Here is a 52357-nt window from a genome sequence, read left to right as displayed (position 1 = left end):
TCTTAATCTCTTGAGACGCCCCATAGTACAAGTTATCAAAGTTTTCCTGTGACATAAAGATGTTGTTTTGATACTTTAAGTTAGGCGTTTAAATAATTTTTGTAAAGTTTTTGATTTTCCTCCTCACCTCAATCCTCTCCAAATGGAGAGGAAGTGAGCTATTTGGAAGATTTTTGGGTTGAATACGGAGTTTATGTTAATAGCGGGTTGGATCCCCAAAAATACAATGATCGGCCTTGTGCTTTTCTCAAGAAGTGCAGACACCTTCTCCTTGAGGAGAAGGCCGGGATGAGGTAGATTTTGCTTTTAAATGTGTATACATTAGCCACTCCCCAAGTTATTCCCCAATCTGTTGATGAATTGTGAATAATATTATGGTTTAACTGTCCTTATTTTGTTATTTTTGCGAAAAGAACTAATTGAATATAAATGAATACGGTAAAAAAGGTCAAATCGGCATTGGTATCTGTCTTTCATAAGGACGGTTTAGATGAAATCATTAAAACGCTTCACGAGCAAGGGGTAACCATTTATTCAACTGGTGGAACTCAGGCTTTTATCGAAGGCTTAGATGTGCCTTGCGAGCGCGTTGAAGATTTAACGAGCTACCCATCTATACTAGGTGGTCGGGTTAAAACATTGCATCCAAAAGTATTTGGTGGCATATTAGCACGTCGCGATAACGAGGATGATTTAAAGCAATTGGCCGAATACGATATTCCGGAAATTGACTTAATCATTGTTGACCTTTATCCTTTTGAAGCAACCGTTGCTTCAGGAGCACCTCTTCAGGATATCATCGAGAAGATTGATATAGGTGGTATTTCATTAATTCGTGGGGCTGCTAAAAACTACAAGGATGTGATTATCGTACCATCGAAAGATCAGTATGCTGACCTGCTTACCATCTTGAAAGAGAAAAATGGCGAGTCTGATTTGGAAGACCGTTTCAAATTTGCAGCAGCTGCCTTTGGTGTTTCTTCACACTACGATTCGGCTATCTCTAACTTCTTCAATAAAGATAAGGAAGACATGGAGCGCATTAGCTTGAACGATGGTGAAGTATTACGTTATGGTGAGAATCCACACCAGAAAGCGACCGTATATAAATTTTCTAATACCAAGAATGGTGCTAGCCTGGCCAATGCCAATGTGTTGCAGGGTAAAGCACTTTCGTATAACAACATGTTGGATGCCGATGCAGCCTGGAAAGCTGCCAGCGATGCTTACCATTCGGTAACACACATTGAGAATAAAGTTGCCGTATCGGTTGTAAAACACCTTAACCCATGTGGTTTAGCCGTGGCCGACGATACACTTAAGGCGCTTGAAATGGCTTGGGCAGGCGATCCAATTAGTGCCTTTGGTGGCATTATCTGTTTCACCTCAAAGGTAACGGGCGAGATTGCCGAGTGGTTTGCCAAGCGATTTGTTGAAATTATTATTGCCCCTGAATATACCGAAGAAGCATTGGCTGTTTTTGGAAAGAAAAAGAATTTGCGCGTATTGGAAACGCCTATTAAAGATGCCATTACGGGTGAAAAGTTGATTCGCTCGGTAAGTGGTGGTATCCTTGTTCAGGACGAAGATGAAGGTGTTGATTCAGAATTTAAAACAGTTACTACCCGACAATTTGCTGATAATAAAATGAATTTAGCTAAATTTGGGATTACCGCTTGTAAGCATTTGAAGAGTAATGCCATTGCTATTGTCACTGAAAATGCGGATGGAGCGTTCTGGTTAACAGGTGCCGGCATGGGTCAGCCAAACCGTTTGGATAGTCTTCGTCATTTGACTATTCCGCGTTTTAATCTGAAAGAAGGACTTGATATTAAAGAGTCTGTTGTTATTTCAGATGCTTTCTTCCCATTCCGCGACAGTATTGAAGCTGCCAATGAGTACGGCGTAAAATACATTGTTGAGCCAGGTGGTAGTATACGTGATGATGAAGTTATTGAAGCTTGTAACGAGTTCGATATGGCTATGATCTTTACAGGTAAAAGACATTTTAAACACTAAAAAATTAATTGAATGGGATTATTTTCGTTCTTATCGCAAGAAATAGCCATTGATTTGGGGACAGCCAATACAATCATTATCCATGCCGACAAGATTGTTGTGGATGAGCCATCGATTGTTGCGCTGAACCGTAAAACCGACAAGCTGGAAGCTATAGGTGAGCGTGCTCGCCAGATGCATGGTAAAACACATGATAATATCTATACCATTCGCCCATTGCGCGACGGTGTAATTGCCGACTTTAACGCGGCCGAGCAAATGATCAGGGGCATGATCAAGATGATTAATAAGAAATCAAAAATGTTTACGCCCTCATTAACCATGGTTATTTGTATTCCTTCGGGAAGTACCGAGGTTGAGATACGTGCGGTACGCGATTCATCGGAGCATGCTGGTGGTCGCGAGGTTCACATGATTTACGAACCAATGGCAGCAGCCTTGGGTATTGGATTGGATGTGGAAGCACCGGAAGGAAATATGGTGGTTGATATAGGTGGTGGTACTACAGAGATTGCGGTTATTTCACTGGGTGGTATTGTTACGAATAAATCCATTCGCATTGCCGGTGATGATTTAACAGCCGACATTATGGAGTACATGCGTCGTCAGCACAACATTAAGGTGGGCGAGCGTACGGCTGAGAACATAAAAATTGAAGTAGGTTCGGCCTTGCCTGAATTGGAAGAGCCACCAGTTGATTTTATTGTTCGTGGGCCTAACCAAATGACTGCTTTACCAATTGAAGTACCTGTTTCGTATCAAGAGATCTCTCACTGTTTAGAGAAGTCCATTTCGAAGATTGAAACAGCAGTTCTTTCAGCCTTGGAGCAAACACCACCTGAGTTGTATAGCGATATCGTGAAGAACGGTATTTTCTTAGCTGGTGGAGGTGCTTTATTGCGCGGATTAGATAAGCGTTTGTCGGATAAGATTAATATTCCATTTCACATCGCTGAAGATCCATTGCACGCTGTGGCTCGTGGTACAGGCATTGCGTTGAAAAATCGTCATCGCGTATTGCCTTATTTGATTAAATAATATACCAAGATAAATGCTGCCTTAGAGAATGTTTCTGAGGCAGCTATTTTTAATATACATGGAAACACCTTAAAGGATAATGAGAAATTTTATTCGTTTTATCATCAAGCACCATTTTGTTATTCTGTTTGTGATTATTGAATTGATTTCCATCCTTTTTGTTGTTAACTATAACGCCTACCAACGTTCTGTTTTTCTCTCCTCATCCAATCGTGTAAGTGCTGGAATGTATGGCACTTTTAGTGAGGGTGCAGAATATCTGATGCTACGTCAGATAAACAAGGAGCTGGCACAAGAGAACGCCTACCTTCGAAGTCGTTTACCCGAGTCCTTTAAGGCTTCAAAAGATTATTTCCAGTTGGTGTTTGATAGCCTCAGTCAGCAAGAGTATGTGTACAGGGCTGCTAAGGTCATCAATAACTCTACCAATAAACGTTTTAACTACATCACACTTAATAAAGGTGCCAACAATGGTATCGAGCCCGAAATGGGTGTTATCTCATCGCGCGGAGTAGTTGGCATTGTGAAGAATGTGTCCGATAATTACTCAACGGTGATATCTGTTTTGAATACCCGCATGAAGGTATCGGCAAGGTTGAAGGAGTCGGGATTTTTTGGTGCGCTCGAATGGCATGGAGGCGCATATCAGTACGCCTATCTGCGCGAGATTCCGAGGCACGCCAATGTGAATGTGGGCGATGTGATTGAAACCAGTGGCTATTCATCCATTTTCCCGGGAGGTATATTAATTGGTACCGTTCAGGAAGTAGATTTACAAACAGGAGAGAGCTTTTACGAAATTAAGGTGAAGCTTTCGGTCGATTATAAAAATTTGTCCTACGTTGAAGTAATTGGACACCCGCTAAAGGTGGAACAAATTAACCTCGAAAAAGAAACGATCAATGATTAGTTATTTACCACGCTACATATTCAACTTCTTTTTCTTTATCCTGATACAGGTATTGGTGCTTAACAACATCCAGTTCAGTGGTTTTGTTAACCCGTATTTGTATGTGCTGTTTATTATTACTCTGCCCTTTGAAACACCAGGCTGGTTGCTTCTGGTTCTTGGTTTTGTGACGGGGATAAGTGTAGATATATTTAGTAATACCATAGGCATGCATGCGTCGGCAGCTGTGTTCATGGCTTTTTTGAGACCATATGTATTGCGGGCTTTTGCGCCACGCGAAGAGTATCAGCCGGGAACCATTCCTATCATGAATCACTATGGGTTTTCGTGGTTTTTCCGCTATGCTTTTATATTGGTATTGGCACATCACCTCTTCTTGTTTTATGTTGAGGTATTTTCGCTTACACACTTTTTTTCTACCCTATGGCGTGTTATCGCGAGTAGTGCATTTACCATGTTATTAATAATCGTTTCTCAGTTATTTAGCCGAGGCAAAAGCAGGGGGAGGTAAGCGTGGGAGGCATCAATAATAGAACATTATTAATTGCAGTTCTCATGATTGGCATTGGGATAATTTATATCTCAAAGCTTTTTGTATTACAAGTTTACGATCCGTCCTATAAGTTTTCGGCCGAGAGTAATACGCGCCGTAAAGTAACGCAATTCCCATCGCGTGGATTGGTGTATGATCGAAATGGAAAGCTATTAGTCTCGAATCAGGCTGTGTACGATGTAATGGTGGTTCCGCGAGAAATTGTGCCCTTCGATTCCCTTGATTTCTGCGATTTATTGGGCATAAGCATTGAAAATTTGCGAGAGCGTTTTGTGGAGATGCGTGTTAACATGGGTAAACGGAAAATATCGAGTTACAAACCATCAGTGTTTTTAAAGCAGTTGTCGGCCGAGCAATACGGGCGTTTTCAAGAGAAACTGTATAAGTTTAAAGGTTTCTTTGTTCAGGGGCGATCCATACGAAAATACGAATACCCAATAGCTGCACACGTACTTGGATACGTGAGTGAAGTTGGGCAAGGTCAACTGGATAAGGACGCCTATTATTCCAAGGGCGATTATGCGGGTGTCATTGGCATTGAGCAGACCTATGAAACATATTTGCGGGGTGAGAAAGGTGTTAAGTACATGATGGTTGATGTGCACGGCAGGGAGAAAGGAAAGTTCCGACATGGCCGATACGATACTGCAGCTATTACCGGAAAGAATTTAAGCTTATCGCTCGATATTGAACTTCAACAGTATGCCGAGCAATTAATGCAAAATAAAATTGGCAGTATCGTTGCCATTGAACCAAGTACGGGTGAAATATTAACGTTTGTGTCTGCACCATCCTACGATCCGTCTATATTGGTAGGACGTAAACGGGGAGAGGGATTCCTGAGTTTGGTTGAGGATACTTTAAAGCCAATGAATAACAGAGCCCTACAGGGAACTTATTCGCCGGGTTCAGCTTTTAAATTGGTGAATGCGGCCATTGCTCTGCAGGAAGGTGCCATCACCCCACATAGTAAATTTGAATGCGACGGTACCGCTTCAAAACCCATTCGATGTACGCACTATCATCGTTCGCCAATTGAAGCTGCTGGTGCCATTGAAACCTCGTGTAATCCCTTCTTTTATCAAGCCTTTAAACGCACTTTGGAGCGGCCTGGTGTAAAAACCCGTGATGGTTACGTTGCTTGGTACAATCATGTTCGCAGTTTTGGTTTTGGCGAACGTTTGGGTATCGATCTGCCCTATGAAATAACTGGAGGAGTGCCAAGTGCAGAATACTTCGATAAAGAATATCATGGTAGATGGATTGCATTAACAGTACGTTCACTCGGTATTGGACAACAAGAGTTACTGGTTACCCCTTTGCAAATGGCCAACGAAGCTGCGATTTTGGCGAATAGAGGTACCTATTACAGTCCACATGTGGTGAAATCCATTGAGGGCGAAGAATTGCCGGATAATTTTATTACGAAAAAGGAAACCACCATTGATCCCATTCATTTGGAAGAGGTAATTAAGGGAATGTCTCAGGTATATACCGGGGAAATTGGTACAGCGCGTTATTATCAGCACGATAGTATACAAATGTGTGGAAAGACCGGTACCGTTGAGAACCCATTTGGAGATGATCACTCTGTATTTATTGCCTTTGCACCGAAAGACAATCCGAAGATTGCCATAAGTGTTATTGTTGAAAATGCAGGGTATGGAAGTACCTGGGCGGCGCCAATGGCTACCTTATTAATGGAGAAATACATTAGCGGAGAAATACCGAGGCGACATAAATATTACGAGACTAAAATGTTAGAAGGAGATTTTATCAATGGCGACAAATAGCTACATAAAGCGCGTTGATTGGATAACCATAGGTTTATATGCCTTGTTGGTTGCTTTTGGTTGGGTAAGTATTTATGCGGCCAACTTTAATCCCGAGAATCCGGTGTTTTTTGATACAGGTAAGGAGTATTTTAAGCAATTGGTATGGATTGGTTTATCTCTTTTCTTTATAGGCATAATCTTCTTGACCGATAGTAAATTCTACGTTGAGTTTTCTTATATCTTTTACGGTTTAACCCTATTTCTTCTGGTGGCTGTTCTTTTGTTTGGTAAAGAAATAAATGGTGCCAAATCTTGGTTTGAAATTGGTCCCGTCCGGTTTCAGCCAGCTGAATTGTGTAAGGTGGCAACTAATCTGGCCATAGCACGTGCACTAAGTCGTTATGGGTTTTCCTTTAATCGTTTTTCTGACCTGTTGCGAGCTGGGGCGCTTATTCTTTTACCCATGTTGCTAATTCTTTTGCAAAACGATACGGGTTCAGCCTTGGTTTATGCAGTGTTTATTCTCGTGTTTTATCGCGAAGGTTTAACGGCTTATGTTCTGACCTTTGGCTTTATAGCTGCAATTGTAGTCACGCTTACCTTAATGATCCCGAATGCCACCATTATTGGTATGATAATTTTGGGCGTAGTAGCTGTATTGTACATTAAAGGTTATAGAAGAGAATTAATAAAACCGCTTGTTGCTGGTGCAGTTACTTTTGGCCTTGCCTTTGCGGCGCGATACCTTGTGGAAAAACAATGGCCATTGGAGTACTTGTTAATGGCAGGTGTTTTCGTTGCCTCTGTTTATATATTAGTAACTTCCTTGGTGAAACGTGCGTTCCGATTTGTGCCAACCTATTTATTGATTCTGTGGAGTGCTATTGGGCTGTCTTTAACGGCTGATTACTTTTTTGAAGAGGTACTAAGCGATTATCAACGAACACGTATCAATGTGTTGTTAGGTTTGGAAAGTGACCCATTAGGTGCGGGTTATAATGTGAATCAATCAAAGATTGCCATCGGTTCGGGAGGTTTCAGTGGGAAAGGTTTCTTACAGGGAACACAAACCAAATTTGATTTTGTTCCCGAGCAGTCAACCGATTTTATTTTCTGTACCGTTGGTGAGGAGTGGGGCTTCCTGGGTTCAACTCTCGTTGTTATACTATTTGTGAGTCTTTTACTGCGATTATTGTTTTTAGCTGAGAAGCAGCATTCTAGTTTTAGTCGAGTTTATGGATATGGCGTGGCGGCTATATTTTTCTTTCATTTCGCCATAAATATGGGTATGACCATTGGTTTGGCACCTGTAATAGGAATTCCACTACCATTTTTTAGTTATGGGGGGTCTTCTTTGTGGGGTTTTACTTTATTATTGTTCGTTTTCTTAAAGTTAGACACCAATCGAACAGAGCTAATTCGTTAACATTTATTAACCGTAAGATAAAAGTCATGTTTTCGCTAATGTTAACAGGAAGTTTCCTGTACATTAAGTAGTTATATGTGTAGTAAATTGAAAGAAGGCATGTTTTGAATTGGTTTTTATTTATTGTACCTTTGCGCCACATATTTCAATATGTATATGTGTTCAATTGTTTTGGCCAAAGAGTTGAAAGAGTGTTGTTTAGTGTTCAGAAGTGGTTGGCCAAAAAGTATTCAAATTAGTTAATTCCGAGCTTATTTCTGCCGAATCAACAAAAATTAATTGCCTATGAAGTATAGTATTTATGCCTTGCACAATTATCGACAAATTCCTCAAATAGCCCAACTATCAGAAGAAGATCAATTTAGTATAGAAGTGGTAGGAACTGTTTTACCATTTAAAACCAACAGTTATGTTGTTAATGAATTGATAGACTGGGATAACTATAAGGAAGATCCTATTTTCATTCTAAATTTTCCTCAAAAGGGAATGTTGGAAGAAGAGGATTTTAACCATATGGCAAAAGTGCTTAAAAGTGGTGCCGATAAGGCCAGCATAAAGCTAGAAGCTAATAAGATACGTGAGAAATTGAATCCTCACCCTGCCGGACAGCTTGAGTATAACGTACCTGAATTGAATGGTGTTAAATTAACAGGTGTACAGCACAAATATACCGAAACAGCTTTATTTTTCCCTGCTCAGGGACAAACATGTCATGCCTTCTGTACATTTTGTTTCCGTTGGCCCCAATTTACCAACATGGATGAGATGAAGTTCGCCATGAAGGAAATTGATTATGTAATTGATTACCTAAGAGAGCATCCCGAAGTGACTGACTTGTTGATAACAGGTGGTGACCCGATGGTGATGAAAGGTAAAGTACTAGATGAATATTTATCTGCTTTGGTGAATGCTAATTTGCCAAACTTGAAAAACATACGTATTGGTTCTAAGACCTTAGGTTTTTGGCCTTACCGATACCTAACCGATGCTGATGCTGACGTTGTATTAGATGCCTTCAAAAAGGTGACGGATGCAGGATTGTCGTTGGCTTTTATGGCTCACTTTAATCATTACCGCGAGTTAGAAACTGAGGCTGTTCAGCAAGCAATCAAGAAGATTCGTGCTACAGGTGCTCAAATTCGAACACAGTCTCCACTATTGAACCATATCAATGCCAATCCTGAAGTATGGTCAACTATGTGGCAAAAACAGGTTGAACTGGGATTAATTCCTTATTACATGTTCATGGCACGTGATACAGGTGCGCAGAAGTACTTTGGTGTTTCTTTAGCTGATGCATGGGAGATATTCCAAAAAGCTTATACAAGCGTAAGTGGCATTTGCCGAACAGTGCGTGGACCAAGTATGTCGTGTACACCTGGTAAAGTACGTGTGGTTGGTGTAACTGAGGTGAAAGGCGAAAAAGCTTTTGTACTTGAGTTTATTCAGGGAAGAAATAGCGATTGGGCAGCACGTCCTTTCTTTGCTAAGTATGATACCAAAGCAGTTTGGATGGATGAATTGAAGCCTGCCTTTAATCAACCTGAATTCTTTTTTGAGGAGGAGTTATCAGATATGTTTTTAAGCTAATAATTAGCATACAATATATTTTAAAGGAGTGGCTTTGTCACTCCTTTTTTTATGCCTGATATTGATATGTGTTTGGTATTTTCCTTTGTAGGGCTTAAGTTTGGTTATTGCAATGTTTACTGAATGCCGTTAAAAGAGAACTGATGATAAGACCAACTTTTGAAGAAGAGGATTATAAGGGAATAGATTACTCGAAAAAGGTGCTTGAAAAGGCCGAATACGATAATTGCGTATTTTCCAATTGTACTTTCATTGGAGCCGATTTATCGGAGGTAATATTTTCGGAATGTACTTTTGTGAATTGTAACATGAGTACTTCTAAATTGCATTTAACAGCTTTTCGAAATGTTGAATTTAAGGCTTGTAAATTACTTGGATTACAATTCGATGAGTGTCACGAGTTTTTATTCTCTGTCAGTTTTACCGAGTGTCATTTAAACTTGTCATCCTTTTTTCAACGTAAGCTAAAGAAGACATGGTTCATCGATTGTCAAATGTATGAAGTGGATTTTTCAGAAACTGATTTATCACAGTCGAGCTTTAAGAATTGTGATTTAAACGGGGCCATTTTTGACCATACTAATCTAAGCAAAGTGGATTTTACATCGGCCACAAATTACACAATCAATCCCGATTCAAATGTGATAAAAGGAGCTAAGTTCTCAATGGATGGCCTACCAGGTTTATTGACAAAGTATGATATTGAGGTTGTGTAAATAACGAACTGTTCTTTATGTTACTGTAGATATTAACAAGAGCGATCCAATAAAATATGTCAAAAGAAATAAATAACCTAGTATATTATGTTTATTGTATTGGCTGATATTTAAGGATTCATAAATTTTAGCATATTTTTTTTTGTACATAAAAAGAAGATATAGTATAATATACGAGAAGCCCATGTATATATATATTGAAATATCGTTCAGGTTACCTTTAACAAGGATCATTAAATTGGTTGAAATGAAAAGGCTTAATATTGTTATGATTGTATGAGCTTTGCGCGAATCGGAATAACTTTCTGATTTTGGCTCAATTTTTTTGAGCAAGCGAAACATTAGGTAAAACAAATAATAAAATAAAAAAAGTAGCTTCTTCATATTTTTTTTCAGCTTAAATTCTTTTCCTTGTTAATAACAATATTACTAAAAGATTTAAATAAAGTTTTTTAAAGAAAAGAAATGATAGAGAGTTAGCAAAGTTATAAGCATTATAATATAGGTATGCAATTGAGACTAGCTTTTCTAATGTTAAATTACGATGTTGTTTTAAAAAAAAGCCGTTCCAAATAGTTTGAAACGGCTTTCTGTGTATTTTATTTAGTGCTAAAACCTAAAGATTAATCCTCCAGAGAAATCACCTTGAGCTGCAATAACCCCTGTACTAACACTTACTCCACCTGATGCCCCACCAGAGCCACCACCAATAAATAAACCGCCACCTGAAAAATACATTGGTAGAAGTAGGCGTCCTTGTAAACGTATTCCAATGTGGTCGCTTAAAAAGAATTTTACACCACCACCAAGGGCAGCTGAAAAAGCAACATGGTCACTTACTTCTGCGTCTTTCATGTTAAACCATCCTACTCCCAAAGAGGCTGTTCCATAGGGAACGATCGGTCCATCCAACACGTCTCGGATTCCACCAATTTGAAAGTAATTAATATTCATGTTGTAAGTGTCGGTATCTCCACTTACAAAGTCGGAAAGTACACCGGTTGTTTTTGAGTTTGTGTAGGCAAATTCAACATGTGTATTGTGAGTTGTTCTCATTGATATGGCTACACCATAATTGGCGGCATCTTTCATGTTGAAAGTGGCTCTGTAGCCATTAACTTTACCATTAAGTTGATATCCATAAAGTGGTGCTATTTCAATGCCTTTCAAATGGCTTGTTGATTTTTGCTTTTTAGGTTCTTCTTTTGGCTTATAAGTCTGCTGTACCGTGCCCGTAGAATAGATACGCGATTGTGCACTTACATTATAAAAAGAAAAGATTAAAGTAAGTACTAAGACTGCTTTAAATGTTAGAATTGAGTGTTTCATGTGTGAAAATTGGTTTTTTTAATGGTCACATGGAACTCGCCTCCCGATAGCCATCGGGATTAGTCATTCTCCTATGTGAGAATCTATTTTTTGGCTCGTTTCATATTATAAGATTAAGTTGTTCTTTAAAGTGTATAACAGCTTAGTAGCTGTTTTGATCATTGAATTGAAATTTAATTAAAAGAAACCTAATATCTGAACGCAGATAACTAATAATACCATGGCTACCGGATAAACGGTGGCATAAGCGATTGCGGCAGCATTACTATCCGAAAGACTATCGGCAGCGGCTAATCCCGGCGTGCTTGTCATCGATCCGGTAATGGTACCCAGCAAGGTCAGAATATTGAATGATTTTAGAAAATAGGCGGCTAACACTGCCATCAGCATTGGGAACATCGTCAGAATTCCACCTACCAAAAATAGCTGTGACCCGTAATTACTATACGTTTCAACAAGAGTAGCGCCAGCTTTAGTGCCAACCGAAGCTAAGAAAAACATTAGACCGAGTTGACGAAGCAGTTGGTTGGCAGCACCTGACATACTCCAAATAACAGGGCCGGTTCGGCCAATACGACTCAGAATCATAGCTACTGCTAGCACTCCACCCGTTAGGCCTAGGCTAAATGAGAAAGAGTTACCGAATGATAGTGACATCTTTCCAAACAAGATACCTAGAACAATGCCTGCTGCAACTGGGAAGAAATCTGTATCGGATAGTTTTTTGTCGTTGTTACCAAAAATACGAATGACTTGTTTCATGTTTTCGCGACTACAGGCCACCATTACTTTATCACCCATTTGTAAGCGCAAGTTAGGACCAGGAGTAATATCAATTCCACTTCGTCGGATACGGGTTACTGTTGCTTGATAATTTACCCAAAGATTAAACCTACCTAGCGAAGTGTTCACCGCCTCTTTGTTGGTTACCAAGATGGACTGTACTTCATATCCTTCATCCAAAGGTATTTTTTGTTCGGTTTCGGATCCTATGAGTAGAATTATTTTTTGAATCGCATCTTCTGTTCCAACGGCTCTGATTAAATCGCCCTTTTGCAAAAGTGTTTTGGTACTTGGTGTAACCGCATATCCATCGTGCATTACCCTTGAAATAACAGCTTGAGTCATGCTTCGCACGCGCAACTCTCCAATGGTTTTTCCGATTACATTTTCGTTTTCAACTTGCAGGTTACGATGAATAATATCAGGAAATCCTTCGGTTGAGCTTTTTTCATATTCGGTTTCGGCCTTTGTAATATTGGCACGTATTATTTTAGGGTAGAACTTCACAAATAGAATAACACCAATAACGCCGAATGGATATGCAACACCGTAACCAATAGAAACCAATGGTGAATTGGTGGTTTCTATAGCTGCAGCCAGTCCTGGCGTGCTGGTTAATGCTCCCGTTAATAAACCAATAATAATTGGCATGTCGAGATCAAAAAGATGGTAAGATAGGTAGGCCATCAGCGAAGCCGAAATGATTACAACCGTAGCTAATAAGGCAAGACTTCGTCCGTTTTTTTTAAATGAATCGAAGAATCCCGGACCAGCTTGCACACCTATTGTATATATGAACAGGATCAGTCCTATTTTTTCAAGAATACTTGGAATAACAACGCCGTAATGGCCAAATATTAAAGCAACAAAAATAATGGCTGAAATATCAAGAGAGACACCCTTAACTTTAATATTACCAATGATAAAACCAAGGCATATAATGATAAATAGTGCAAAATAGCTGGTGTGTAAAAGTTCCATGAATGTTAATGTTTAAGATGCAAAGGTAGTAAATTCAACAAATGCATCTTACTTGATTAAGAAATGAATTAATAAGATGTTATTTCTGAATTTTCCTCTGTTTTTACTTTCCTTCTTCTAATTCCTTTCTTAATTTGGGCTATTAAAGATGGATAGGTATGAAGCGGGTGAAGATTATTGTTGGAGGAAGAGTGCAGGGTGTTGGTTTTCGTTATTTTGTAGCAAACAGTGCTAGGGCACATAGTATAAAAGGATATGTGCAAAACTTATCGGATGGTAGAGTTGAGATTGATGCGGAAGGTGAATGCGAAAATATTCATCACTTTTCAAACCAATGTAAAAGCGGTTCTGCCATGGCGCAGGTAGATGTATTTTTAGAAAGCGATATTCCTTACTACGGGTTTAATAGTTTTAGAATTAAATAATACCAATAGCGGCCTAAATGTTTTATTAATAGCTCGAAACGTCTTGTTACGAAATGGCCTCAGCAGGTGAGGCAAAAAACAAAGTTGAAATGACGCTTAAGAATTGTTTTCTGTTTGAGACTTTTCGAGGTACGAGGAAAGGTGAGTTTAAAACAATTTCAGTCATCAACTGTAGTTTTTTTGAGCGAAGCTGGTGGAGCCTAGACTTTTTTGTCCCGAAATAAGTTTTTGTTGTTTTGAAGAATTCAAAACTTACAAAACTATAATCGGGATCGCGTTTGGGCGGATAGCCCAATGTATAAAATTATTAGGACAACATTGAAATAATTATGTCGATCTATTAGTGAGGAATTTTAAAGAGTGGAGCGAATTTAAAGTTATTTTCATTAAAGAATCGGTTTAATTTCAATTAGACATGTAACATTTAAAAAGACCAGTACGTCACATTGGTGTCGTTTGACAAATTAGAATATGACTTTAAAAGAATTTAACCAAGCCGTTGATCTATATTCTGATGGTATTTATCACTTTGTTCTCAAAAACATAAAAGACGAGGATAAGGCGAAAGATATTGTTCAGGATACCTTTGAGAAATTGTGGAAGAAGCATACGGAGGTTAATTATCAGAAAGTTAAAAGTTACTTGTTCTCCACTGCTTATCACACTTTGATAGATTTAACCCGAAGAGAAAAGAAACAGGCACGATGGGATGAGGTGGATGACAATAGACATTCAGAGATGGATGGTTATAGCGATTTGAACGAAGTGTTGCATAAAGCAGTGGCCTTATTACCCGAAGATCAGCGAATGGTTGTTATGATGCGCGATTACGAAGGCTACTCATACAAAGAAATTGGAGAGATAGCTCATTTAACTGAATCGCAGGTGAAAGTATATATATTCAGAGCACGAAAATTTTTGAAGGATTACATTGGAAAAATTGAGGTCTTAGTTTAAGGTGATAAAATGATGATAAACAGAAATAATTACGAAGCCTATTTGTTGGATTATCTTGAGAAGAGCATTTCTCCTCAGGATGAACTTCTGTTGCTCGAATTTCTGGATAATAACCCCGATTTAAAATCTGACTTAGAGGCTGATGTCTCCTTGTCGCTATCCAATGAAACCTTACCAAAATATGGTTTTAAAGATGCTTTACGAAAGCACCCATCATTGGAATACGATTTATCTAAAATCGATTACCTTCTGATTAAAAAACAAGAAGAAGGCTTGCAAAAAGAGGAAGCAGCCGAATTAGTTTTATTGGAACCCAATGAGGAAGAGCTTAATAAAGAATCTTCGGCTTACGCATCAAGTCGCTTGAAACGTGATAAATCGATTCGTTTTGCTGAGAAGCTTAAGTTAAAACGGTGGGTATTAAACTCTAGGATTGATTTAAGAACCATTAATCGCATTGCATCAATAGCAGTTGTTGTATTCTTGTCCACAGTCATTTGGTTCACTCAGGATAAGGTAGCAGATAACTCAGGTGCCATTTTATCAGAAAAAGTTGACAATTTTATTGAGCAACCTTCTCAATTGGCTTCTGCCAATCCCAAAGTTTTAAATAAAAAGAAGGTATTTCAACGTCCGGTATCAAAGGATAGTTTGATGAAAATTGCCAACGACCCGATGGGTAAGAAAGAACGGAAGGCCAGCACAAATAAAAAAGTGATTAAAATTGAAAATAGAACGGAGCATATGCCTAAGATGCTTGCATTATCAGGAGTTACAATCAATACTCATAAAGAGATAAATGCCTATGAGCATGGGCTTAATGTGATGATTCCGCAATATATGTCAAACAATATTCTACGCCGTGAGCTCGCAGCTATTTACGGTCAGTTAGAAAAAGAGGGTACTGATTCTCCTAAGATGATGGCTTTTCTCGAAGGTGGTGTTAAGGTTTTGAATTTCCTTTCGAGTGGAAGTGTTGGTATGGATAAATATTACGATAAAGATGGTAATATTGTTGGTTACCGTGTTGCTGGTAGCGCACTAGAAGTTCAGCATAAGGCACGTTAAGCAATCAAACTCGTATATTCTGTTGATTTCCTACTTCTGGTTGTTACAATTAATCCGTTAAAATTTATAATTTAGGTGAAATTTTAACCTAGATTCCGATGATTAAACTTCGCGCCGTTTCAATTCTTGTATTAAGTTGTGTTTTATTTTTTTATTCGTGCCAATCTTCTACTGAGAAAAAGGCGGATAAACCTGCCTTTAATGAGCTGGTATCATCATTTACCTCAGGAACAATTTCCAATGAAGCTGTCATACAAATTCAATTTGCTAAAAAAGTATCGGGAGTAGAGGCCGGTACGGAAGCAAGTACTTCCCTGTTGAAGTTTAAACCAAGCATTAAAGGTAAACTCGAATGGTATGATAGCCATACACTTCAATTTATCCCGGAAGATCGCTTGCCGTCGGGCATAGAGTTTAAAGCTACGCTCAATTTACCAAAGTTATTTGCCACAGAGAAAGACAAATTTGAATTTGATTTTGCAAGTATTGAGCAAAATTACCGAATCGCTCACGAAGGTATAGAGCCGGTGAGCAACGACGATTTAAGCAAGAATATCTATGTGGGAAGGGTTAATTTGGCTGACCATATTGATGATGATGATGTTGAGAAAATTATCTCGGCCAAGCAGGATGATGAGGCTTTGGAAGTTGAATGGACACATTATAAAAGTGAAAAATCGCATGTATTCAGAATTAAGAATATTATTCGTCGTGAGAAAAAGGGAAGCTTTGAGTTATTACACAATGGTGAAGTTTTAGGTCTTGATAAAAAGGGCAGTGAAGAAATTGCCATACCGTCATTGAATGATTTCAAGGTGGTACACACTTCACTTGTTATGCATCCCGATCAACATGTAGTAGTTACCTTTTCTGATCCCCTTGATGCACAGCAAAATATTGCGGGTTTAATAAGCATTAATAATGTATCGCGCCTAAAATACGAGATTGATAACAACCGTGTAAAAGTTTATCCTCCTTATCGCTTATCCGGAAAGAAAGAGGTAGTGGTTTCTCAGGGAATAAAAAATAGCCTGGGTTATCCATTAAATGAGGAATCGCGCTATGAGTTGCTTTTCGAAACACCTAAACCTGAGATTAGCTTAATTGGGAAAGGGAATATTTTGCCAAATTCAAACGGATTAATTTTCCCGTTTAAGGCAGTTAGTTTGCGAGCTGTTGAGGTTCGTATCATTAAAATTTTCGAATCAAACGTAGCTCACTTTTTACAAGTAAATCAGTTATCGGGCGATAATCAACTGCGTCGTGCAGGTCGTTTGGTTGTGCGTAAAACAGTTCGTCTTGATAAGGACCGCTCTTTGGATTTAAGTCAATGGAATACTTTCTCGCTGGATTTAACTGATCTGATAAAAACGGAGCCGGGTGCCATCTATCGCGTAGAGCTAAAAATGTTGAAGAAACACAGCATTTACCCTTGTGGTAGTGATGAGGAGACAAGCGAAGAAGATCTGTTTGAAGAGGTTGAAGAACTAAGTGAGGCCGATATGGCTTATTGGGATCAACCTGATGAATACTACAGTTCGTATTGGGATGGTTACGAAAGTTATAACTGGCGCGAAAGAGACGACCCTTGTACCGATTCGTATTACAGTAATAAAGTTGTTGGTAAGAACATATTAGCATCCGATGTGGGTATTATTGTTAAAAAGGGAAATGGCAAGGAAATTCTTGTTGCCTTGAGCGACCTAAGAACCACTGAACCACTTGCTAATGCAAAAGTTGAAGTACTAAGTTATCAGAATCAGATTTTGGCCGAATTAACATCAGACCCTAATGGTTTGGCAAAAGTAGATCTTAGTCAAAAACCATTCTTGGTTGTGGTGAAACACAATGAGCAGCGCGGTTATTTAAAACTAAGCGATGGATTTGCTTTATCGTACAGTCGCTTCGATGTTGATGGGCAGCAAGTTCAGAAAGGAATGAAAGGATTTATCTATGGCGAAAGAGGAGTATGGCGTCCGGGCGATACCATCTTTGTTTCATTTATACTTCAAAACAAAGGCGAAGCTTTGCCAGCCGATCATCCAGTGGTATTTGAATTACAAAATCCGAATGGGCAAATTGTTAACCGTCAGGTAAGTTCCATTCAGACCAATCATATATTATCTTTCAGTACGAGTACAAGTAGCGATGCACCAACTGGTATGTGGCTGGCAAGAATTAAGGTAGGTTCAAGTGTTTTTTCAAAGGGTTTACGCATCGAAACAGTAAAACCTAATCGCTTAAAAATAAAACTTGATTTTGCTGAAGAGCGTCTCTCGCCCGGTTCAGCAGCTAATACAAAGATGCAGGTTCATTGGTTGCATGGCGCTGTTGCCCGTAATTTAGATGCCACTGTGAGTGTAACGCTGAATCAAAGCAGAACGAGTTTCAAACGTTATACAGATTATACCTTTGATGATCCTTCGCGCCGTTTTAATTCTGAAGAAATATTGGTGTTTGATGGCAAGTTAAATGAACTGGGAGAAGCTAATATTGATGCTAATATCGATGTTAAAGAAGCAGCGCCGGGTATGTTGAAGGCATCTTTCTTAACTCGTGTGTTCGAAGAAAGCGGCGACTTTAGTGTTGATCGTTTTTCAATGCCCTATGCGCCTTATTCGGTTTTTGTTGGTGTAAAAACACCTGGTGGCGACAAACGAAATATGTTGCTAACCGATACCACTCATGTGGTGGATGTAGTTACTTTAAACGCGGATGGAAAAGCCGTAGATGTTAAAAATCTATCCTACTATATCTATAAAGTTAGTTGGCGTTGGTGGTGGGAGTCTTCACCTGATAATTTAGCTAATTATGTAGGTTCGCGTCATCAAAACTTAATTACAAGTGGAAGGCTAAGTACTAAAAATGGTGAAGGACAATTTAGTTTTAAAATTAAATATCCTGATTGGGGACGTTATTTGGTTCGCGTTGTTGATAATCAAAATGGTCATGCTACTGGTAAAACAGTTTATGTTGATTGGCCGGGTTGGGCAGGTAAGCGAAAAAGCAATGATGCCTCTTCAGCCTCCATGTTGACTTTTACTTCGGATAAAACGAACTATAAAGTTGGTGAAACAGCCACCATCAATTTTCCTTCTTCTGCTGGTGGGCGAGCTTTGGTGAGTGTTGAGAATGGAAAAGGCGTACTAAAAAGCTGGTGGGTGCCAACTCAGGAGAATAACACTTCATTTAATATTGATATAAGCAGCGAAATGACACCCAATGTTTATGTCACGATAACATTATTACAGGTACACAGCCAAAGTGTAAATGATCTACCAATACGAATGTATGGTGTTATTCCATTGATGGTTGAGGATCCTGAAACACATTTAAGTCCGGTGATATCAATGCCTGATGAACTTCGACCAGAGGAAGAAGTAAGTATTGAGGTGAGTGAGACAAATGATAAGGCCATGACCTACACTTTGGCCATGGTAGAAGATGGTTTATTGGATTTAACACGTTATAAAACGCCAAAACCTTGGTTCCATTTCTTCGCCAAAGAAGCACTTGGTGTGCGGACTTGGGATTTATATGATCAGGTAATTGGTGCTTATGGTGGTGAAATTGAGCAATTATTCAGCATTGGTGGTGATGATGATGCGTCTGGTGATAAGGGTGCTAAGAAAGCCAATCGATTTAAGCCGGTTGTAAAATACTTAGGGCCATTTACGCTTGAAGAGGGAGAAACCGCTAGGCATACTTTTACGATGCCTCGCTACATTGGTTCGGTTCGTACCATGGTAATTGCCGCTTCGGATAATGCCTTTGGGAATACGGATAAAACCACACCTGTTCGTAATCCTTTAATGGTATTGGCTACTTTACCAAGGGTGCTGGGGCCAGGCGAAGAAGTTGATTTGCCGGTTACTGTTTTTGCCATGAAAGAGAACATTAAAAATGTTAAGTTGGAGTTACAAACCAATAATTTGTTTGATGTAGTTGGCGAAGCAGAAAAGACCTTATCGTTTGAAAATGTTGGTGAGCAAGTTATTAATTTCAAGGTGAAAGTTAAATCGGCCATTGGTGTTGGTAAAGCAAAAGTCGTCGCGTCTTCTAGTGGAGAAAAGGCAGAAGATGAAATAGAGCTGGAAGTTCGCAATCCTAATCCTCGAATTACGCTAACTAAAAATGTAGTGATTGAGGCGGGAAAAGAACAGCAAATTGCTTATACACTTCCGGGCATTGAAGGAACCAACAATGCCACACTAGAAGTTTCAAACATACCACCAATTGATTTTGGGCGCCGATTAAAGTATTTGTTACGTTATCCGCATGGTTGTGTTGAGCAAACCACTTCAGCAGCCTTCCCTCAATTGTTTTTAAGCGATGTATTGGAGCAAAGTGATGAACTTGAGAGTACCATTACCCATAACATTAAAGGAGCAATAAAACGCCTTGAAGGTTTTATGCGTTCGGATGGTGGCTTAAGCTATTGGCCGGGATCATACAATGCATCGGATTGGGGAACAACTTATGCAGGGCACTTTTTACTTGAGGCCGAATTAAAAGGTTATCAACTTCCGGTTGGATTTAAAAATAAGTGGTTAAAATATCAAAAGAAGACAGCGCGTCAGTGGTCGCCAAACAAACGCCATAGAGGTTACGATTTGGCACAAGCCTACCGTTTGTACACCATTGCTTTGGCGGGTGAGCCAGAGTTGAGTGCCATGAACCGCATGCGTAATCAGAACTCGATTAGCTTACAGGCAAGGTGGCGATTGGCAGCAGCCTATGCTTTGGCTGGTCATCAAAAGGTAGCTCAGGAATTAATTGCAAATGCAGCAACTACTAGTACATCGCACGATTCGTATACTTATGGATCGCCTGATCGTGATAAGGCAATGGTTATTGAAACCTTAACTTTGATGAAAAAGCGTGAGGATGCTGCTGCCTTAGTGCAGGAACTATCTAAGGCTTTATCGGGGCAACGTTGGATGAGTACACAAACGACTGCTTATGGTTTATTGTCCATTAGCAAGTTTTTGGGGAACTCGGGAAGTGATGCTTTAACGTTTGAATGGAAAGGAAATGGCCAAAAAAGCACAAAGGTGGTTTCTCAATTACCAGTTTTTCAAGAGGAGTTAAAAGTGAAAAACTTGGATGGTGCTATAAGTGTTACTAATAAATCAGATGGATTATTATTTGCTCGTATCATCATGGACGGTATTCCTGCTGAATCGGATCAGACAACATTGGCATCTAATCTTAACATTACTATTAATTATACTGATTTGCTGGGCAATGCCATTGATGCAAAAAGCATTACGCAAGGCACCGATTTTATGGCAACAGTAAGTGTTCGTAACACGGGTACTAAAGGTAATGTGAAGGATTTGGCATTGACACAAATTTTCCCATCGGGCTGGGAAATACGAAATACGCGAATGGAAGACATTAAAGGAGCACACGAGATAAATCAACCCGATTATCGTGATTATCGCGACGATCGAGTGTATTCTTATTTCGATCTACGCAAAGGACAAAGTCAGAAATTTGTTGTGATTTTGAATGCCAGTTATAACGGAAAGTATTACTTGCCAGCAGTAAGTTGTGAAGCTATGTATGATAACAGTGTCTCTGCTCGTCAACCAGGTTATTGGGTAGAAGTTGTTAAAGCAGGTCAATAGTGCAGGCTAAATAGAATAGAAAGGGTAATTAAAATGAAATAATCACCCTTTTTATTAACTAATGTTCTAAATATGAGCTTCATTAATGAGATTTTTATTATTTTAGTTCGCAGAATATCAAAACCAAATCATGAGTGAACCTGCTGACCCTAAATCAAAGGTTAAAAAAAGAAGAATAAGACGAAAAAAAGCACACGCTTGCCTTGAACTAGATAGAGGTTATAAGCAAGTAATGATGGAATATCGTTATGAACTTGTGAAGGGAATCACCTTGTTTGTTCTGGTTACCATCGCTATTATTTGGATGGTTCTAATCGGATTTTAAAATATATAAGCTGCCTGAAATAGTTTCAGGCAGCTTTATTTTTAGTGCTTAATAGCCTTCTGAATAAATTCGCCTCTCGGTGTTACTATCTTAATTAAATAATAACCCCTCTCGAAACTTGAAGTGCTTATATTGGTTTGCCCTGAATTTAATTCTTGTTGATGAACCAAGTTGCCTGTTAGACTGTAAAAATAGGCCGTTCCTTCTAAAGCAGATTTTACTGCAATGTTTGATGTAAAAGAAGTAGGGTAAATCTTTATACCACTTTGTTCAAGTGCATTTAGATTTGTTGGTGTATAGTCGAAGGTTTCACGCATGTTATTAACATACATGCTGGAGTTTGAATCCCAATTTTGAGTAACCTTAATAAGGATCTTTGAGGTTCCTCCATCATAAGTATAATTGTACATACTGCCCCAACTTATAGCCCACATTTCATCTCCGTCATGTGATTCATTTTTTTCCTCTGTTTTATTGCCAAATGCATCATAACTTTGAGAATCTTTGTAGCCATATATTAGGTTTCCACTTGCATCATAATCATGACCTTGGTGATACATTAGAATCGGCGTATTATATTCTTTGTTGTAATCTGTGGCTAACCAAGCCATGCCAACCAACTCTTCATCAAAATAACTTTCGTAATCTGCCATCTGTTCCCAAGTCCAACGCTCACTATCTTCCCATACACTACCATCCCAAGTTTGTGTAATTTCAACTGTCATAGGTGGTGTGCCACCTCCAAGGCCGCTCGGATATGTAGCCTCCACTTTTTCTACATTGGTGTAATGTAGGTCATCATTTGGCTCTTCATTTGGAAACGCCGGCCCACCATACGATTGTTGTGTGTAGGTTTCTATTAAGCTGGTTTCAACATGCCCAACCGGATCCCACCATTCCCAAAGTACATCAGTATAGCGACCCATTAAATTATATTTGGTGCCATCGTGCTCGTAGGCTAATGCACTTTCAAGAATGTCTGATACATTATAAAACCATAGAGTTTTCATTCCAATAACCCACATGCCATTTTCTCTACTGTATTCAACTTGTTCTGTAAGAAGACCATTGTCAAACGTAAGATCAGTTTTCCAGCAATTTTCTTCGTTTTCCTCCCATTGTTCACTTGTTGAATTGTACTCTGAATAAATTTCTTCTGTAGTATCACCATTGCCGTCATACATAGCAGCATAACGATAACCATAAGAATACTCCCATGCTCCCAAAACCCAGGTTGAGTAAGAATTTTCAGATTGATTATTTTCTGAATCAAAAAGCCAGGTGTGTTTCGAGAAATTAACCCAATCCATTCCATCCCAATTTTGGGTTAATGACTCCGTAAGTTCACCATTGGCGTGATAGGTATGAGTTATTTTTGTGTGTGGATTTTCTTCAATCCAGAGCTGTCCTTCTCCATTATAGGTGTAGTCAGAAGTAGTTGGATTTTCCCATGCATTATTGTTCCACCATTCTGATACAACACTTGTTGGCTGATCATTTGCCTGAGTGGCTTTCAAGACAGTTTTATTCTGTTTTTTTAAATCTTTTCGTTTTTGAAAAGGATTCTGTCCCATGCTTGATATACAAAAGCACAATAGTAATAAACCAGTAAAGATTGTTTTCATGTGTTTGTTTTTATAGCGTTATAAAAAGAAGAAATTTGTAGGAAAGGCAGGCAATATCAATATAAGACATATTTGTCTTATTTGTCAAGTTTATGCACAGGTATTTTAAATTTCACACGAGTTGTAATTAAATGCACTTACTTAAATAAAAAGAGTTAGCCGGAAAATTCCTCAATAATCAAATTTCAACTATTTTTGCGTCTTTGATTATAATATATAAGTATAGCATATGGCTCAAGAAGATGTTTTTAAGAAATTGGTGGCTCACTGTAAAGAGTATGGTTTTGTTTTTCAATCGAGTGAAGTATACGATGGTTTAGGTGCAGTATACGATTATGGACAAAATGGGGTAGAGCTAAAAAATAACATCAAGAAGTACTGGTGGGATTCAATGGTATTGTTACACGAAAATGTGGTAGGATTGGACTCTGCTATATTCATGCACCCAACCACCTGGAAAGCTTCGGGCCACGTTGATGCCTTTAATGATCCATTGATTGATAATAAAGACAGCAAGAAACGTTATCGTGCTGATGTTCTTATCGAAGATTTAATTCAGAAGTTTGAGGAGAAGATCAATAAGGAAGTGACCAAGGCTAAGAAGCGTTTTGGAGAATCTTTTGATGAAGCTCAGTTTTTAGAAACTAACCCTAGAGTGCTAGCTAATAAGAAGAAAATTGAGGAAGTACATACGCGTTTTGCAAAGGCATTAAATGATAATGATCTGGAAGACCTACGTCAGATTATTGTTGATTATGAAATTGCCTGCCCTATATCAGGAACAAAAAACTGGACCGATGTTCGTCAATTCAACCTGATGTTCTCAACCGATATGGGTTCAACGGCAGATGGCTCTCAAAAAATATACTTACGACCAGAAACAGCTCAGGGTATTTTTGTAAACTACCTGAATGTGCAGAAGACAGGTCGCATGAAATTACCATTTGGTATTGCGCAAATTGGTAAGGCTTTCCGTAACGAGATTGTAGCACGTCAGTTTATTTTCCGCATGCGTGAGTTTGAACAAATGGAGATGCAATTTTTTGTTCGTCCAGGTGAAGAAATGAAATGGTTCGAATATTGGAAAGAGGCACGTATTAAGTGGCACAAAGCCATGGGTATGGGTGAAGAAAAATACCGTTTCCACGATCATGAGAAGCTGGCACATTATGCTAATGCTGCAACTGATATCGAATTTAAGATGCCGTTTGGCTTTAAAGAGGTTGAAGGTATTCATTCACGTACCGATTTTGATTTATCGCAGCACCAAGAATATTCGGGAAAAAAGATTCAATACTTCGATCCTGAATTGAACAAGAGTTATGTACCTTATGTAGTGGAAACATCAATTGGTGTTGATCGCATGTTCTTAAGCATTATGGCAGGTGCTTATAATGAGGAAGAGATTGAAGGAAAAGATGGCAAAAAAGAAACACGTATTGTCTTGAATTTACCACCATTATTGGCTCCTGTAAAATTGGCTGTTCTTCCGTTATTAAAGAAAGATGGCTTGCCAGAGAAAGCACGTGAGATCATGGATGATATGAAATTTGACTTCAACTGTCAATACGATACCAAGGATGGCATTGGTAAACGTTACCGTCGTCAGGATGCTGTAGGAACTCCATTTTGTGTGACTGTTGATCATCAATCTTTAGAAGATGATACAGTAACCATTCGTTATCGCGATACCATGGAACAAGAGCGTGTTAAAATTTCAGACTTACACGGTATTATTAGTAAGAAAGTAAGTATGCGTGAAGTGTTTAAGAATTTGTAGATAATACATTTCAAACAATATAGTTTAAGCCCGGTTGAAATCTCAGCTGGGCTTTTTCATACCATTTCGAATGACTTGCAAGGCCACGTTTTTTCAAATCCAATAACAATGTGTATTTTCACAAAAAAATAAAAATACCATCATGATTGATCGATTAAAAGGCCTAGCACCATATGCTGGCGCATTACTCATTTTTATCGTATTAAGTTTTGTTTATTTCTCGCCTGTATTGGAGGGCAAAAAGCTTCCGCAGCTCGATAATTCCCATGCCATTGGTATGTCGAAAGAGTTGATTGATCATGAAAAGGAAACTGGCGAAAAAGCAATGTGGACCAATTCCATGTTTGGTGGTATGCCCGCCTATCAAATCAGAAGTGATTCGACCAAGAATATATTCGGCTACTTTAATAAATTTACACGTTTGGGATTGCCATATGAAACGGTAGCAATCGTGTTTTTATACATGTTGGGTTTTTACCTATTACTGCTAAGCATGAAAGTCGACCCTTGGCTCAGTGTGGTGGGAGCTATCGCATTTGCTTTTGGATCATATAATCTAATTATAATTATAGCGGGACACATAACAAAAACCTACGCCATTGCTCTGATGGCTCCGGTGATAGCCGGGATATTATATGCCTATAATCGAAACAAGTGGTTGGGAGGGCTGTTTACGGTCATCACTTTGGGGATGGAGATTGCCTATAACCATGTGCAGATTACCTATTACCTGGCACTGATGGTACTTGTAATAATAATTACAAAACTGATATATGCCATTAAAGAGAAGGCATTAAAAGCTTTTACTCAAACGTCTGCAGTGCTTGCTTTAGCAGCATTTTTAGCCATTTTGCCGAATATTACCAACCTGATGACCACCTATGAATATGGTAAATATTCAATACGGGGGGCTTCTGAGCTTAGTTCTAAAGGTGATGCTAAAGAAAGTACTGGTTTAGATCCCGAATATGCTTTTGGTTGGAGTTATGGTTTACACGAAACTTTAACCTTGTTAATTCCTAATGTGGTTGGTGGAGCTTCTGATGCCCTGGCCAATTCAGATGACGCCATGAAACATGTTGATAATCGCTTGAAGGAATACGTTGGGCAATCAAGTCAATATTGGGGAGGGCGTATTTTCACGAGTGGACCAGTTTATGCAGGAGCATTAATTTGCTTTTTGTTTTTTATCGGTGCATTTTATTATAAAGGAAAGGAGCGTTGGTGGTTAATAGCCGTAACTATCTTGTCAATCATGCTAGCTTGGGGTAAGAATTTCGAAGGTTTTAATTACTTTATGTTCTACAACTTCCCCTTGTATAATAAATTCCGAACGGTTGAAATGGCCTTGGTGATCGCTTCGATGGCCATGCCTTTACTCGGGTTTTTGGGTCTAAAAACATTGATTGACAAGCCGGAATTACTCAAGCAGGACAGTAAGTGGTTTTTGATTGCATTTGGATTAACTGGTGGTGTGAGTTTAGTTTTAGCTTTATTCCCAAGCACCTTCTACAGTTTCCTTTCTCCAATGGAGGTTCAGGGAATATCTGCACAAATACAGCAAGGTGGAGAGCAGGCACAAATGTACCGTTTGTTAGAATCTAATCTGGTTTCGGCTCGTCAAGCCTTGTTTACAGCTGATGCATGGCGTTCGTTTATTTTCATCTTAATTGGTTCAGCGTCACTTTGGTTTTACTCACAAAATAAATTATCTGCTCGCTACCTGACTTGGGGATTGGCAATAATTATTTTCATTGACCTATGGGGTGTTGATAAACGTTATTTAAATAACGATCATTTTGAAACAGCGACTAAGTCGAAAAAGGAATTTGCACAGTCAGAAGCTGATAAGGCAATTTTGCGTGATTCAGATTTATATTACCGTGTATTTCCAATTTATCGCGATCCGTTTAAAGATGGATTTACACCCTATTATCATAAATCGGTTGGCGGATTTCATGGAGCCAAGTTGCGTCGTTATCAAGATGTTTACGATCGTTATATTCATGCTAATTGGCAAACATTAATGCAAACACTCCAGACGGCACAAACTTTGGGTGATCTTGAGGAAGAGCTGGAGCACATGCCGATTCTGAACATGCTAAATATGAAGTACCTGATTTACAATCCAGGTGCAGCTCCAGTATTTAATCCTGCATATATGGGCAATGTTTGGTTTGTGAATAATGTAAAACAAGTAGCTGATGCCGATGAAGAAATTGCAGCCATTGGTGGTGTAAATCTTAAGACAACTGCTGTTGTTGATCAGCGATTTAGTTCTTTAGTAGATGCATATTCTGTTGATTCTATCCAAGGAAATATTAGCCTGATAACTTATGCGCCAGATCATTTGGTGTTTGAGTCGGAAAGTTCTCAAGCCCAATTAGCGGTGTTTAGCGATGTGTATTACGAAAAAGGTTGGAATGCTTACATTGATGGAGAATTAACACCTCATTTCAGAGCCAATTACATATTACGTGGTTTAATGGTTCCTGCGGGAGGACATACCATTGAATTTAAGTTTGAACCAAGTTCATTTCGAACAGGTCAGTTAATCTCAATCCTAGGTTCCGTAAGTATTCTTTTACTCATGGGTGCCGCAGGTTTCTATATCTGGAAGAAAGATAAGAATTAAGATTTTAAAGATTTATATATGAAGGCTAATGCAACTATGCATTAGCCTTTTTTCTTTTTTTAATACCTGTTAAGGTTAATATCTGTCATTAAAGTGTACTTATTAATAAATACCCTACCTAATAGAACGATTTATTCATGTTCATTTAAACTGAATTATATATTTTTGAGCTTATCTAGGAATCGATTCTGAAAAGCACACTATGACAATCCAAAAAATTCGAAAAGGGAGTTATCTCTTTGTAGGCGCAATTCTTTTTTTTAATGCCTGCACAACTAAGCAATCCAGTTTAAAAAAAGGCGAGTTTCAAACCTCAACTGTTGAAAGAGGAAGAGTGGAAAATTGGGAACTTACCGAAGGTATAGTTGAGCCATCTAACGAAGTGTTGTTGTTAAGTCCTGCTGCAAGTATCATCGAAGAAATCATTAAGAAACCGGGGCAGAAAGTTGCTAAAGGCGATGTAATTGTTCGTTTGAATAAGGATTTGATTGTCGCAAAAATTGATAATATCAACGATCAACTTGAAGTAAAACAGAATAGTCTTGATAAGACACGTCTTAATGCGCGTAGCACGCGTGCCGATTTGACGTACAATACGGAGGTTAAAAAGCTTAAAATTGCATCGATAGAATCAACCATTGCTGATCAGGAGCAACTGTTAGAGGTTGGTGGTATATCGCAGGCTAAATTTGAAAAAACCTTACAGGAATTAGTTTTGGCTGAAAAGGATCTTCAATTGGCCAAGCAAAAGAATGCCATAAAATTAGAACAATTAAAAACGGACGAAAAAGGCCTCTTGCTGCAAATCGACATGCAGCAAAAAGAACTGGAGAAACAAAAAGTTCTTCTTGAAAAGATGGATGTGAAGGCTCCATCCGACGGAATTATTTTAAATGTTCATGCACAAAGGGGTGCCAAAATACAGGTTGATAAATTACTTGTGAACATGGCTGACTTAACTCAGTTTGAAATTAAAGCCAGTATCGATAATAAACATAAACGCATTGTTAAAACAGGGAAAAGGGCATATGTATTGGTTGATAAGGCTCGCCTTGAGGGAAGAATAGGAATTGTAGAACCTACATTAGTCGATGGGAAAGTTCAGTTCTCGGTAAATTTAGATGAAAGTAATCACCCTAGCTTGGTGCCCAATCAGAAAGTAAAAATACAGGTGGTGAGGCGTGCGAAGAATGACGTGTTACGTGTGAAAAATGGGCCTGCATTTGGCAAACAAACAAATCAATATGGATTTGTAATTTCCAGAGACAGTGCTATACGACACAAGATACTCTTAGGCTTAATCACCGAAGACTATGTTGAAATAAAAGAAGGTGTTGAAGAAGGTAGTTTGTTGGTAATTTCAAAAGTTGATGGAATTAAACATTTACCTGCTGTTAAAATTGAATTGCCATGATGAGGTCTAAGTATGTTGTTAAAAGCGTGATTGTCTTCGTATTTTTGGCGCTTACCTACACGGTAGAAGGACAAGGCCAATCTGCTGGAAAATTAAATTTAACCTTACGAAATGTCGTTCATCTGGCCATTCACGAATCTTCGTCGGTTAAGTATGCTCAAAATCGCTATGAAAATTATTTTTGGCGGTATAAAAATTTTCAGGCGCAGTTTAGGCCTCAGTTAATTTTAACTGGCGATTTGCCTAATTATTATGAGGGAACAAGGCCGGTAACACAAAATGATGGTAGTGTACAGTTTAGAGAAGTAGGTTACTTTGAAAACAGTGCGCAAATAGCAATAAATCAATCTGTACCACAGTTGGGCATGCAGATCTATGCGAAGAGTACACTTTTCAGATACGAGGATTTGATTCATGAATACACCAACTTTAAGGGCGATCCTTTTTTGGTAGGTATTACGCAACCTATTTTTGCTTATAACTGGATGAAATGGTCGCGCAAAACAGAACCTCTTTTGTACGATGAAGCAAAGAAACATTTTGTGGAATCAATTGAACGAATATCGCGAAATGCTACAAGCCGATTTTTTCGCTATTTACAAGTACAGACTAATTATCGCTTAGCTGAGAACAACTTGAATAACAGTAAAGATAATCTGCGTATAGCAGAGACAAAGATTAAATTGGGGACACTTAGTGAGAATGACTACTCAAGAATACGTTTATCTGTATTAAGTGCGCAGAAGGCTTTGTCGCAGGCTAATATTGATTTAAGAAATGCTGATTTCGAGCTTAAAAAGTACATTGGAATTGAGCAAGGTAGTAACATCGAATTGATCATGCCATTGGATATGTTTCTTTTCAGAGTTGACTCAGAAAAGGCCCTTATGGAAGCCTTGGAGAATCGAAAGGAATCAACCCAGTATGAACGTCGATTGATTGAGGCAGATAGAGATCTGACTCGAGCAAAACGAAACAATGGACTTGCGGCAACACTTAAAGGTACCTACGGAACAACAAATATAGCTGATGATATTCCTGGTGTTTATGACAATACAGTAAATCAAAAATCCTTGAGGCTTTCATTAGCGATTCCAATTTTAGATTGGGGTAAATCATCATCTAATGTAAAGTTGGCCGAAAGTAAGCGTGATTTAGTGGTGTTTGATGTGGAGCGTGACCGTATTGACTTTGAACGTTCGGTAGTAGTTCAGGTAGAGCAGTTTAATTTGCTGAAATCACAACTTGAAATAGCAGAAGAAGCCGATAAAGTGGCCAATAATGGATATAATATTGCCATTAAAAAGTTTCAGAATGGCGACATTAGCATTACCGAACTAAATATTTCATTATCGGAACGTGAGAAGGCAAAGCGCGATTATATAAAGTCGCTTGAAAATTATTGGACAGCTTATTATCGCTTACGCGAATTGACCTTGTATGACTTCGAAAAAAATCAAAAGATCTTCTACGATAATCCTTTATTAAGAGGCTTGATCAAGTCAAGTAAGGAAACTTGATTATTATACGCACACAATTGTTAGCTCACTTAGGTTTGTTATTTTTACCAAATCTAAGCGATAATGAATGAATGAGGGAACAATAGATATTCCAGAGATTGGGCAGGTTAACATTAAAGAAAGCTTGAGGGCAAAAAGGGTAAGCATTCGCCTTAAGCCTTTTAAGGGTGTTAGTCTGGTTGTGCCTGCTGGTATTGATATTCAGGAAGCTATTAAGTTTGTTCATGAGAAAAAAGCCTGGATAATCAAGAACCTTAAAAAGCTTGAGGAGAAGGAGGAGCGACTGACCATTTTTGACGAAACAACAGAATTTAAATCGCGTTCTTTTGCCTTAAAGATAACAGCTCATTCACGCAAAGATGTTCGTCTGCAGTTGAAGGAGGGTACTTTGCTGGTCAATTATCCATCACATGTGTCAGTTACTGATGATGCCATCCAGGAGTCCATTCGTTTTGGAATTGAGAAAGCCCTTCGAATGGAAGCGAAACGATTTTTGCCAGGGCGTTTGGCTATTTTAGCAAACGAACATGGCATACGGTATAATAATGTAACAATAAAGAACCTTAAGTCGCGCTGGGGATCATGTTCAGGTTGCAATAATATAAACCTGAATTTACATTTAATGCGATTACCTGACGAATTGATTGACTATGTGCTTTTGCATGAATTGAGCCACGTGAGGGAAAAGAATCATGGGCCCAGGTTTTGGACATTATTGGATCAATTGTGTGATGGAAAGGCCCGTGAACTGGATAAGGCAATGAATGAATATCAAACAAAAATTTATTAAAATGAATTGGGATAAACTTTTATCAACCAAGCGAACGGGACAGGAAAATGTGAAGGAAGTAAAGCACGACCGCACACAGTTTCAGCGCGACTACGATCGTTTAATATTTTCGTCCCCTTTCAGAAGATTGCAGGATAAAACGCAGGTTTTTCCTTTGCCAGGTTCGGTATTTGTGCATAATCGACTAACGCACAGTTTGGAAGTTGCAAGTGTGGGGCGTTCGCTGGGTAATAACATTGCCCAAAAATTACTAGAAGCTAAGCTCGGTAAGCCTGAGTTGGTAAATGAAATAGGTGCCGTGGTAGCTGCGGCTTGTTTGGCGCATGATTTGGGTAATCCTCCCTTTGGTCATTCAGGCGAAGAGGCCATTGGTCACTATTTTAAAAACGGCGCAGGTAAAGCTTTTCAGGATAAATTAACACCAGCTCAATGGAGCGATTTTACACGTTTTGAAGGAAATGCCAATGCCTTGCGAATATTAACTCACGCCTTCAAAGGGCGACGAGATGGTGGTTTTGCGATGACCTATACCACCGTTGCTTCCATACTTAAATATCCCTATGCTTCTAATTTGGGGCTAAAGAAGTTCGGTTATTTTCAGTCCGAATTGGCTATGTTTAAATACATTGCTGATGAGTTGGGTTTGAAAAAGATTGATGAGAAAAAAGGTATTTATGCAAGACATCCCTTGGTTTATCTGGTTGAAGCAGCCGACGATATCTGTTATCAGGTAATGGACATTGAAGATGCTCATAAACTAAAGCTTTTATCATATGAGGAAACCTATGCTCTTTTAACCGGATTTTTCGATCCTGAGAAAGAGAAGCATGAATTTGTGAAAATAGCAGATGTATTTACTCAAGTGAGTGATTTAAACGAGCGCATAGCCTTTCTCCGTGCTAAAGTGATCGGGAAACTAGTAAATCGTTGTACTGATATCTTTTGGAAGAATCATGCTATTATTCTCGAAGGGCAATTTAGTAAGGGATTAATTGATCACTTAGAAGGGATCGAAAATGATGCAATGGAAGCATGTAAGAAAATTGCTTTTAAACGAATTTATAAACATCCATCAGTTGTGGAGATTGAAATCGCTGGGTTTAGAATTCTGGGCACTTTGCTTGAGGAGTTTGTTAAAGCAGTAATTGATCCTGACGATTTCTTTTCAAAGATGCTATTGCCATTTATTCCGGAGCAGTTTAAGGTGGAAAAGGAAGCTGCATTGGTTGATAAAATACAATCGGTACTGGATTTTGTTTCGGGAATGACCGATGTGTATGCACATGATTTATATAAGAAAATAAGTGGATTAGGAATTTAGAGTAGTGATTTCGGAAGCGCTAAGTGCTTCCGAAACCAACTTTTTTATCTTAGAAACACAGTAGGTTTTTCACCATCCACATTTCGTCTTTGGTACGTTTTAACTATAATTAGTTCCTTTTCTTCATTGCTGAAACTCGACCAGTGGCCGGCTTCTTCAAGTGTTCGTCGACAACCAAAACAAACGCCTTTACTATCGTATTGGCAAACGTTTATACAAGGTGATTTTACTTCTTCCATAGTTTGTTCTATTATTTTTAATTCAAACACTTTTGTATTAAAAAGGTTTTTGCAATGAAAGATTTTCAAGAATATGTAAAAATTAATTTATAACATACTTTTTAGCCTAAGTCTATTCTTATACCTTTGTTTGCATGTCAGATAATTCCGGTAAAATACTTAAGAGCATACAGCCAGGAAAAATAGTGCTTCCTATTTTCATAGGTTTGGCAGTAACTGCTTATCTGCTTTACAAGGAATTTGACCCAAGTGTTTTAGATGCCGTTAATTTTAGTTTTCAATCATTATTTTGGTTTTTTGTCTCCTTTTTAATGATGGCAGCTCGCGACTTCGGATACATCATTCGTATTCGCTTACTTAGTGGTAGAAAATTAGGTTGGCGCAAGGCGTTTAATATCATAATGCTTTGGGAATTTACATCTGCTATTACGCCGTCAGCTATTGGAGGTACGAGTGTTGCCATCTTCTTTTTAAATAAAGAAGGCATTAAAATTGGCCGAAGTACGGCTATTGTAATGGTCACTTCTTTCTTGGATGAATTATATTTCATCCTTACATTTCCTTTAATATTATTACTTATTGGGCGAACAGATATTTTTTCTTTTGGTGATTCCATGGAAGTTGGACTCCCATTTTATAAGAATCAATTTTTCATGTTTGCCTTTATTGGCTATTTGCTTAAGTTGGCTTATACCATCATTATAGCCTATGGTTTATTTGTAAATCCAAGGGGACTCAAGTGGGTATTATTATGGATTTTTAAATTGCCAATTATACGCCGATGGCGACCTCATGCCAATGAGTCGGGTTCCGATTTGATTGCTGCATCTGATGAGTTTAAGAATTGGTCGTTTGTTAATTGGCTGAAAGCTTTTCTTGCTACAGCCTTTAGTTGGACGGCTCGTTATTGGATCGTTAATACACTAATAATTGCCTTTTTTGGAGTTCAGTTTTTTAATTGGGACGAGCATTTCCTAATTTTTGGGAAGCAATTGGTAATGTGGATTATGATGCTGGTTAGTCCTACTCCTGGGGGTAGTGGCTTTGCTGAGTGGGTTTTTAAAGAGTTTTTATCCAATATGATTCCTTTGGGAACTGGCGTTGCAATGGCCTTTATGTGGCGTTTGGTCAGTTATTATCCTTATTTGTTAATTGGTGCCATTGTTGTGCCGCGCTGGATACGTAAACACTTCATTAAGGGTTAATTCTATTTGACCAACGTGCCAAATTATATGATTAATAAGCTGTTTTGGAGTTGAACAATTCCCTAAATTGTACAACTGAAATTATTACAGTTATGCCCTTACTAAAACGCCTGACATTATTAATTATTTGTTGTTCCCTAGCTTTGGCTTCATGTAAACATAAAGCGCATGAGCAGTCAAATAATGAAGACACAAATAAGAAAGAGTTATTGATATACTGCGAGAATTCGATGGTTGGTCTTGTTCTGGATTTAAAAACCGAATTTGAGAATACCCACAATTGTAAAATTCGCGTTCAAAATGACTGTTCTAAAAACCTGATGGGTTTAATTCGTTATTCGCAAAAGGGTGATTTATACATTCCTGCATCCACATATTCGTTTCAAAATTTTAGAACAGAAACAGGTTTTACACTTACCGATTCAATATTTGTAGGGTATAACGACCTTGTGTTTATGGTGAAGAAAAACAATCCTAAAGGTTTTATTGGTGATTTAAAAGCACTCAAAAGCGATGATAAAATTGCCTATATCATTGCCGATCCTGAAACCAGTTCGATAGGTTATGAAACTAAAAAAATGCTGAAATCGGAAAAGGTATATGATAGAGTTTTAAACAATGTGGTTGCTCTTTCGTCCGATTCAAAAGGTCTGATTAAAAGTGTGCGTAATAATAAAGCTGACGTGGTAATTGACTGGGCAAGCAACCTCAATGTAAATGGAAATAGCAAGGAAGTAGATAAAATCATTCCAAATACTGAATTTAATCGACTAATTCCTGTTTACGCGGCTTCTCTTTCATGTAGCTCAGAACCAGAGCTTACCAGATCTTTTTTAAAATTTACCAACGCTCAATTGAACGAAAGTAAATTAAGTAAATATGGATTTACTAAAAGGAAAAAGATTATTTTTTAAATTTATGTTTTTAAATGCTGGTTTTAAGTTAACTTTATTCATGTGAGTAAGCAGAAAAAGACATCAAAATTATCCTATTTTAAGGAACCGATTGTAAATAAGCTATACATGCTTTTGGCTATTTACATTATTACGATTGGTGCTATTATTAGTATCGAAAATTATTTTGATCGTTCATTTTCTACGCGCTACCGAAATTCTATTCAGAATCAGGAACAGTTAATAAAGTTAGAACACCTCTTACACCGAAATCTGCTTGAACTAAATCTAGCATTTAAGACCTATCCATTTATACGTCACGAACAACAGTTAGCTAATAATGCGAGTAAGATCACAGTGCTGACTGAAAAAAGCATTGAAATTATCAATGTGATAGATCAGGGAGGGGCAATTGAAGATAAACGTGCGGTTAATCTTCATTCTCAGGATATGATTACCGTTAATATCCGATACGAAGAGGACATCTACACAGGTACCTTATCTGAGGTTCGTGAGTTGGCTCCGAAAATAAACGAACTTTATAAATTATCGGAAAAGATTACCGGCAAGGTTGAACAATCCTTGAGTCAATCTGGCAATTTCGATAATGTGAGCAAAGCAATAGATTATTACATCAAACAAGTAGAAGCCTCATTTGAACGGATTCATGAAATCGAAAATAAGATTTCGTACGATATCAACAAAAGGTTGGTTAGCTTAAATAATCAGAGTATAAGTGTTTTAAATAGATATAATAAGCTTAAGTATGCATCCTTAGTTGTTTTTACCTTGTTGGTTGTGTTCCTGTCCTACTTCCTGTTGAATCAAATAAGAGGTTTAATTCTCAATCGCAAAAATATTGAGGAAAATAATAGAAAGTTAATACAAGCGGTGGAGCAAAGTCCGATTTCGATAATGATTACGGATACGCGTGGAAATGTTGAGTATGTCAATAAGGGGTTCAAGTCCCTGACAGGCTTTTCAAAATCAGAGTTACATAGCGGAAATACCAACTTTTTTAAGTTACAACAAGATAATAATGAATTTGCTGAGGTGCTTTGGCAAACCATTCAGGAAGGTTTGGTATGGACGGGTGAAATTTCGAGTAGTAAAGACGATGGTTCAGTGTATTGGGAGAAGGTTCTTATTTCTCCAGTACTAAGTGAGGATAAAACCATATCGAACTACATAGCCATTAAGGAGGATACAACAGAGAAGAAGCTGTTGACTGAATCATTGAAAGAATCTAACAAAGCATTAACAACCATTACTGAGAATCTGCCGGTTGGAATTTTAATCGTTAATGATAAAAAGGAAATAATCCAATTAAACCAGAATGCGGCTAAAACAATGGGTTTTGTGACCATTGAAGAGGCCATGAAACACATTAAAGGACATACTTACAGCGAATTTTTCTTTACCAATAAAAAAGAGGAATACTTGGATGCGCAGGCTGGTGTTAAGGTAGTTACGCTTGACGAAAGATTGGAAGTCAAGGAAAACAATATATCGCGTGAGATATTAAAGAATATTATTCCAATCTCACTTGATAATAAGAAAGTATTCCTTGAAGCCTTTATGGACATTAGTGCCCAGAAAGAGATGCAAAAGAAAGAGGCTGAGTCGAATAAGGCTAAGTCCGAATTTTTGGCCAACATGAGTCATGAGATTCGTACCCCTATGAATGGTATTATAGGAGCAACGGAATTACTTTCAAAAACCCGACTAACCAAGGAGCAAACCAATGTTATTTCCATCATTGGACGCTCGTGCGATAATTTGCTGAATATCATAAATGATATTCTTGATTTCTCGAAGATTGAAGCTGGTAAAATGAAGATTGAGGCTTATCCTTTTAATCTGCGTTCAACAGTCGATTATTTAATGGATCAAATGTCGTTCAAAGCGCTTGAAAAGGGAATTGAAATATTAAATGATGTTGAGGATACCATTCCGCCAGTATTAATTGGCGATGAAAGTCGATTGATTCAAGTATTGGTTAATTTGATGGGGAATGCGGTTAAGTTTACATCTGAGGGTGAAGTTGTGCTTAAGGTCGAGATTGAACGTCAGGAAAGCACGGATTTGACGCTTCATTTTTCGGTTGAAGATTCGGGCATTGGAATTCCTAAAAATAAGCTTGAGAAGATATTTGAATCATTTACACAAGCCGATGGCTCTACTACGCGAAAATTCGGAGGAACAGGTTTAGGTACCAGTATATCAAAAATGTTGGTTGAGCTAATGGGCGGAAAAATTTGGGTGGATAGTCCAAATCCTAACTTCATGTGGTCAACTGAAAATCCGGGTTCGGTATTTCATTTTACCCTGCCACTTGTGATTGATAAAGATCAAAAGCCATACGAAATAAACACGGAGCAATTTGCGAAGATCAATAGTTTGATCATCGATAATCACAAGACCAACCTACTGCTTCTTAAGAAAACATTAAACAACTGGTCCATTAAGTCCGAAACGGTATCCGACGAAAAGACAGCACTAAGCACCCTTAAGGTGCGCAATGATTTTAATCTAATCATCATTGACAGTCATGTATTTAGTAAGGCTGATGATAATTTTCTTAAGAGCATTCGCGAACTACAGAGCAATGTGAAGATTATTCTGTTTTCTTCTGAAAACAGATGGAAGCAAGCGAAAGAATCAAAGGGTGTTGACCATGTTCTACAAAAGCCAATAAAACATGTTCAATTATTGAATACCATCGAGAATCTCTTCCTATCTGATATTGAAAGTGGCACCGGAGAGTATGCCAAGGAGCTAGATGTAAAAGCCTTGGTTAAAGACAAAAATATATTATTAGTTGAGGATAACATTATTAACCAGAAGATTGCGGAAAAAATGCTTTCTCGAATTGGTATTGAAATTGATATCGCTAAAAATGGCGCAGAAGCGGTTGAGATGATTACCGGTGAAGATGCTAAGCTTTATCACTTGGTATTTATGGATGTCCAAATGCCTGTTCTGAATGGTTTGGATGCTACCATACAGTTGCGTGAGAAACAGGTTGAGATACCAATTATCGCCATGACGGCAAATGCATTAAAAGGTGATCGGGAAGTGTGTATTAATGCCGGAATGAATGATTACATTGGTAAGCCTGTAAAAATGGATGATCTGGAAAATGTACTTAAAAAGTGGTTATAAGGATTGATAGTATCCATTTATCACCAAGCCATCTAAATTCATGTTTTTAGCCGAATTTATGGCATCTTCTTTTGTTTGAACAATTGGCTCTCCTCTTACATTAAAGGATGTATTAATAAGGGCTTTTATACCGTATTTATTATCTAACAATGTTAATAGGGCGAACATAAATGGATTTTGCCCCCTATTCTCTATTACCTGAATTCTGGCCGTTCCATCCACATGCACAGCTCCCTGTAGTTCTGTTTGTTTATTTTTCTCAATTTCAAAGTCCAACAACATGTATTGTGCCAAACGATGAACCAATTTCTTACCAGTAAAATAAACAGCATTTTTGTCTAGCATGATTGGCGCAACTGGACGATACCATTCCCGCCGCTTGTGTTCCATACTTACTTTTTTAGCAAGTTCAGTTGAGTTTGCCAAGGATAATATTGAACGATTGCCAAGTGCACGAGGGCCAATTTCGCCTGTACCATTACAAACAGCTACCACTTTATTGGCCAATAAAGCTTGTGCACATTTATCCAGCTCCAATTCTGAAATGACAACATCATCCGTACTCGCAAGTTGCCAATTATTTAAATAAGGATTATGCAAATGGATCTGGCCATGTTTTTGCCACTCCAAATGAGCAGCTGCCCCAAGTGAGAGACCGCTATCATCAGGACAAGGAGGAATATATACATTGTCAAATAATTGGCTGTCGATAATGGCTTTATTAGTTACTATATTTAGTGCTGAACCTCCTGAATAATATAAATTACTATAGTCCTCCTTATCTTGTAGACGACTCAACTTTGTTAAAAAATCGCGTTGAAAGATGCCTTGCATAGTGGCAATTAAGTCTTGTAAGAAAAAATCACGCTCATTAAGCTGAGCTTGTTGCCATCCAAAATCCTTTTGAGCTGCGTCAATAAATGCTTTCTTTGATGCCCAAAGGTTGGTAAAGTAATTGTGCTTTTTCAACCAGTCTTCTAGCTCATGACGATAGGTGCCAAATGCTGCCAAGCCCATCATTTTACCAGGAACACTGTTTTGTTCTTTATACTTTGCTCCAATAATTCCAAACACCAAGGCATTGGCATTAAATAGAGCTGATAGATATTTTAAATCCCAATGAAACTCAATGCAACAAAGCTGATTATTACGAAATTGCCAAGCTGAGAAATTACTTAAACTGCCCCCTCCGTCGAAATGAACAAGCAAACTATTTTCCTTGTAGGCGCCATAAAAAGGTAAACATGAAGCAATATGTGCCAATTCGTGATTGATGGCATAAGCTTCTTTTTCCTTATCCAACCACCAGCAACGACCTAATTCTGCTTGTGCTAATAAGTTCTGGTTTAAAGGTGCTTCAAATCGAAATCGACCACAACTCGATATAAATGCTCTCCCTACAACATTATCAACAAATACCAGATCGTAATCATCCGATCTAAGCAGTCTCTCAGATTTAAGCAGCTCATATATTTGTTCGTGCAAAGTATTGTCATGCTTTCGGCGGCTAAGTCGCTCAAGGGAAAGATGCTTGATAACCTTTCCTTGATTCATTAGCGTTAAGCCATGATCGTGCACATAGAATGGTGTATCCGTGTTGATACGATCCTGAATACCATAAATAGCCAAGGTTGCTTTTTTCTTATCCATTCTTTTAAATCAGGAATTGAGCAGATATAGTAAGTATGATTAGTAGAGCAAACAGTATTTCTTGTATAATTGTACGTCGTATGGCACTAATGAAACGATTAGATATTATAGCTGAGCCAAGGGCCAAAATAGGAATTATTTCTAAAGAGAAATAAGGTGTAAGCGATGCTACAACGCACAATACAATCAACCAGATAAAGATACGGTAATGTTTTCTAGAAATTATCTTAACCATAGGCATTATGCGCACCACAGCCATAATTGCCACAAATACCAGGGCAATGATGAGACCATTGTACCATTGTGAAAAAATAGTATGGCTAAAAAATGCAACTGGAGAAGCAAAATTCTCGAATATTAGTTCGAGGAACCACATGTGTTTATCCATCCAGAAATAGTACCCAAAAGCTAATAAATAAGGCAATACAAGTCCAATGAGTGTAGCTAGGAAGGAACGCAAGGTAAACAAACGAAGAATAAACATGGTCATCCAAACTAATATGGATAAGTAGATTCCCTTTGCGTAAAACAAGGTGCCTAATGAAAGCCAAAACATAGCCTCAAAACACCAAGCCATCGGTTTACGATGACCATAGGCCAGAAATAAGCGTTCAATAGCAAGCAAAAGCAGCGGTGCAAAGAACCAAACTGGATGCAGCTTTTGTACCATTAAATAACCGCTAATAAATAATAGGTAGATGAAGCCGGGCGCGCTGGTCTGCCCAGTAGATAAACTATAGCGGTTAGTAATTCGATTCACCCCAAACATCAATAATAGGGCAATGAACATACTTATGATGGTAGCAATTAATTGATTCCCTTTTAGGATATTGGCCACAAAGTTCCATAAAGGCATAGCATGTAGTTCAAACGGAAAACCAGGTGATTGCAAGGCCATTAGAGAGTTAGTCCAAAAGCCCAGAAGCATTAGTGGCATCACCACTAATGCTACAATACTGTTTCTATTTACCGTTTTATATAGCATAGCTTATAAATCGAATCCGATATCTTTTCGAAAATATTTACCTTCAAAATTTAATGTATTGGCATTTTTAAACGATGCTATAAGTGCTTCATCTTTGTTGTTGCCAAAAGCAGTCAATGCAATTACTCTTCCGCCATTGGTCAATACTTTTCCATCTTTCTCAATTGTTCCTGCATGGAAAACCAAACCATCTTTAGCTGCATCTAAACCAGTTATTACCTTACCTTTTTCATAATCGCCCGGATATCCACCTGATACCAGCATCACGGTAGTTGCACTTTGCTCTTCAAATTCAATTTGCTTGGTGCGTAAATTACCGGCAGCTGTTGCTTCGAATAAATCAACCAAATCTGATTTCAGACGCGGTATCACAACTTCAGTTTCAGGATCACCCATACGAACATTATATTCGATAACCATCGGCTCACCATCAACACTGATAAGGCCGATGAAAATGAATCCTTTATATGGGATATCATCCTTTTGTAGACCTTCAACAGTAGGTAAAACAATGCGATCGTGTACTTTCTTCATAAATGCCTCATTCGCAAATGGAACTGGAGATACAGCACCCATCCCACCGGTGTTTAACCCGGTATCACCTTCGCCAATGCGCTTATAATCCTTTGCTTCAGGCAAAACCACGTAGCCATGTCCATCAGTCAAAACAAATACAGATAGTTCAATGCCATCAAGAAATTCCTCTATAACTACTTTGCTACTTGCATCGCCAAACTTACCATCAAGCATGGCTTTAAGTTCAGTCTCAGCTTCGGCTAAATCATCCAGAATAAGAACACCTTTACCGGCTGCTAAACCATCCGCTTTAAGCACGTATGGAGCTTTTAAAGTTTTAAGAAAAGCAAGCCCTTCATTTAGGTTGTCTGGATTAACAGAAAGATAACCTGCTGTTGGAATATTATGTCGGTGCATAAATTCTTTGGCAAACTCCTTACTTCCTTCTAATTGAGCTCCTTTTTTATTAGGTCCAATAACAGGAACGTTTGCAATTTCAGCATCGTTTAAAACAAAATCTTTAATTCCACGCACCAAAGGTTCTTCGGGGCCAACAACTATCATGTCAATGCCCTTTTCAAGCACCAATTTTTTAAGCGCATCAAAATCGTTGGGATTAAGGTTAATGTTTGTCCCAACTTGCGATGTGCCTGCATTACCAGGGGCAATGTACAATTTTGATAGTTTTGAGCTTTGCGCCATTTTCCACGCCAAAGCATGTTCTCTTCCTCCCGAACCTAAAAGCAGAATGTTCATTTGTTTTGTTTTTTCTTTTCCGACGAAAATAGTATTCGCCTTATATCTAAAATTCAATTATTACATCTCAAATACTTTGAAGGTATAACCTTCTTTTTGCAATCTCTTAAGGCATATGGGTAAAGCATACGACATTCTTTCCCATGCTTTCCTCGAATCGTGAAAAACAATGATGGATCCATTTCGAACATGATTCATCACGTTGTTGACTACCGTTTGTTTGCTTAAACGCTTGTCGTAATCCATTGCCAGTACGTCCCACATTACTATTTCCTTAAATCGCTTTTTTAGAGCCGACATATACCATGGATATAATTGCCCGTGCGGTGGTCGAAATAGTTGGCCTGGAACATATTGTTTTCCCTTATCAATGTTTTCAAAATATGCCGAACGTGAACATTTCCACGCAGGTAGATGATTGAAGGTGTGGTTGCCAACGCTATGTCCGTTTTCTAATAATACATCCATAAGGTGAGGATGACGCTTTGCATTTTCACCCACACAAAAGAAGGTCGCTTTGATGTCATACTTTTTCAGGAGTTCAACAACCCATAAAGTTTCCTTCTCTACAGGACCATCGTCAAAAGTAAGGTAAACGCATTTTTCACTTTTAGTTTTCCTCCAAACAGCTCCTCTGAAGAAGGCTCTTAGCCAAAGTGGTGGTTGTACCTTATAACTCATCTTTACCCTTCGAAAAAGCCAAGTCTTTTGATGCGATTTTCATAGTCGCCTTCCAACTGCTTCATTAACTCCTCTCGCTGGTATTTTTGGGCCATTTTCACTACTTCCATGTAAATTGCCATGGCTGTGTCAGGCTCCCTTCCTGCTGTTTGTTGTTTATGGGCAGGTAAAGAAGAGAAATAGTCAAAATCCATCAACTTATCTTTTGCTAAACCTTTCAATATTTCCTCACCTTTCTCAAATTCACCTAGTTTGAAATAACCCTCGGCTAAAAAGATGCTGAAATAATTATGAGGTACGCGTTCCGAACTTAATACCTCCATTGTTTTATCCAGGATGTTTTTCGCCTTATCGTTTTTACCTTCATCCAGTAAGCTTGCTGCTAAACGCGATAGATTATTACGAATATTGTTGGCCATACGTAAATGGTTTTCATCCAAATACACATTAGGGTTATCATATCCACCCCATTTGAATTTCTCCATCACATTGGTATACATACGCTCAGTATCAACGCGTCCGTACTGGCCATCAGGATTTGTTGTTTTAATTGGTACCACTTGGTAAGCAAATCCTTCTAATTGGAAATAATCCTGAAGACTTACATAGTTATCGGTACCTACTGTAACGGCAAAGTAAATTGGGCGATCCCAATCGTTGTTAGCGAATAAATCAAGAATCATTAATTCATTTTTCAGAATCATATCCTTGCCCAACTTAACATCAACTTGCTTCGATAACAGGTGAGCTGCATCCTCAGAAACGATACCTCTTTGCATCACCTTAAGACTATCCGCTTTGATGGAGAATTGCTTAGATGGAAGGTAATCGATACTACCAGCATATTCTGGAATTTGTTTTGTTTTAGGGTTGTCGCTAGCCACAAAATCGATGGCCTCTTTCATATCGATGCTTCCCTTAATTCGATCGAATAAGTAAACAACATCGCGTGTTCCGGTTACATATTGATCATGCTCCAATGAGAATGGCATAGGATCAGAATCGTATGATTTTCGTTTCATCTGATCGATGTACCAATCGGTTTGTAGGTAGCTTAGGTTACATACACGAACATCGGTACGTATGCCTTCAACTTCCTGAGCATACCATAAAGGGAAGGTGTCATTATCGCCGTTGGTAAATATGATGGCATCGTCGGCACAACTATTAAGGTAATTGTGAGCTAAGTCGCGGGCCACATATCTTTCAGAACGATCATGGTCATCCCAGTTTTCGCTGGCCATAATACCCGGAACTAATACCAAACATAAACTGGTAGCTGCGACTGCACTTACCGAACCCGGCACAAAACGTTTTAATCCATCAACAATGGCTAATACGCCTAAGCCAATCCAAATGGTAAAGGCATAGAATGAACCTGCATAGGCATAATCACGCTCACGCGGTTGTATAGGGGTTTGATTCAAGTATAGTACAATGGCTAATCCGGTTAGGAAAAATAGCAACATTACAATCCAAAAGCTTTGTTTCCCGTTTTTACCGGCATTAAATTGAAATAATAAGCCAATTAATCCAAGTATAAATGGCAACATGTAATAGGCATTACGAGCTTTGTTTTTGGCATATATATCCGATAGCAAGGTTTCATCGCCATACATGGCTTCATCAATGAATTTAATACCTGTAATCCAGTTTCCTTTGTGAATTTCTCCATGTCCTTGGATATCGTTTTGGCGACCTGAGAAATTCCACATGAAGTAGCGCCAATACATGTGCACCACTTGATAACGAATAAAGAATGTGATGTTTTCACCAAAAGTTGGTACCATCAATGTTTTAGGTGCCCCTCGTTCGTCTTCAACATTAACGCGTTTCCCTTTAAAGTTGGTCCAGTTTTTATATTGTTCTACGTGATGCGCCTCGCGACTGTACATACGAGGGAATAAGGTTGTAGTACGATCGTCAAACTTATATTGCGGACGGTAATCAACTGTTATGTATTCACCTTCTTTTTTGATGCGTACCGGGCTTCCTTTTTCGCCTTGCATTGCTTTTCTGTCCAGTGGAGAATTGTAGTTTTGCCCAAGGAACAATGGACGATCGCCGTATTGCTCACGATTTAAGTACGACATGAGTGAGAATACATCTTCCGGCGAGTTTTGATCCATCGGAGGATTGGCATGTGAGCGAATAACAATCATGGCGAAAGATGAATAGCCAATTAGAATAACTGTTACAGCTAAAATAATTGTATTGGCAATGGCCATTCTCTTTTTATAGGTGTACCAAATTCCGGCAACAAGAGCTACTACTAAAATCAAGGCATAGAATAAGGCTCCCGAATTAAATGGCATACCAAAACCATTCACAAAGGCTAATTCGAACCAGCTGGCAACTTTTACCACGCCTGGTATAATTCCATACAGTATTCCACCCAGTATAACGGCTGAAATTACCAAAGCTTTTATGGTATTATTTCGGTTTACTTCATGTAGTTTAAAATAATATACCATTACGATGGCTGGTATGGCTAACAGGTTAAGTAAGTGAACCCCAATTGATAATCCCATTAGGTAGGCAATTAGGATTAACCAACGATTGGCAAAAGGCTTGCCAGCTACATTTTCCCATTTAAGGATGGCCCAAAATACAATGGCTGTGAAAAATGATGACATGGCATATACTTCACCCTCAACAGCTGAAAACCAGAATGTGTCGGAGAATGTGTAAGCTAAGGCACCTACTAAACCACTGCCCATAACTGCCCATGTTTTCCATATTGGTGGCTCTTCTTCGCTAATAAATATTTTTTTAGCAAGATGAGTAATTGTCCAAAATAAAAACATGATGGTGAAAGCACTTGCAAGCGCTGACATTATATTAATCATGGCTGCTACCGAACCTGCATCGGGTGCAAATAAAGTAAAGAAGCGACCCATTATCATGAAAAACGGTGCCCCTGGGGGGTGACCAACTAATAACTTGTACGATGTTGAAATAAATTCACCACAATCCCAAAAACTTGCTGTGGGTTCAATGGTCATTACATAAGTGGTGGCTGAAATAAAAAATGTTAACCAACCAAATAGTAAATTCAAACGGGTGTATTGCCTCATAATTACTTATTTTCAATCAAATAGCTCTGAATGTTCTGTGGTGATTTTTTGACACAGTTCAGATAATAGGCAAAAATACAATTTTTTATAGAACAGCTCATGTATTTTGTTCATCTTAACGTTCTATTCACTTATATCTTGTGCATTTTTTAATGTGTTGTGATATAATCTAACTTTCTGTTTCGGCTTGCTTCATCATTTTGTCCAGGCCTAACTGTTTGTATATGGCTGTAAACTCCTGTTGCAAGCGTTCATTTTTAATCTCTGTGATTAAGAACCGAAGACTTTCACCATTTTGAATTTCTTCCTGAAAGAGATTGTCGGTTGAGCGGCGTAATTTTGCCGGTAAGGAATTAATCCATATCAGATTATTCAAATGCCTATGAAGAAGGAAAGTCGCCACTTCATTCGCTTCCTCTGTCATGTCAGCAGCATACATTAAATGAGCAATGGAAATGTTGCCTTGCGCTTCAGGAGATACATTTACCGGAAGTTCTTTGGTAGCCTTCTTGATCACTTTCTGAGCATCATTTATTCGACCATTTTCGAGTAAGTCGGCAGCCAGTACATTGGTCATTTGACGATGTTTCATTACATCAAAAGTGCGCCGGCAATAATGATCGTAATAAGCTGCATTACCATCTCCCAGATCTATGGTGTTTAAATATTTCTCAAATAAAACTTCCGTATCGATGTAAATAGGTTCAGAAGCCTGCTTTGAAGTCGGCATTAATCGATAAACCATTCCATCGTACCTGAGGTAGTCTTTCATGCCAAGAAAAATTTCAGGATCGGCTCCGATGGTGAAATAGACAGGGCGTTTCCATTGGTTGGTAGCAAGAATATCCAGTAGGGCTATGTCGTTCTTATAAAGCACGCGTTTGCTGCATGTCCATTTTAAAGTATCGCTTGAGTTATAGGCCAGCGAAAACTTATTGACGGGCGAATAATCAATGGCCTGTCCGCTTTCAAGCTTTAGTTTCGATTGCTCACTATCGCTGCCAATAAACTGAACCACACTTGCCAGAGGACCATATTCTTCGCTTCTATCCATTAAAAGAGCGTGATCCAGATCGCCCGATTTATAGCGATCTTGAGATATGGAAAGAGGAATGTTTCCTGCGTCGTTAACTGCTTGTCCAAGTTGTTTAACACACCAATCGGCTCCCATTAATCCGTAGTTGATTACTCTGATATCGGTTCTATACCCTTCCACTTCTTGCACATACCAAAGGGGATAGGTATCGTTGTCGCCATAGGTAAATAAGATGGCATTTGGTTCGCAGGAAGCCAGGTAGCTACGTGCCATGTTAAGCGCCAATTCCCTACCCGAACGATCATGATCGTCGTAATTCTGCGAAAGCATCAAAACAGGGACAGCTATGGTGGTTAGGATTAAGGTTAATATACCAATGCTTTTGCTCGCATGCACACTTCGCATCCAATGAACCAAGGCAAAGGCGCCTATGGAAAGGAAAATTGAAAAGGCGAAAAAGGAACCGGCAAAGGCATAATCGCGTTCGCGTGGTTCAAATGGTGTTTGGTTTAAGTAAAGAATGATAACAGGCCCTGTCATCAGGAATAATAAACCAATAACTGATAAATATTTTTTCCCGGTGTTATTTTTCAATAATAGTATAATGCCTGCTATGCCTAGTAACAAAGGCAGTAGGTAGTAACGGTTGTGCGATGGGTTATTGTGCTGTATGCTTGGTAGCATTCCATCGGCATATTCTTTGTCGAATAGACTTAGGCCACTCGACCAATTGCCTTTTAGTAGATTTCCATGACCTTGTTCGTCATTTTGCCTGCCAGCAAAATTCCACATGAAATAGCGAAAGTACATGTGCTGGATTTGGTAATTGAAGAAAAAGCGCAGGTTGGTGACAAACGAAGGTTTGGTTTTAAGCTCTGGATCAACCCCAGACCATTGCGCATATCCATAAATATGTGTTGGACTACTGCTGTGCATACGCGGGAATAAGCCGGTAAATTCGCTGTCGTATTTGTATGCAGTTGCTTTCTCAAATTTTTCATAGTGAGCACCCTTCGGCCGATAAGCTGTTTCATATTCCAAATCTCCACCTCTGGCGTTAAAGTAGGCACCATGCACTAATGGGTTTTGAGCATATTGTTCTCTATTTAAAAAGCCATCGAACGAAAACACATTGGACGGATCATTAAGGTTGATAGGTGTATTGGCGTTGGCTCGAATAATGATCATGGCATATGAAGAGTAGCCAATCATAAAAACAAGTGTGAATAAAGCCAGAATGTGTTGTTTGTTGTTTTTTGTGCGTGTTTTAAAAACGATGAAAAATAGTCCGCCAAATACGATTAAAGTAAAAGCAATTAAGCCCGAATGCAATGGAAGGCTCATTCCATTTATAAACAGTAATTCGAGCTTCGCAGCTAGCCATAAGCCTTTTTGGATGATACCAAATAGTAGCACACCAAGAATAAGGCCTCCAATTAACACCGCTTTTCCGAAGATATGCCACGAAAAAGGACGATTGCGTAAAAGAATGATTAGAACCAGTACTGGTATGATCAATAGGTTAAGTAAATGAACGCCCACCGATAATCCGGTTAGATAAGCGATAAGCACTAGCCATTTGGTACTAGGTAGCGATGTTTCATATGCCTCTTCCCATTTTAAGAACAGCCAAAAACATAAAGCCGTGAAGAAGATAGATAAGGCATATACTTCGGCTTCAACTGCGGAAAACCAAAAAGTGTCGGATACCGCGAAGGCAAATGCACCTATGGCAGCAGAACCAACTATTAGTAAATATGAACTGTAATTTGCTAAGTATTCTTTAAAGATGCGCTGCAGAATGTGCTCAGCTGAAAAATACAAAAACATAACAGTGGCTGCCGAGGCAAATACAGATAATAGGTTGGCAGTAAAGGCCAGTTGAGAAGCATCAAAAGCAAAAAGATTAAACAAGCGGCCAAGTAATAAATAAAATGGCGCACCTGGTGAATGACCAACCTCTAGTTTGTTCATGCAAGCGATGAATTCGCCACAATCCCATAAACTGACCGTGGGCGCCATGGTTAAGTAATACAATATGGAAGAGAGGGTGAAAATGGACCATCCAACAACTAAATTCGTCTTTTTATAATTTGCCTTATCAAACATGCTTATTAATCCTTTTATCGAATTCAGGTTAAAGATAATTCTTCGTATGTAAAAACTGAATGTTTTATTTGAAAAAATAATCTACTCACTATTAGGCAAAAGGCCTGTGTGGGTTAATATTTTTTTCAAAATGGCTTGCAATGAAAAAAAAACTATCTATATTTGCATCGCTTTTGACAAAAAGCTATAAAGTTTGTCCCATGGTGTAATGGTAACACACCTGGTTTTGGTCCAGGCATTTAAGGTTCGAGTCCTTATGGGACAACTAGAAAATCCGATAAATCAATGATTTATCGGATTTTGTCTTTTAATTAGGTCAAGTGTTTACATTGCTATGGATCAAGAAGTTAATTCTACTCATCATTGTCATATTTTTAAGGTTTTAAAGGGATAACAAAAGTATTTACTATTGGAGATTAGCATAAAATGTTGGATTGCCCACTTACTGCTTTCAGATGCATTAGTTTGCTGATTTTCTCAAGACGACTAATCGATCTGTTAAAACGTCTATTTCAAGGTTCATTGTTTCTGCAATGTATTCGATGGTTTCTTGTCGATAGATAAAAACATGCGTATCGTCGTTTCTATAATGCCAGGTTTTAAAATCGATCTCCTCATTGTAAATCATGGTCATAATAAGTAATACACCATTGTCTTTTAAAAGGTCAATCAGCTTCTTTATTTCCAGTTTTGGTTGGTGAAAATGCTCAAACACCTCACAACTAACAATGTAATTAAATCGATTATTCAACACACTTTTATCTGGCGCAAAGAATGGGTCATATTGGACAATGTCGTAACCACTCTTGATTAGCATGCTGGAAATAACAGGACCAGTACCACTTCCAAAATCCAAGCCCTTATGTTCAGGTAAAAGATGACCGAGTACATAATTTGTAATTGGCGATGTAAAGTTTTGATACCGAATATCATTTACATCGTTGTTATGGGTTTTATAGGATTCTTTTTCATCTTCAGCCGAGAGGTAGAGTTTCTCGTCCATTACGATGGCTCGGCAATTATCACAATCATAATAATACGCATCTCTTTTATTTACTAGTGCAGAACCACAAAGTGTACAAATCATATAAGAGTTGATTTTTGTTTATTTTACCATTAGGGTAACCCTGCCAGAGCATGGCATGTTTTGTTGTACTTTATAATTAGCTATAACAAGCTGGTTTGAGTATAAGCTCTATCGATCTTGATTTAGTTATCCTAAAAGTATAAATAATCAATTAACTCTCCCGTGTTTTAATGAGTATTAATTGGGTGTTTGATCATTTAGAATACACTGTGGATAACTTAGGCTCAATTTCTAAATTGATATTGTTGCCTTAATAGATTATAATAAAGTGTATTGAGTTGTTTTATTTATTGAATGTTAGATGATTTGATAGCTTTATATAAGTTGAACAGCAAAAAATTATTACTTTAGAACAATAGCAGACAGGATGGATAAAAAAGTAACATTAAAAAAGTTTGGCACATTTGGTGGTGTATTTACGCCTACCTTACTTACGATAATAGGTGTCATAATGTACTTGCGCCTGGGTTGGGTGGTCGGTAATGCTGGTTTACTTGGTGCCTGGCTCATTATTATTGTTTCGTTTTTGATTACGCTTACTACGGCACTTTCTATGTCGTCGATTACTACTAATATTAAGATTGGAGCTGGAGGAGCCTATGCCATTATTTCTCAGTCCTTGGGATTAGAGATTGGCGGTAGCCTGGGGATACCGCGATATGTATCGCAGGCTTTGGCGGTAACCATGTATATTTTTGGGTTTCGAGAAGGCTGGCTTTTTATTTTCCCCACGCATTCTGCATTGCTTGTTGATCTGGCCGTATTTCTGGTGCTTTATGCCATTGCATATAAAAGTGCCGATTTGGCTATTCGCACTCAGTACCTGATTATGGCCATCATTTTTGCATCTATTATTTCGATGGTATTAGCAGCATATTATGGGTCAATGCAAAATAGTTTGAGCGATACACTGCAATGGGGAACATTTCAAGGTTCTATTGAGAATAAGTTTTCAGGTTCGAATTTCTGGATTGTATTTGCCGTGTTTTTCCCTGCAGCCACTGGAATTATGGCAGGAGCCAATATGTCGGGGGAATTGAAAGATCCGAAGAGAAGTATTCCGGTGGGTACTTTGTCGGCCATTGGTGTAAGTTTTTTGGTATATATGGCGGTAGCCTTTTGGTTGGCAAAATCTGCCACAACAGAGGAGTTACTCAATAACTACAATATATTAATTGATAAATCATTTTTCCCACCGTTAGCAATTGCCGGTGTACTAGGAGCTACTTTTTCTTCGGCTTTGGCATCAATGGTTGGATCATCGCGTATATTGTATGCCATGGGGCGTCACCGTGTTTTGCCAGCTGGCGCTTGGTTGGGCCGAACAGATAAAACAGGCCAACCCCGCAATGCTATGATTATAACAGGCTCGTTGGTGTTTCTTACCATGTTGTTGCGCGATTTAAATGCAGTGGCACCACTTGTTACCATGTTCTTTTTAATAACCTATGCCATGTTAAATGTGGTTGTAATTATAGAGCAAAACCTTGGGCTGATAAGTTTCCGCCCCATGTTTCGTGTAACGAAATGGGTGCCCTGGTTGGGCTTAATCACCTCCATATTGGCCATGTTTATTATTAATTCAACCATTAGTTTAATATCTGTCGCCTTGGTGTTTTTAGTGTATGGCGTATTGCTGCAAAGGAAATTAAACACTCCATTTGATGATGTTCGCAGTGGTTTATTTGTTTCATTTGCCGAGTGGGCTGCAAAACGTAGTGCTCGTTTAACCCAACAACAGGAGCGATCGTGGAAACCTAACCTATTGGTGCCTGTGAGTGATCCGGAAACGATTAAAGCTTATTTTTCTTTTTTAAAGGATGTGGCTTATCCACAAGGTTCAATTAAGCTGCTTGGTTTGGGTTCAAAAGAGAAATGTCCTGAACTTGGAGAGAAGATAGGTCAGCTTTCTGATGATTATAAGAATAGCGATGTGTTTTCATCGTGGGCTGTAATTCGTACCGAAAACTTTTCGCAAGGCGTGAACTTCGCGAACCAAGCTTATCGTGGATCATTTATAAAACCAAACATTACTTTTTTAAACCGAAAAGACCTGAAGGTGCATTCCGAAGGTTTTATGGAGATAATTGAAGAGGCCGCTCGTTTACAATTGGGCGTGCTTATTTATGCTCAGCACCCTGATTCAGGTATGGGAAAGCGGCAAATGATAAACGTTTGGATTCGAAACCGTGCACCAGATTGGAAAATCTCCTGGGATATTGGTAATCTAGATCTTTCCATATTGGTAGCTTACTAGTGATGCGTTAATTTTTAAAAACAATTTGCAATAAATTATATTTCAACAACATACAAACGTTCTTTGATTTTTTGATTTGATTTGACTT

34 protein-coding genes and 1 tRNA gene are annotated in these 52357 nt (G+C 38.5%); 24 read left to right on the top strand and 11 right to left on the bottom strand.

Annotated elements, in window-relative coordinates; translation table 11 throughout:
- Positions 1-429: 429 nt before the first annotated feature.
- From purH to ACRD7B_RS17230, 8 genes are all read left to right on the top strand, one after another.
- Entirely contained in the window at positions 430-2019 is a 1590-nt protein-coding gene (gene purH, locus ACRD7B_RS17265) for a bifunctional phosphoribosylaminoimidazolecarboxamide formyltransferase/IMP cyclohydrolase (RefSeq protein ID WP_430825859.1), read from the top strand.
- Between the two features lie 12 nt (positions 2020-2031).
- Positions 2032-3057, top strand: a complete 1026-nt coding sequence (locus tag ACRD7B_RS17260; protein WP_430825858.1) for a rod shape-determining protein — start codon at positions 2032-2034, stop codon at positions 3055-3057.
- A 79-nt stretch (positions 3058-3136) separates the two neighbouring features.
- Complete coding sequence (mreC, locus tag ACRD7B_RS17255) at positions 3137-3967, top strand: rod shape-determining protein MreC (protein WP_430825857.1); 831 nt, start codon at positions 3137-3139, stop codon at positions 3965-3967.
- Positions 3960-4478: a rod shape-determining protein MreD gene (mreD, locus tag ACRD7B_RS17250; RefSeq protein WP_430825856.1), complete on the top strand. Its 519-nt coding sequence runs from the start codon at positions 3960-3962 to the stop codon at positions 4476-4478. Before mreC ends, mreD begins: the two co-directional genes overlap by 8 nt.
- 2 nt (positions 4479-4480) lie before the next feature.
- A complete protein-coding gene (gene mrdA / locus ACRD7B_RS17245) occupies positions 4481-6313 on the top strand; it encodes a penicillin-binding protein 2 (RefSeq protein ID WP_430825855.1) in 1833 nt (610 codons plus the stop codon).
- A complete protein-coding gene (rodA, locus tag ACRD7B_RS17240; protein WP_430825854.1) occupies positions 6300-7721 on the top strand; it encodes a rod shape-determining protein RodA in 1422 nt (473 codons plus the stop codon). Before mrdA ends, rodA begins: the two co-directional genes overlap by 14 nt.
- Before the next feature lie 285 nt (positions 7722-8006).
- Positions 8007-9311 (top strand): KamA family radical SAM protein, encoded by a 1305-nt coding sequence (locus tag ACRD7B_RS17235; RefSeq protein WP_430825853.1) that lies wholly within the window; start codon positions 8007-8009, stop codon positions 9309-9311.
- Positions 9312-9454: 143 nt separating this feature from the next.
- The gene (locus ACRD7B_RS17230; protein ID WP_430825852.1) at positions 9455-10027 is read left to right on the top strand and encodes a pentapeptide repeat-containing protein; all 573 of its coding nucleotides are present in this window, start codon (positions 9455-9457) and stop codon (positions 10025-10027) included.
- 609 nt (positions 10028-10636) lie between these two features.
- Here ACRD7B_RS17230 and ACRD7B_RS17225 read toward each other — a convergent pair.
- Together ACRD7B_RS17225 and ACRD7B_RS17220 are read right to left on the bottom strand one after the other, a co-directional pair.
- A complete protein-coding gene (locus ACRD7B_RS17225) occupies positions 10637-11356 on the bottom strand; it encodes a hypothetical protein (protein ID WP_430825851.1) in 720 nt (239 codons plus the stop codon).
- A gap of 177 nt (positions 11357-11533) precedes the next feature.
- On the bottom strand, positions 11534-13120 hold the full coding sequence (locus tag ACRD7B_RS17220) for an aspartate:alanine exchanger family transporter (RefSeq protein ID WP_430825850.1): 1587 nt from the start codon (positions 13118-13120) through the stop codon (positions 11534-11536).
- 158 nt (positions 13121-13278) lie between these two features.
- On the opposite strand from ACRD7B_RS17220, the gene ACRD7B_RS17215 reads away from it, so the two are divergent.
- From ACRD7B_RS17215 to ACRD7B_RS17195, 5 genes are all read left to right on the top strand, one after another.
- Positions 13279-13545 (top strand): acylphosphatase, encoded by a 267-nt coding sequence (locus ACRD7B_RS17215; RefSeq protein WP_430825849.1) that lies wholly within the window; start codon positions 13279-13281, stop codon positions 13543-13545.
- Positions 13546-14016: 471 nt separating this feature from the next.
- Positions 14017-14502 (top strand): RNA polymerase sigma factor, encoded by a 486-nt coding sequence (locus ACRD7B_RS17210; RefSeq protein WP_430825848.1) that lies wholly within the window; start codon positions 14017-14019, stop codon positions 14500-14502.
- A gap of 9 nt (positions 14503-14511) precedes the next feature.
- Positions 14512-15570 (top strand): hypothetical protein, encoded by a 1059-nt coding sequence (locus tag ACRD7B_RS17205; RefSeq protein WP_430825847.1) that lies wholly within the window; start codon positions 14512-14514, stop codon positions 15568-15570.
- Between the two features lie 98 nt (positions 15571-15668).
- Complete coding sequence (locus tag ACRD7B_RS17200; RefSeq protein WP_430825846.1) at positions 15669-21203, top strand: alpha-2-macroglobulin family protein; 5535 nt, start codon at positions 15669-15671, stop codon at positions 21201-21203.
- A gap of 130 nt (positions 21204-21333) precedes the next feature.
- Positions 21334-21528, top strand: a complete 195-nt coding sequence (locus tag ACRD7B_RS17195; RefSeq protein WP_430825845.1) for a hypothetical protein — start codon at positions 21334-21336, stop codon at positions 21526-21528.
- Between the two features lie 41 nt (positions 21529-21569).
- Here ACRD7B_RS17195 and ACRD7B_RS17190 read toward each other — a convergent pair whose 3' ends face one another.
- Entirely contained in the window at positions 21570-23153 is a 1584-nt protein-coding gene (locus ACRD7B_RS17190) for a T9SS type A sorting domain-containing protein (RefSeq protein WP_430825844.1), read from the bottom strand.
- Positions 23154-23382: 229 nt separating this feature from the next.
- On the opposite strand from ACRD7B_RS17190, the gene ACRD7B_RS17185 reads away from it, so the two are divergent.
- From ACRD7B_RS17185 to ACRD7B_RS17160, 6 genes are all read left to right on the top strand, one after another.
- Positions 23383-24933, top strand: a complete 1551-nt coding sequence (locus ACRD7B_RS17185) for a glycine--tRNA ligase (RefSeq protein WP_430825843.1) — start codon at positions 23383-23385, stop codon at positions 24931-24933.
- A gap of 142 nt (positions 24934-25075) precedes the next feature.
- Positions 25076-27568 carry a YfhO family protein gene (locus tag ACRD7B_RS17180; protein WP_430825842.1) on the top strand — a complete coding sequence of 831 codons (2493 nt, stop codon included), beginning with the start codon at positions 25076-25078 and terminating at the stop codon, positions 27566-27568.
- A 202-nt stretch (positions 27569-27770) separates the two neighbouring features.
- A complete protein-coding gene (locus ACRD7B_RS17175) occupies positions 27771-28982 on the top strand; it encodes an efflux RND transporter periplasmic adaptor subunit (RefSeq protein ID WP_430825841.1) in 1212 nt (403 codons plus the stop codon).
- On the top strand, positions 28979-30502 hold the full coding sequence (locus ACRD7B_RS17170; RefSeq protein WP_430825840.1) for a TolC family protein: 1524 nt from the start codon (positions 28979-28981) through the stop codon (positions 30500-30502). The genes ACRD7B_RS17175 and ACRD7B_RS17170 overlap by 4 nt, the downstream gene beginning before the upstream one ends.
- Before the next feature lie 67 nt (positions 30503-30569).
- Entirely contained in the window at positions 30570-31292 is a 723-nt protein-coding gene (locus ACRD7B_RS17165; protein ID WP_430825839.1) for a M48 family metallopeptidase, read from the top strand.
- 1 nt (position 31293) lies between these two features.
- A complete protein-coding gene (locus ACRD7B_RS17160) occupies positions 31294-32613 on the top strand; it encodes a deoxyguanosinetriphosphate triphosphohydrolase (RefSeq protein WP_430825838.1) in 1320 nt (439 codons plus the stop codon).
- A gap of 44 nt (positions 32614-32657) precedes the next feature.
- Here ACRD7B_RS17160 and ACRD7B_RS17155 read toward each other — a convergent pair whose 3' ends face one another.
- A complete protein-coding gene (locus ACRD7B_RS17155; protein WP_430825837.1) occupies positions 32658-32852 on the bottom strand; it encodes a DUF1289 domain-containing protein in 195 nt (64 codons plus the stop codon).
- 134 nt (positions 32853-32986) lie between these two features.
- Between ACRD7B_RS17155 and ACRD7B_RS17150 the strand changes: the two genes are divergently transcribed.
- From ACRD7B_RS17150 to ACRD7B_RS17140, 3 genes are all read left to right on the top strand, one after another.
- Positions 32987-34057 (top strand): lysylphosphatidylglycerol synthase transmembrane domain-containing protein, encoded by a 1071-nt coding sequence (locus ACRD7B_RS17150; protein ID WP_430825836.1) that lies wholly within the window; start codon positions 32987-32989, stop codon positions 34055-34057.
- Positions 34058-34149: 92 nt separating this feature from the next.
- On the top strand, positions 34150-34971 hold the full coding sequence (locus ACRD7B_RS17145) for a substrate-binding domain-containing protein (protein ID WP_430825835.1): 822 nt from the start codon (positions 34150-34152) through the stop codon (positions 34969-34971).
- A 42-nt stretch (positions 34972-35013) separates the two neighbouring features.
- Positions 35014-38115 carry a response regulator gene (locus ACRD7B_RS17140; RefSeq protein WP_430825834.1) on the top strand — a complete coding sequence of 1034 codons (3102 nt, stop codon included), beginning with the start codon at positions 35014-35016 and terminating at the stop codon, positions 38113-38115.
- Here ACRD7B_RS17140 and ACRD7B_RS17135 read toward each other — a convergent pair.
- The 6 genes from ACRD7B_RS17135 to ACRD7B_RS17110 form a co-directional block, all read right to left on the bottom strand.
- Complete coding sequence (locus ACRD7B_RS17135) at positions 38110-39765, bottom strand: carbamoyltransferase C-terminal domain-containing protein (RefSeq protein ID WP_430825833.1); 1656 nt, start codon at positions 39763-39765, stop codon at positions 38110-38112. The two genes, ACRD7B_RS17140 and ACRD7B_RS17135, sit on opposite strands and share 6 nt — an antisense overlap.
- 4 nt (positions 39766-39769) lie before the next feature.
- Positions 39770-40750: a hypothetical protein gene (locus ACRD7B_RS17130; protein WP_430825832.1), complete on the bottom strand. Its 981-nt coding sequence runs from the start codon at positions 40748-40750 to the stop codon at positions 39770-39772.
- 3 nt (positions 40751-40753) lie between these two features.
- A complete protein-coding gene (gene purD / locus ACRD7B_RS17125) occupies positions 40754-42022 on the bottom strand; it encodes a phosphoribosylamine--glycine ligase (protein ID WP_430825831.1) in 1269 nt (422 codons plus the stop codon).
- Between the two features lie 60 nt (positions 42023-42082).
- Positions 42083-42703 (bottom strand): polysaccharide deacetylase family protein, encoded by a 621-nt coding sequence (locus ACRD7B_RS17120; protein ID WP_430825830.1) that lies wholly within the window; start codon positions 42701-42703, stop codon positions 42083-42085.
- Between the two features lie 2 nt (positions 42704-42705).
- Positions 42706-45780 carry a protein O-mannosyl-transferase family gene (locus ACRD7B_RS17115; RefSeq protein ID WP_430825829.1) on the bottom strand — a complete coding sequence of 1025 codons (3075 nt, stop codon included), beginning with the start codon at positions 45778-45780 and terminating at the stop codon, positions 42706-42708.
- Positions 45781-45949: 169 nt separating this feature from the next.
- Positions 45950-48925: a protein O-mannosyl-transferase family gene (locus ACRD7B_RS17110; RefSeq protein ID WP_430825828.1), complete on the bottom strand. Its 2976-nt coding sequence runs from the start codon at positions 48923-48925 to the stop codon at positions 45950-45952.
- Between the two features lie 194 nt (positions 48926-49119).
- On the opposite strand from ACRD7B_RS17110, the gene ACRD7B_RS17105 reads away from it, so the two are divergent.
- Positions 49120-49190, top strand: a tRNA-Gln gene (locus ACRD7B_RS17105).
- Between the two features lie 195 nt (positions 49191-49385).
- On the opposite strand, the gene ACRD7B_RS17100 is transcribed toward ACRD7B_RS17105, so the two are convergent.
- Positions 49386-50012, bottom strand: coding sequence for a class I SAM-dependent methyltransferase (locus tag ACRD7B_RS17100; protein ID WP_430825827.1), 627 nt, complete (start codon positions 50010-50012; stop codon positions 49386-49388).
- 367 nt (positions 50013-50379) lie between these two features.
- On the opposite strand from ACRD7B_RS17100, the gene ACRD7B_RS17095 reads away from it, so the two are divergent.
- Complete coding sequence (locus ACRD7B_RS17095) at positions 50380-52269, top strand: amino acid permease (protein WP_430825826.1); 1890 nt, start codon at positions 50380-50382, stop codon at positions 52267-52269.
- Positions 52270-52357: the final 88 nt, after the last annotated feature.

Origin of the sequence: Carboxylicivirga fragile (genome assembly GCF_050589805.1) — a bacterium.
GTDB classification, from domain to species: Bacteria; Bacteroidota; Bacteroidia; order Bacteroidales; family Marinilabiliaceae; genus Carboxylicivirga; species Carboxylicivirga fragile.
Note: the sequence above shows the minus strand (reverse complement) of the source record. Positions and strands in the feature narration are given on the sequence as shown.

Excerpts from the sequence above, each read along its gene's own strand:
- purH (WP_430825859.1), top strand. The coding sequence starts at position 430 with ATGAATACGGTAAAAAAGGTCAAATCGGCATTGGTATCTGTCTTTCAT.
- ACRD7B_RS17260 (WP_430825858.1), top strand. The coding sequence starts at position 2,032 with ATGGGATTATTTTCGTTCTTATCGCAAGAAATAGCCATTGATTTGGGG.
- mreC (WP_430825857.1), top strand. The coding sequence starts at position 3,137 with ATGAGAAATTTTATTCGTTTTATCATCAAGCACCATTTTGTTATTCTG.
- mreD (WP_430825856.1), top strand. The coding sequence starts at position 3,960 with ATGATTAGTTATTTACCACGCTACATATTCAACTTCTTTTTCTTTATC.
- rodA (WP_430825854.1), top strand. The coding sequence starts at position 6,300 with ATGGCGACAAATAGCTACATAAAGCGCGTTGATTGGATAACCATAGGT.
- ACRD7B_RS17235 (WP_430825853.1), top strand. The coding sequence starts at position 8,007 with ATGAAGTATAGTATTTATGCCTTGCACAATTATCGACAAATTCCTCAA.
- ACRD7B_RS17230 (WP_430825852.1), top strand. The coding sequence starts at position 9,455 with ATGATAAGACCAACTTTTGAAGAAGAGGATTATAAGGGAATAGATTAC.
- ACRD7B_RS17225 (WP_430825851.1), bottom strand. The coding sequence starts at position 11,356 with ATGAAACACTCAATTCTAACATTTAAAGCAGTCTTAGTACTTACTTTA.
- ACRD7B_RS17220 (WP_430825850.1), bottom strand. The coding sequence starts at position 13,120 with ATGGAACTTTTACACACCAGCTATTTTGCACTATTTATCATTATATGC.
- ACRD7B_RS17215 (WP_430825849.1), top strand. The coding sequence starts at position 13,279 with ATGAAGCGGGTGAAGATTATTGTTGGAGGAAGAGTGCAGGGTGTTGGT.
- ACRD7B_RS17210 (WP_430825848.1), top strand. The coding sequence starts at position 14,017 with ATGACTTTAAAAGAATTTAACCAAGCCGTTGATCTATATTCTGATGGT.
- ACRD7B_RS17205 (WP_430825847.1), top strand. The coding sequence starts at position 14,512 with ATGATGATAAACAGAAATAATTACGAAGCCTATTTGTTGGATTATCTT.
- ACRD7B_RS17200 (WP_430825846.1), top strand. The coding sequence starts at position 15,669 with ATGATTAAACTTCGCGCCGTTTCAATTCTTGTATTAAGTTGTGTTTTA.
- ACRD7B_RS17195 (WP_430825845.1), top strand. The coding sequence starts at position 21,334 with ATGAGTGAACCTGCTGACCCTAAATCAAAGGTTAAAAAAAGAAGAATA.
- ACRD7B_RS17190 (WP_430825844.1), bottom strand. The coding sequence starts at position 23,153 with ATGAAAACAATCTTTACTGGTTTATTACTATTGTGCTTTTGTATATCA.
- ACRD7B_RS17185 (WP_430825843.1), top strand. The coding sequence starts at position 23,383 with ATGGCTCAAGAAGATGTTTTTAAGAAATTGGTGGCTCACTGTAAAGAG.
- ACRD7B_RS17180 (WP_430825842.1), top strand. The coding sequence starts at position 25,076 with ATGATTGATCGATTAAAAGGCCTAGCACCATATGCTGGCGCATTACTC.
- ACRD7B_RS17175 (WP_430825841.1), top strand. The coding sequence starts at position 27,771 with ATGACAATCCAAAAAATTCGAAAAGGGAGTTATCTCTTTGTAGGCGCA.
- ACRD7B_RS17170 (WP_430825840.1), top strand. The coding sequence starts at position 28,979 with ATGATGAGGTCTAAGTATGTTGTTAAAAGCGTGATTGTCTTCGTATTT.
- ACRD7B_RS17165 (WP_430825839.1), top strand. The coding sequence starts at position 30,570 with ATGAATGAGGGAACAATAGATATTCCAGAGATTGGGCAGGTTAACATT.
- ACRD7B_RS17160 (WP_430825838.1), top strand. The coding sequence starts at position 31,294 with ATGAATTGGGATAAACTTTTATCAACCAAGCGAACGGGACAGGAAAAT.
- ACRD7B_RS17155 (WP_430825837.1), bottom strand. The coding sequence starts at position 32,852 with ATGGAAGAAGTAAAATCACCTTGTATAAACGTTTGCCAATACGATAGT.
- ACRD7B_RS17150 (WP_430825836.1), top strand. The coding sequence starts at position 32,987 with ATGTCAGATAATTCCGGTAAAATACTTAAGAGCATACAGCCAGGAAAA.
- ACRD7B_RS17145 (WP_430825835.1), top strand. The coding sequence starts at position 34,150 with ATGCCCTTACTAAAACGCCTGACATTATTAATTATTTGTTGTTCCCTA.
- ACRD7B_RS17135 (WP_430825833.1), bottom strand. The coding sequence starts at position 39,765 with ATGGATAAGAAAAAAGCAACCTTGGCTATTTATGGTATTCAGGATCGT.
- ACRD7B_RS17130 (WP_430825832.1), bottom strand. The coding sequence starts at position 40,750 with ATGCTATATAAAACGGTAAATAGAAACAGTATTGTAGCATTAGTGGTG.
- purD (WP_430825831.1), bottom strand. The coding sequence starts at position 42,022 with ATGAACATTCTGCTTTTAGGTTCGGGAGGAAGAGAACATGCTTTGGCG.
- ACRD7B_RS17120 (WP_430825830.1), bottom strand. The coding sequence starts at position 42,703 with ATGAGTTATAAGGTACAACCACCACTTTGGCTAAGAGCCTTCTTCAGA.
- ACRD7B_RS17115 (WP_430825829.1), bottom strand. The coding sequence starts at position 45,780 with ATGAGGCAATACACCCGTTTGAATTTACTATTTGGTTGGTTAACATTT.
- ACRD7B_RS17110 (WP_430825828.1), bottom strand. The coding sequence starts at position 48,925 with ATGTTTGATAAGGCAAATTATAAAAAGACGAATTTAGTTGTTGGATGG.
- ACRD7B_RS17100 (WP_430825827.1), bottom strand. The coding sequence starts at position 50,012 with ATGATTTGTACACTTTGTGGTTCTGCACTAGTAAATAAAAGAGATGCG.
- ACRD7B_RS17095 (WP_430825826.1), top strand. The coding sequence starts at position 50,380 with ATGGATAAAAAAGTAACATTAAAAAAGTTTGGCACATTTGGTGGTGTA.